Here is a 57,671-nt window from a genome sequence, read left to right on the forward strand (position 1 = left end):
AGGCCCGAGCGGTCCCCCACCACGATGCCCGGCAGCAGGCCTGCGGCATCCGGTGGCAGTGCCGCGTCCGACGCCGCGTCCAGCGCGCTGCGCACGGCCGTGGCGGTCGGGTGCCTCGTTCTCGTGCTGGGGGGCGGGCTGTGGATTCGGCGCGCGGGCTCGCTGCGGGGGGTCGGGACGGTGGTGGTGGCCGCGCTCGTGGTGACCGCGGCGTTCGCGGGAGTGACGGCACTCCGGGTCGACGCCGTGGCGTCCGGGCCCGCCCGCGCCGCCGCCGAGGCCGGGCGGTTCGTCACCGTCGACGGTGTCGTCACCGAGGATCCGCGCCGACTCGACTCGGTCGGTGGGGATCTCGTCGTCCTGACGGTGCGCGCGAGTCGGCTGGCGTCGGGCCGCGACGCCGTGGTGGGGCCGACGACCCTGACGGTGTTCGCCGCCGCGTCCGACTGGACGGGGGTGCCGTTCGGGACACCGGTGACGTTCCGCGCTCGCCTGGCCGTGCCGGACCGACCGGGCCTCGTCGCCGTGGTGGCGCGACCGACCGGTCCGCCGACCGTCGGGCCGGCGCCCTGGTGGGGCCGCGCCGCCACGGCCGTGCGCAGCGCGCTGGACGCGGCGTCGGACGCGGCACTGCCACCGGATGCCGCAGGCCTGCTGCCGGGCATCGTGGTGGGGGACCGCTCGGGCCTCCTGCCGGAGGTCGAGGAGGATTTCACCGAGGCCGGGATGTCGCATCTGACGGCGGTGTCTGGCGCCAACTTCGCGTTCTTCGTGGGTGCGGTGGTGCTGCTGGCGCGGGCGTGCACGCTGGGTCCGCGGGCGACGGTGCTGCTGGCCGGGCTCGCGCTGGTGGCGTTCGTGGTGATCGCCCGTCCGTCGCCGAGCGTGCTGCGGGCGGCGGTCATGGGAGTGCTCGGCCTGCTCGCGCTGCTGACGGGACGTCGTCGCCACGCGATGCCGGCGCTCGCCACCGCCGTGATCGTGCTGCTGGCGGTGGACCCCGCGCTGGCGGTGTCGTGGGGGTTCGCGTTGTCGGTCACGGCGACCGCGGCGCTGGTGCTGCTGGCACCCGTTCTCCTGCGCTGGTGGGTCGGCGACCCCGACTCCCCGGACGGTCGGCCGACGCGGTCACCGGTGCGGGGCGCCGTCGTGGTCGCGGTCGCCGCCCATCTGGTGACCGCTCCGCTCGTCGCGGCCATGGCGGGCCGAACGAGCCTCTACGCGGTGCCGGCGAACCTGCTCGCGGCACCCGTGGTCGGACCGATCACGGTGGTGGGCGCGGCGGCGGCCCTGCTGGCCGTGATCGACGTCGACGTCGGCGCCCTGGTGGCGGGGGTGACGCGGCTTCCCCTCACCTGGCTCGTCACGGTGGCACGGGTCGGTGCATCCGCCCCCGGCGCGGTGATTCCCACGTCCGACGGGACCGTCGGGGCGCTGGTGGTGGGTGCGGCCGCCGTCGGTGCGATCGCCGTGTGGTGGTGGCTCCGGCGTCGGCAGGATGCGCGGGGTCGGGGCTGTCGGTCGCCCGTGGCACGATCGTCCGGTGACCGCAGCGACCCGCCCCGAGCCCCTTCATCTCGTCCTGGGTGACGAGGAACTGCTCGTCGAGCGGGCGGTCTCGTCCATCGTGTCGGCCTTGCGGCGGTCGGCCGGAGAGGCCGCGGACGTGCCCGTCGACACCATCCGGGCGGGTGACACCACCACGGCCGAGCTGGCCGAACTGCTCAGCCCGTCGCTGTTCGCCGAGGACCGGGCCGTGATCTTCGAGGCCGCGGCCGAGGCGGGCAAGGACGCCGTCACGCTGGTGCAGGACGCGGCGTCGTCGCCCGTGGACGGGGTGGTGCTGATCGTGCTGCATTCCGGTGGGGGACGGGCGAAGTCGATGGTCGGCGTGCTGCAGAAGGCGGGCGCCGTGGTGCACGAGTGCGCCAAGCTCACCAAGGCGTCGGACCGCGTCGACTTCGTCCGCGGGGAGTTCCGCCGTCACGACGTGCGAGTGGCGCCGGACGCGATCGCGGCCCTGGTCGACGCCGTCGGTTCGGATCTGCGCGAGCTCGCCGCCGCCTGTTCGCAGCTGGTGTCGGACACCGGCGGCAAGGTCGACGTGGCCGCCGTGAAGCGGTACTACTCGGGCCGCGCGGAGGTCACCGGCTTCGACATCGCGGACAAGGCGGTGGCGGGGGAGAAGGCCGCGGCGCTCGAGGCGCTGCGCTGGGCCATGCTGGGCGGCGCCCCGCACGTGTTGCTCGCCGATGCGTTGGCCGACGCCGTGCACACGGTCGCGCGGGTGGGCTCCGCCGGCCGCGGCGACCCGTTCCGCCTGGCACCGGAACTCGGCATGCCGCCGTGGAAGGTGAAGAAGGCCCAGGCGCAGGCACGGCACTGGGACCCGGAACGTATCGCGGCCGCGCTGCAGGTGGTGGCCACCCTGAACGCGGACGTCAAGGGCCAGGCCGCCGATGCGGACTACGCGGTCGAGCGCGCGGTGAGCGTCGTCGCCGGACTGGCCGGAGCTCGGTAGAACGCACGACACCCCGGTCGCCCAGAGGCAACCGGGGTGATCGGCGTGGCACGACCGCGGCGCGTCACTCCCCGCGCGGGGAGCGGACCGTGGTGTGGATCAGAGCTTGTTGAACGCCAGGGACAGCGCCGACTTCTTGTTGGCGGCCTGGTTCTTGTGGATGACGCCCTTGCTGGCCGCCTTGTCGAGCTGACGGCTGGTCGACTGCAGCAGGGTCTCGGCCTTGGTCTTGTCGCCGGCCGCAGCGGCCTCGCGGAACGACCGCACGGCGGTGCGCAGCGACGACTTCACCGACTGGTTGCGCAGACGCTGACGCTCGTTGGTCGCAATGCGCTTCACCTGGGACTTGATGTTGGCCACGCTGGAATATCCTTCGCTTCTTCTCGGTCCGGGACGGCTGGCTCCGGGGAACAACTCCGGCCGTGACGTGCTGTGCTCGTGCTAAGCATGCGGCGGGCACCAATGACGTGCCCACGCCCGACGATCGAGACTACCAGCGGCGGCGCGGAGAACCCAATCCGTCGGGGCGTGTGGCCACCGAGACGGCTGTGACGGAGGGCAATCATCGTGTCCCCCGTGCCGGGACACACTTCTCGAGGCACCATGACGCCATGAGCCCACGGTCCACCGCGACGGACAAACCGGCGAAGTCCGCGCAGAAGGCGGCGCAGTCGCCGAAATCGGCGCAGTCCACGCAGTCGCCGCAGTCGCCGAAGCCGGCGCAGTCGTCACAGTCGCAGAAGACGGCCACGCGGTCGTCCCGGTCGACCGCGCGCACGTCGACGACGGACGGGGTGTTCGGCGGGTACAGCGACGTGGGTCGCTACGGGCTCGCGTTCGACGAGATGTTCGATGGTGACGGCGGTCTGCGCGGGCCGTACAAGGGCATCCACAAGGCGTTGGCTCCGTCGGACGTCGCGGAACTCGAGGCCCGCTCGGACGCGCTGGGCCGCGCCTTCGTCGACCAGGGCATCACGTTCTCGCTGTCCGGGCAGGAACGGCCGTTCCCGTTGGACCTGGTACCCCGTGTCATCGCCGCGGCGGAGTGGAACAAGCTCGAGCGCGGCATCACCCAGCGGGTCAAGGCGCTCGAGATGTTCCTCGCGGACATCTACGGCGACCAGGAGATCCTGCGTGACGGTGTGGTGCCCAAGCGGCTGGTGACCTCGTGCGAGCACTTCCACCGCGAGGCGTTCGGCATCGTGCCGCCCAACGGCGTGCGCATCCACGTCGCCGGTATCGACCTGGTGCGCGACGCCGAGGGCACGTTCCGGGTGCTGGAGGACAACCTCCGCTCGCCGTCGGGCGTCAGCTACGTGATGGAGAACCGCCGCACCATGGCGCGGGTCTTCCCGGACCTGTTCGCGAGCCACCGCGTCCGCGCGGTGGGTGACTACGCGACCCACCTGCTCCGCGCCCTGCGCGCGGCGGCGGCGATCAACGAGGCCGATCCGACCGTCGTCGTCCTGACTCCCGGCGTCGCCAATTCCGCGTACTTCGAGCACTCGCTGCTCGCCCGGTTGATGGGCGTCGAGCTCGTCGAGGGTCGCGACCTGTTCTGCCGCGACAACGTCGTCTACATGCGCACCACGGAGGGCGAGCGGCAGGTCGACGTCATCTACCGACGGATCGACGACGACTACCTGGACCCGATGCAGTTCCGGCCCGACTCGGTGCTGGGGGTGGCCGGGCTGGTCAACGCCGCGCGCGCCGGCAACGTCGTCATCTCGAGTGCGGTGGGCAACGGCGTCGGCGACGACAAGCTGACCTACACCTACGTGCCGACCATCATCGAGTACTACCTGGGCGAGAAGCCGCTGCTGGCGAACGTCGACACCTATCGCTGCTGGCTGCCCGAGGAGTGCGAGGAAGTGCTCGACCGGGTGAACGAGCTGGTCATCAAGCCGGTCGAGGGCTCGGGTGGGTACGGCATCGTCTTCGGTCCCGACGCCACTGCGAAGGAACTCAACACGATCACGCGCAAGATCAAGGCCGACCCGCGCGGGTGGATCGCGCAACCGGTGGTGCAGCTGTCGACGGTGCCCACCAAGATCGGCGATCAGCTGGCGCCGCGGCACGTCGACCTGCGTCCGTTCGCGGTGAACGACGGCGACGACGTCTGGGTGCTGCCGGGCGGTCTGACCCGCGTCGCGCTGCCCGAGGGTTCGCTGGTGGTCAACTCCAGCCAGGGCGGCGGCAGCAAGGACACCTGGGTGCTGGCGAGCCGGACCTCGTCGGAAGAGCGGGAACTCGGCGGGCAGGAGATCGTGAGCGAGCCGCCGTCGTCACCGACCGCGCCGCAGGGACCCGAGCTGACGTCGTCGCAGATCCAGCAGCAACAGCAGGCGCGCATCGCCGACACCGGAACGGGGGCCGAGTGATGTTGGCACGCAACGCGGAATCGCTGTACTGGATCGGGCGCTACGTCGAGCGCGCGGACGACACCGCCCGCATTCTCGACGTCACGGTGCACCAGCTGCTCGAGGACGCCACCGTCGATCCCGACCACGCGTCGCGAGTGCTGTTGCGCGTCCTCGGGTTCGAGCTTCCCGCCGAGCGGCTCGACGTCTGGTCGTTGACGGAACTGGTCGCGTTCTCCCGGAACGGCACGGGGTCCATCGTCGACTCGCTGTCGAGCGCCCGCGAGAACGCGCGCGGCGCACGGGAAGTCACGTCCAGCGAGATGTGGGAGTGTCTGAACACCACGTACAACGCCCTGAACGATCGCATCCGCGCGTCGAAGCGACTCGGGCCGCACGAGTTCTTCAGCTTCATCGAGGAGCGGGCCGCGATGTTCGCCGGTCTGGCGGACTCCACGCTCAGCCGCGACGACGGCTACCGCTTCCTCCTGCTGGGGAGGTCCGTCGAACGGGTCGACATGACCGTGCGGCTCCTGCTGGCGCGGGCCGGCGACCGGCCGTCGTCGCCGGCGTGGGTCACGGTGCTGCGGTCGGCCGGAGCGCACGACACCTACCTGCGGACCTATCGGGGCGCCCTGGACGCGCAGCGGGTGCTGGAGTTCATGGTGCTCGACCGACTGTTCCCGCGCTCGATCTTCTACGCGCTCAGCCAGGCCGAGGCGTCGCTCGACGAGCTCGACCACCGCCCGGACAGCCGCGTGGGGTCGACCGCGGAGGCGCAGCGATTGCTCGGCCGGGCGCGGAGCGAACTCGAGTTCCTGCAACCGGGAGCGTTGCTCGAGGACCTGCAGGATCGTCTGATGGCGCTGCAGGCCGTGTGCAGCGAGGTGGGTGACGCGATCTCCACGCAGTACTTCCACGCAGCGCCCTGGGTGGCGTGGACGGATGCCGGAGCGCGAACGGACGTCGCGCAGGTGGAGGGAGAGCTGTGAGCTGGCGACTGCGCGTGGTGCACACCACGGGCTACAACTACGACGCGCCGGTGACGTCGTCGTACAACGAGGCGCGGTTGACCCCTCGGAGCGACAATCGGCAGAACGTCATCCTGAACCGCGTCGAAACGGATCCGGCGACGCGCTCCTACCGCTACACGGACTACTGGGGCACCGCGGTCACGGCGTTCGACCTCCACGCCCCGCACACGTCGCTCGAGGTGGTGGGCTCCTCGGTGGTCGAGACCGACGCCTTCACCCCGCCCGCCGAACCGTCGGAGTGGGGAGACCTCCACGCGGACGCGGTGACCGACCGGTTCGACGAGCTGCTCGGCACCAGCACCTACGTGCCCGCCAACCGCCAGTTGGCGTCCGTCGCGAAGAAATTGGCCAAGGACCGCACGCCCTACGAGGCGGTGACCGCCGTCGCCGAGTGGGTGCACGCCGAGATGGCCTACGTGCCGGGAACCACCGGCGTGCACACCTCCGCCGTCGAGGCGTACGCGGAGAAGAAGGGCGTCTGCCAGGACTACGCCCACCTGACCCTGCTGATGCTCCGGAGCGTCGGTATCCCGGCGCGCTACGTGTCCGGCTACCTGCATCCCACGGCCGACGCGGTGGTAGGGGAGTCCGTCGAGGGACAGTCCCACGCGTGGGTGGAGGCCTGGACCGGATCGTGGTGGGGCTACGACCCCACCAACGCCGTGCCGGTGCGCGAACAACACGTGTCCGTGGGCATCGGCCGCGACTACGCCGACGTGCCGCCGCTCAAGGGCATCTTCTCCGGGGGCGGTTCCACGGAGTTGGACGTGGTCGTGGAGATCACCCGGCTCGCCTGACCGGAGTCAGTGCCAGGAGAAGTCCGACTTCAACCGGGCCGCGACGGTGTCGAACTTCTCGCGCGGGAAGATCGCACCCTCGCGGCGGATGCCGGCCTCGGGCACGTCGAGCACGCGGTCCAGACGCAGCCAGCTGGGTCGGCCCTGCCCGTCCCAGGGGCCGGAGCCGACGGCGAGCCAGTCACGGTCGCCGTCGTGGTTCTTGCTCGAGAGCATGAGGCCGAGCAGCGTCCCGCCGTCTCGACCGACGACGAGGACCGGCCGGTCCTTGCCCTGCGACGGGTCCTCCTCGTAGGCGACCCACGTCCAGACGATCTCGCCGGGATCGGCGGCGCCGTCGAGAGCGGGCGCGTACTCGATTCGCCGCGCCCGTGCCGCCGTGGGGGCCGACGTGGTGGTCACCGGTCGCCCGGACGGAGCAGCGGGCGTCGACGTGCCCGCGCGTCGTGCGGCGATCTGCTCCTGCACGCGATCGAGTGCGCCGGACCGCTGCAACTGACGGAACAGGCGCGGCCCCTCCGCGACGGCGAGGCGGCCCAGCTTCTTCCCGATCTGTCCCAGCGTTGGCATGGGATTCAGATTACCGAGTCCCTCGGTGGTGACTCTCCCGTGCGCGGTGGGATGCGGACCCTCACCTCGAATGATCGTGGCCGTCGCGCTGATCGTGCCGGCCCGGGTCGGCTCGCGGCGGGCATCGGTGACCACCGACGTCCGCCGCGGGGCGTACTGCGGATATTCTGGGCAGTGCGCCGTCCGCCACCTGCGGATCACGCTCGTCTTAGGAGTTTCCCATCGCCAGTTTCGCCGACACGACGTTCACGGATCCCGCCCGCATCCGTAACTTCTGCATCATCGCCCACATCGACCACGGCAAGTCGACGTTGGCGGACCGGATGCTGCAGCTCACGGGCGTGATCGACGACCGGTCCATGCGTGCCCAGTACCTCGACCGCATGGACATCGAGCGCGAACGCGGCATCACCATCAAGGCGCAGAACGTGCGTCTGCCGTGGAAGGTGGGCGACACCGAGCACGTGCTGCACCTCATCGACACGCCCGGCCACGTCGACTTCACGTACGAGGTCTCGCGTGCGCTCGAGGCGTGCGAGGGTGCGGTTCTGCTGGTCGACGCCGCGCAGGGCATCGAGGCGCAGACCCTGGCCAACCTGTACCTGGCGCTGGACAAGGACCTGGAGATCATCCCGGTCCTCAACAAGATCGACCTGCCCGCCGCCGACCCGGACCGCTACGCCGCCGAGATCGCGCACATCGTCGGCTGCGAGGCCGACGACGTGCTGCGCGTCTCCGGCAAGACCGGCGAGGGCGTCGAGGCGCTGCTCGACCGCGTCGTCCAGCGCGTGCCCGCCCCGGTGGGCGACGCCGACGGACCGGCCCGCGCCATGATCTTCGACTCCGTCTACGACACGTACCGCGGCGTCGTCACCTACGTGCGCGTCGTCGACGGCCGCGTGGTGCCCCGCGAGAAGGTCAAGATGATGTCGACGGGGTCGACGCACGAGCTGCTCGAGGTGGGCATCGTCTCGCCCGAGCCGAAGGCGACGACGGGCCTCGGCGTCGGTGAGGTGGGCTACCTCATCACGGGCGTCAAGGACGTGCGCATGTCGAAGGTCGGTGACACCGTCACCACCGCCCGGCACGGCGCGACCGACCCGCTGACCGGGTACCGCGAACCGCGTCCGATGGTCTACTCCGGGCTCTACCCGGTGGACGGGTCCGACTACCCCAACCTGCGGGACGCGCTGGACAAGCTGCAGCTCAACGACGCCGCCCTGACCTACGAGCCCGAGACGTCGGTGGCGCTCGGCTTCGGCTTCCGCTGCGGCTTCCTGGGTCTGCTGCACATGGAGATCACGCGTGAGCGGCTCGAGCGCGAGTTCGGTCTCGACCTGATCTCCACCTCGCCCAACGTGGTCTACCGCGTGGAGCTCGAGGACGGCAGCGAGCACGTCGTCACCAATCCGTCGTACTGGCCGGAAGGCAAGGCGCGCAACATCTTCGAGCCGATCGTCAAGTGCACGATCATCTCGCCCAGTGAGTTCATCGGGTCGATCATGGAGCTCTGCCAGAGCCGCCGCGGTGAGCTCGGCGGCATGGACTACCTGTCCGAGACCCGCGTCGAGATGAGGTACACGATGCCGATGGCGGAGATCATCTTCGACTTCTTCGACTCGCTGAAGTCCCGCACCCGCGGCTACGCCTCGCTCGACTACGAGGAGTCCGGCGAGCAGGCCGCGGCCCTGGTCAAGGTGGACATCCTGCTGCAGGGCGAGGCCGTCGACGCGTTCAGTGCCATCGTGCACAAGGATGCCGCCGGGGCCTACGGCAACAAGATGACCGGCAAGCTCAAGGACCTCATTCCGCGCCAGCAGTTCGAGGTGCCCATCCAGGCGGCCATCGGGTCGAAGATCATCTCCCGCGAGAACATCCGCGCCATCCGCAAGGACGTGCTGGCCAAGTGCTACGGCGGCGACATCAGCCGCAAGCGCAAGCTGCTCGAGAAGCAGAAGGAGGGCAAGAAGCGCATGAAGACCATCGGTCGCGTGGACGTCCCCCAGGAAGCGTTCGTGGCCGCGCTGTCCTCGGACGCGGCGTCGGACAAGCCGAAGAAGTAATTCAGCTTCCCGCGGGCGGTTCCTGCGTGTGCGGGTGGTGCACCGTCCGTGAAGGCGGGAGGGGTCAGCGGGAAGGCCGGAGGGCTTTGAGGAGCAAGGCGTGCAGGCGCTCGGGGTGCAGCAGGTCCGGCCAGGTCCAACGGACCACGTGAATGCCGAGGCGCCGTAGCTCGTCCTCCCGGATCTTCTCCTGGACCACGGTCAGGCCGCCGCTCTCGTACTTCACGGCACCGTCGAACTCGCCGACGACGCGTCCGTCCCAGTCGAAGTCGGTGCGGGCCACGAACCGTCCGTGCTCGTCGTGGAACGTGTGTTGCAGCCGGGGCTCCGGAATGTCGGGCCAGCCGAGGATCAGGGCGCGGGAGAACGACTCGCCGAGGCTCTCGGTGAGCGGACTGGCCCGCGTCAGCGCGCGGCGTGCGAGCTCGATCCCGTGGCGGCGACCCATCCGCTCGAGAACACCCGGTACGTCCTCGGCGCCGAGCCGGAGCGCCGACTCGACAGCGCACAGTCCGTGCACGGCCGGTCGGACACACGCGAGGTCCAGGGCGGTGCGGGCCGGCGTGGTCACGCGGACGCCGTCGACCACGGTCACGTCGACCTCGGACAACGGCACCCGGTGTTCGACCGTCGCCGCCGTGGTCTTCCCGCCGCCACGGCCGTCGACGGTGACGTGCACCCGATCGCGGCGGGGACCGAGCACCGGCAGGCGCAGTAGTGCGGCCGCGCTGTCGTGGCTGGCGACGGCCCGTGCGCGGCCGGTCATCGCGGCGTGGACCGCGAGGCGGTAGCGGTCCGCCGCGGACGCGCTGCGCCAGAGTTCGCCGTCGGTGTAGCTGCCGCGCCGCACCCGCGCCAGCGAGCCGTCGCGGACGAGTCCGTGCAGCTGCCGATCGGTGTGGTCGCCGGTGCGGCGGTGGTAGAGGGTCACGGCACGATCTTCGCCTGCGCTGGGACCCGGTCGGGCCGTCGAGCCGCGGTTGTCCACAGTCGCCGGCGCTGTCCCCACCCGTTCCCGCGGGCGGTTCCGACGTTCACGGACGGTGCACCGTCCGTGAACGTCGGAGGGGTCAGCGGGAAGGCCGGAGGCCGGTCGGAAACGGCGGGAAGGCCGGCTAGGAGTGGCCGTGGGCGGGTTGGAACTGCCCCGACTGCGCGGCCTCCTCGGCGCGGATGACGTGCACGACGGCGTTGATGAGGGCGAGGTGGGTGAAGGCCTGCGGGAAGTTGCCCAGGTGGCGGCCGCTGGAGGCGTCGATCTCCTCGGCGTAGAGCTTCAGCGGGCTCGCGTAGCCCAGCAGCCGCTCGCACAGACGCTTGGCGCGGGGGAGTTCTCCGATCTCGACCAACGCCGAGACCAGCCAGAACGAGCAGATGGTGAAGGTGCCTTCCTCGCCGGACAGGCCGTCGTCGGTGGTGTCGACGCGGTAACGCAGGACCAGTCCGTCCTGGGTGAGTTCGTCGGCGATGGCGAGGACGGTCTTGCGGACCCGCTCGTCGTCGGCGGGGAGGAACCGCAGCAGCACGACGAGGAGCAGCGACGCGTCCAGCGAGTCGTCGCCGTAGCGCTGGGTGAAGACGCCGCGGTCGTCGATGCCGTGCTCGAGGATGTCGGCCTTGATCTCGTCGGCGACGGCGGTCCATTCCTCGGCGTAGGCCCGTTCCCCGTGCAGGAGAGCGAGTTTCGCGCCGCGGTCGAGGGCGACCCAGCACATGACCTTCGACGACGTGAAGTGCTGGGGTTCGCCCCGGACCTCCCAGATGCCGCGGTCGGGTTCGCGCCAGTGCTTCTTCGCCTCCTCGACCTGACGTTTCAGCAGTGGCCACAGCGACTCGGGCACGTGCTCGCGTGAGCGCACGTGCAGGTACACCGAGTCGAGCATGGTGCCCCAGATGTCGTGTTGGCGTTGGTTGTACGCGCCGTTGCCGATGCGGACGGGGGTGGCGCCGTCGTATCCCGAGAGGTGGTGGAGTTCCTCCTCCTCCAGGGTGCGCTCGCCGCCGATGCCGTACATCACCTGCAGCGGAACGGGTTCGCCGTCGGCGTTGCCGGTGACGTCGGAGATGAAGGAGAAGAAGTCGTTCGCCTCTCGGTCGAGGCCGAGTGTGTAGAGCCCCCACAGCGCGAAGGTGGAGTCGCGGACCCACGCGTAGCGGTAATCCCAGTTGCGCGCGCCGCCGGGCGTTTCCGGCAGCGAGGTGGTGCTGGCGGCCAGCAGCGCGCCGGTCGGGGCGTACGCCAGGCCCTTGAGGGTGAGTGCGCTGCGCTGGAGGAAGCCGCGCCACGGGTGGTCCGGGAAGCGGCCGATGGTGATCCACTGTCGCCAGCACTCCGCGGTCTGCCACATCTTGTCGGCGGCCTCGTCGAAGGTGCGCGGCGGCTCGAGCGTCGACCAGGACAGCGCCACGAACACGTTGTCCCCCTCGCTCATCCGGGTCCGCGCGCGTGCCTCACGGCCCTCGATCCCGATGCGCAGATTCGACGTCAGCTTGAGGATCGGCTGATCGCTGTCCTCCGGCCGGGCGGTGGCGGTGGCCTCCTCGTAGACGTCGCCGGTGTACTCCCAGACGGTCTGCTTGCGGTGGTAGTCGAAGGCGGGCTCGCAGCTCATCTCGAGTTCGACCGTGCCGCTCACGCATTTGACGCTGCGCAGCAGGCAGTGCTCGGCGTCCCAGTCCGACGGCGCACGCTTGTGGGTGCGTGACCGTTCCTCGGTGTTGTGCCACGGGCCCATCAGCAACGCGTCCCGGACGATCAGCCACCCCGTCTCGGTCTGCCAGGTGGTCTCGACGATCAGGCCCCCCGGCAGGTAGCGACGGGCGGCGGGCACGTTCTGGCCGTAGGGCCCGATCCGGAAGTGCCCCGCCCCGCGGTCCAGGATCGCCCCGAACACACTGGGGGAGTCCGGCCGTGGCACACACATCCACTCGACCGATCCGTTGCGGGCGATCAGACACGTCGTCTCGCAGTCGGAGAGGAAGGCGTAGTCGTCGATCGGGGGGAACGCCGACCGGTGCGGCGCCCACCCCGCCGTGGTCTGCGGGACCGCGTCGAGCGCGCCGCCCTCGTCGCCGCCGTCCGGACTCGCCGGGCCGAACACCGCCTCCCCGGCCGTCGCGACGCGCGGAACGGCGGACTGTTCGTCGAACGGGCTCATCAGCACATCATCGGTGCGAGGGGGCCGGGCGTCCAGAAGACGCGCAGGGCGGGGCTAGGCTCGAGTCATGAACGCGGTGGCCTCGTGGTGGGACGGAGTGGAGCTCTGGATCGCCGGCCTTCCGTTCGTTCCGCAGGTCGCCGTGGTGTTGGCGGTGGTGGTGCCGGCTGCCGCGGTGGTCGCCGTCGTCGCGGACGTGGTCCTGTCGGCGCTCTTCGACGCGCGCCGCCGCCTCGTCGGCAAGGACCGCCCCAGTACCCCCGTGCCGGTTTCCGCCGAGAGTCGAGAGTGAGAAGCGTGCCCCGCTCCCGTGTGACATTGACGTTGATCGTGCTGGTGCTGCTCGTCGTGGTGGCGTGGTTCCTGACGCGGTAGGAGCGCGCCGTGGCCTGTGTCACGTCGACCGCGGCGGTGTCGGGCCTCTCTGCTAGATTTCCGGCTGTGTTCGACGCCGCGCCCGCACCGATCCGCCACGAGTTGGCGCTGATCGCTGTCGGCATGCTCGCCGTCGCCGACGTCGACTGTCGCTGACACCATTCGCGCTCGGCCCGTCGTGGCCCCCGCGCGTTCACCGGTCGATCCGCTTCCCTCCCCGTCACATCGCACGGGCGCGCCGTGCGGCGCGCCGACCGTGTCGCTCCCGAGAGGCCCTTCCGTGTTCCGATCTCGTCGCGTCCGTCTGTTCACCGTCTCCGCCGCCGTGGCGGCCCTCACGCTCACCGCCTGCTCCTCCGGTTCGTCCGACACGGTGGGCGAATCCGCCGCCACCACCTCCGGACCGTCGTTGACCCTCGTCGGCTACGCCGTCCCGAAGAACGGGTGGGATGCCATCGGAGAAGCGTTCCGCGCCACCGAGTCCGGCGAGAACGTCACCATCAACGCCGACTACGGCGCGTCGGGCAATCAGTCGCGCAAGGTCGCCGACGGCGCCCCCGCCGACATCGTCAACTTCTCCGTCGAGCCCGACGTCACCCGGCTGGTCAAGGCGGGCAAGGTGAGCGAGGACTGGAACGCCGGTGCGACGCGCGGCGTGCCGTTCGGATCGGTCGTCTCGATGGTCGTGCGGCCGGGCAACCCCAAGAACATCCGTACCTGGCAGGACCTGATCCGGCCCGACGTGCAGGTCATCAGTCCCAGCCCGCTGAGCTCCGGCTCGGCCAAGTGGAACCTGCTCGCGCCCTACGCGGCGGTCAGCAACGGTGGGCAGGACCGTCAGGCGGGACTCGACTACATCACGCAACTCGTCGAGCGGTTCCCCGTGCAGCCGGACTCGGGCCGCTCGGCCTCGGAGGCGTTCCTGCAGGGTCAGGGTGACGTGCTGCTGAGCTACGAGAACGAGGCACTCCTCCTCGAGAGCCAGGGTCAGGCCGTCGAGCACTTCGTGCCCGAGCAGACGTTCCGCATCGACAACCCCGTCGCCGTCGTCGAGGGCAGCAGCAACCTCGAGCAGGCCAACGCCCTCAACGAGTTCCTGTACACCGAGGAGGGACAGCGCATCTGGGGCGAGTCCGGCTTCCGGCCCGTCGACCCCGGCGTCGCCGCGGAATTCGCCGACGAGTTCCCGACGCCCGCCACGCTGTACACCATCGACCAGCTCGGGGGATGGGCCGCCGTCGACGCCGACCTGTTCGGCGACAACGGCGCCATCAACGCGATCTACAAGGCCTCGAACTGACGATGAGCACCATCGAGCCGTCGACGACGACACGACCCACGCGCAGGCCGGCCTCCGGCCTGCCTGGCGGCAGCCTCACCCTGGGCACCGTCCTGCTCTGGCTCTCCGTCATCGTTCTGCTCCCGTTGGCGGCGGTGCTCAGCCGGTCGCTGTCCGACGGGCCGGGTGCGTTCCTGGACGCGGTGACCGACCCTCGTGCCCTGGCGACCCTGCGGGTCACGGTGCAGGTGTCGGTCGCCGCGACGGTGGTCAACGTCGTGATGGGAACGCTCATCGCCTGGGTGCTCGTCCGCGACGACTTCCCCGGAAAGAGCATCGTCAACGCCCTCATCGACCTGCCGTTCGCGCTGCCGACCATCGTGGCGTCGCTGGTGCTGCTGTCCCTGTACGGGCCGATGAGCCCGGTCGGCATCACGCTGAACGCCACCAAGTGGGGCGTGATCGTGGCCCTCGCGTTCGTCACCCTGCCCTTCGTGGTGCGGGCGGTGCAGCCGGTGCTGATCGAACTGGACCGGGAGGTGGAGGAGGCCGCGGCGTCGCTCGGCGCGAGCAACCTCGTGATCTTCCGGCGGGTCGTGCTTCCCGTGCTGCTGCCGTCGGTGCTCTCGGGGGCGGGGCTGGCGTTCTCCCGTGCGCTCGGGGAGTTCGGCTCGGTGGTGCTCATCGGCGGCAACATCCCCGGCGACACGCAGATCGCCTCGCAGCTCATCCGCGAGCAGATCGAGACGGATCAACCCGTGGACGCGGCCGCCATCTCCGTGGTGCTGCTCGCCGTCGCGTTCGTGGTGCTCTTCGTGCTGCGCGTGTCCGGTAACCGGCTCGCCCGACGGGAGGCGACGCGATGAAGCTCGCCACCGGAACGCGACTCGGACTGCGGACCGTCGCCCTGCTCTACCTCGGCATCCTCGTCGTCTTTCCGCTCGCCGCGATTCTCTACCGCACGTTCGAGAACGGCGTCGTCGCGTTCTTCCAGTTGATCACCACGCCCGCGGCGCAGTCGGCGCTGCAGCTGTCGCTGCTCATCGTGGCGATCGTCGTGCCGCTCAACGTCGTGTTCGGCATCGTCACCGCGCTCGCCCTGGCCCGCGGCAACTTCCGCGGCAAGGGGCTCCTGCACGCCGTGGTGGATCTGCCGTTCGCGGTGTCGCCGGTCATCGTCGGTGTCGCCCTCATCCTGCTGTGGGGCGCGGGCGGCTGGTTCGGGGCGCTGGCGGGCTGGGGCATCACGATCATCTTCGCGCTCCCGGGCATGGTGCTCGCCACGATCTTCGTGACCCTGCCGTTCGTCGTCCGCGAGGTGGAGCCGGTCCTGCACGAGATCGGGCAGGAGCAGGAAGAGGCCGCCGCCACACTCGGCGCGACGTCGTGGCAGACGTTCTGGCGCATCACCCTGCCGGCCATCCGGTGGGGCCTGACCTACGGCGTGGTGCTCACGGTGGCCCGCGCCCTCGGCGAGTTCGGCGCCGTCATCATCGTCTCGACCAACCTCCCCGGCATCTCGCAGACGTTGACCCTGCTGGTCAACGCCCGTTACGAGGACTTCAACCAGGCCGGCGCCTACGCCGCGTCGACCCTGCTGATGGCCGTCGCCGTCGTCGTCCTGCTGCTGATGACGGTCCTGGACCGGAAGCGAACCAAGGAGTGAGCACCGTGAGCACAGACTCGGCAGCGCCGATCCCGGAGAACACGGCCACCGCGGCGTCCCCGGCCTCTGCGGCCGCCCCGCCTTCCCCGGCCCTCGAGATCTCCGTTCGAGGCGCCCGCAAGCAGTACGGGGACTTCGTCGCGCTCGACGACGTCTCCCTGGACATCCCGTCCGGCTCGCTGACGGCGCTCCTCGGCCCGTCGGGGTCCGGCAAGTCGACGCTGCTGCGCTCGATCGCCGGGCTCGAGGAACTCGACGGCGGCGCGGTGCTGATCGCCGGCGACGACGTGACCCGCGTCAGTCCGCAGAAGCGCGACATCGGGTTCGTCTTCCAGCACTACGCCGCGTTCAAGCACCTCACCGTGCGCAAGAACGTCGCCTTCGGTCTGGAGATCCGCAAACGCCCGAAGTCCGAGATCGACGACCGGGTCGACCAACTGCTCGACATCGTCGGTCTGACGGGCTTCCAGACACGCTTCCCGGCGCAGCTGTCGGGCGGCCAGCGCCAGCGGATGGCGCTCGCCCGCGCGCTGGCCGTCGATCCGCGGGTGTTGCTGCTCGACGAGCCCTTCGGCGCCCTCGACGCCAAGGTTCGCGCCGATCTGCGGACGTGGCTACGCCGCCTGCACGACGACGTCCATGTCACGACGGTCCTGGTCACCCACGATCAACAGGAAGCCCTCGACGTCGCCGACCGCATCGCCGTGATGAACGCGGGCCGCATCGAGCAGGTCGGCACCCCGCGCGATCTGTACGACCGCCCGGCCAACGACTTCGTGATGTCCTTCCTCGGGGACGTCTCCCGCGTGAACGGCCAGATGGTGCGGCCGCACGACATCCGGGTCGGTCGGACCCCGGATCTCGCGCGGGCCCAGGCGGAAGGCACCGCCGAGAGCGCCGGAGTGTTGCGCGCCACGGTCGAACGCGTCGTCCACCTGGGCTTCGAGGTGCGCGTGGAGCTGCGCAACGCCGCGACGGGTGAGCTGTTCTTCGCTCAGATCACTCGCGGCGACAACGAGGCGCTGGGTCTGACCAGTGGGGAGACGGTGTACGTGCGCGCGACCCGCGTCCCTACCATCGCCGGTTCCACCGGCAGCACGGAACCCGCCTGACCACTCAGGTCGATCGCCGGTCCCACGATCGGGGCGGTGCCGGCGGTGCCGGTGGTGCCGGCGGTGGAGACGAGCGCCAGGACGTCGCCGGCGCGGACGTCGGCCGCCAGGTCCACGGCCGGGCACAGGCACACCCCGGCGGTGCAGAGGCGCATCGGAACCGCGCGGGCGAGGGCGTGGCGGGAAGCGATGCGCGCACGGGTGGGTCGCGCGCCGCTGGGCGTGCCGGTGGTGACGACCCGGAGCAGGCCGTGGTCGTGCTCGACGTCCGTCACGCGGACCACCGCGACGACGGCACCGGACACCGTCGTGACGACGACGGCATCACCCGCGCGATCGCAGAGGTCCGTCAGGAGGTGGTCGCCGTCCGACCCGCGGGCGACGAGCGCACCGTGTCGGTAGTGGACGTCGGTGGGCCACCGGCGATCCGCGGTGTCCGACAGAAGCGAGGGGAGCGTCTCACGCAAGGTCACTCCCCGAGACTGCCCGCCCGGTGGGCCCGACCGTCACCGCACTGACGCGGTCCTGACGGCCGGGCCCCGCATCCTTATGCGGGCGGCAGAGCCGCGATCGCGGCGTCGGTGTCGGCGACCTCGTGGCGCGCGATCCCCGCGGCGTCGATCTCCGCGCGCACCGCGTCGAGCACGCCCGCGTCGGCCGCGCCCACGGGCACGACGGCGACCACCCCGGCGTCCGCCACGAGGCGGGCGACGCGAGCGAGGTGCACGGCGGCGGAGCGGTCGTCCGGGGGCAGATCGAGTGCGCCGCGCAGGGCCGCCCCGTCGAGGACGTACGCATTGCGGCCACGCGAGGTCAGGGCGTCCTCGACGGCCACGGAGACGGCGACGGCGTCGACCGGATCGACCACCAGCAGCACGGCGCCGCGCTGGCCCGTGCGGGCGGCACGATCGTCCGCGGTCAGCACGGACGGGGTCCACGCACCCGAGTCGTCGCGTCCGGCGCTGTCCCGCGCACCCTCGACGATGCCGGCCGCGACCGTGTCGTTGGTGTGCTCGTCGACCAGGATGAACGCGCCGGCATCGCGGTTGTCGACGTAGTCGTCGGTGACCACCACGGCGCTGGTCCGCAGGGTCACGCGCGCGATGTCGTTGAGCGACAACGCAGTCGGGCTCGGGGACTCGTCGAGGGTCTCCGGGTCGAGGCGCGAGTGGATGCGCTGCACCGTGGCCCGCACCGTGGTGGTGGTGTGCTTGAGGGCGACGCGGTCGCCGACGGTGACGGGCTGCTCGCCGAGCCAACAGACCGTGGCGTCGATCTCGCGAGCGAGCACGGGCAGGTGGGCGCCGTCGCGTCCGCTGACCAGCACGTCGCCGCGCGCCACGTCGATGTCGTCGGCCAGTTCGACCGAGACGCTGAGCGGCGCGACCGCCACGTCACGGTCCGCGTCGAGGGTGTCGAGGGCGGTGACGACGCTGCGCGATCCCGAGGGGAGCGCGACGACGGGGTCACCCACCTGCAGGGTGCCGGCGGACAGGCGGCCGGTGTAGCGGCGGCGCTCGCCGGCCGTGGGCCGCGAGACCCACTGCACAGGCAGGCGCAGCTCGGTGGCCACCGGCGCCGGCGCCACCAGGTCGATGCCCTCGAGATGCTCGAGCAGGGTCGGCCCGTCGTACCAGGGCATCGCCGCCGAGCGGTGGACGACGTTGTCGCCCGGCTTCGCGGCGATGGGGATGACCAGGATCTCGGTACCCAGACGGGCGCCGAGAGCGACCAGTTCCGCCTCGACGGCACGGAAGCGGGACTCGTCGTAGTCGACGATGTCCATCTTGTTCACCGTGGCCACGAGCCGGTCCACGCCGACGAGCGTCGCGATGCGGGCGTGGCGCCGGGTCTGGCGGAGCACTCCCGCGCGGGCGTCGACCAGCAGGATGGCGACGTTGGCGTTGGAGGCGCCGGTGAACATGTTGCGGGTGTACCGCTCGTGGCCCGGCGTGTCCGCGAGGACGTAGCTGCGGGTGGGCGTGGAGAAGAAGCGGTACGCGACATCGATGGTGATGCCCTGTTCCCGCTCCGCGCGCAGGCCGTCCGACAGCGCGGCGAGGTCGGCGACCCCGTCGTCGTCCGTGACGGACTCGAGGTGATCGAGCGGGAGGCTGTCGGTGTCGTGCAGCAACCGACCGATCAGCGTGGACTTGCCGTCGTCGACGGAGCCCGCGGTGGCGATGCGCAGCAGCTGACGGGGCGCGACGGCGCCGGAGTCGGGGGAGGCGTCGGCACCGGGCCGGACGTCGGTGACGGTCATCAGAAGTACCCCTCGCGTTTGCGATCTTCCATGGCGGCGCTGGACGTGCGGTCGTCGGCGCGGGTCTCCCCGCGCTCGGAGACGGTGGCGGCGGAGATCTCCCGGATCACGCCGGCGATGTCGGTGGCCTGCGACCGCACGGCGCCGGTGATGGTCAGGTCGCCCACCGTGCGGTAGCGCACGGTCTCGACGCGAGCCTGCTCGTGCTCGGTGGGGGAGGTGAACTCCGAGGTGGCGAGCAGGATGCCGTCGCGCTCGAAGACCTCGCGCTCGTGCGCGAAGTAGATGGACGGCAGTTCCAACTGCTCGAGCTCGATGTAGCGCCAGATGTCGAGTTCGGTCCAGTTGCTCAGCGGGAACACCCGCACCTGCTCGCCGCGCTTGATGCGGCCGTTGTAGAGCGACCACGGTTCCGGCCGCTGGGCGCGGGGGTCCCACTGGCCGAACTCGTCGCGGAAACTCAGGACGCGTTCCTTGGCACGAGCGCGCTCCTCGTCGCGGCGGGCGCCACCGAACGCGGCGTCGAACTTGTTGGCTTCCAACGCATCCAGCAACGTGCGGGTCTGCAGGCGGTTGCGCGAGCCGCTGGGACCGCCCACCTCGCGCACACGCCCGGAGTCGATGGACTCCTGCACCGACGCGACCACCAGACGATGGCCGGCCTCGGCGAGCCGCCGGTCGCGGAACTCGATGACCTCCGGGAAGTTGTGGCCCGTGTCGACGTGCATGACCGGGAACGGCACCGGCGACGGCCGGAACGCCTTCTCCGCCAGGCGGAGCAGCACGATCGAATCCTTGCCGGCCGAGAAGAGCAGCACGGGGCGTTCGAGCTCGGCGACGACCTCGCGGATGATGTGGACGGACTCCGCTTCGAGAGCGCGGAGCTCGTCGACGTGGGTGACGTCGACGACCCGTTCGGCTGCCGCGGTCATCGCGTTCCTTCCTCGGTGGAGTGCAGGCCGCACTCGGTCTTGGTGCTTCCCGCCCAGCGGCCGCTGCGTGGGTCCGCGCCCGGCGCGGGCTTGGCGGTGCACGGCGCGCACCCGATGGACGGGTAGCCCTCCGCCACCAGGGGATTGACGAGAATGCCGTGGCGGTCGACGTAGTCCTGCATGTCGTCGTCCGACCACGCCGCGATGGGGTTGATCTTGACCAGACCGAACGCCTCGTCGAAGGACACCAGCGGCGCGTTGGCGCGCGTGGGCGCCTCGACCCGCCGGATTCCGGTGACCCAGGCGCTGTAGTTGGCCAGCTCGCGCTTCAGGGGCACCACCTTGCGCAGTGCGCAGCAGCGGGCCGGGTCGCGCGCGAAGAGGTCCTTGCCCTCGAGACGGTCCTGCTCGGCGACCGACACGGTGGTGGCCGCGTCGATCACGTTGACGCCGTAGACCTGCTCGACCGCGTCACGGGTCCCGATGGTCTCGGGGAAGTGGTAGCCGGTCTCGAGGAACAGCACGTCCACGCCGGGATGGATCTGCGCGGCGAGGTGCACCAGCACCGCGTCCTGCATGTTGGAGGCGACGATGTAGTCGTCGCCGAACGTGTCCTCGGTCCACCGGAGCAGATCCTCGGCCGAGGCGTCGACCAGATCGCGGGCGCCGCGCTCGGCGATCTCCCGGAGTTGCTGCTCGGACAGATGGCGGTGCGTGGCCACGCTCATGACACACCCTTTCGCGAGGAGGTGGTGGAGTGGTGCATCCCGACGCGCGTCACTGCAGATCCGCGTCGTCCGCGCGCACGGCCCACTGGGCGAAGCGCTCGCCCTCCGTGCGGTGCTTGACGAAATTGCGCACCACCCGATCGATGTAGTCGCCGAGCTCGGCGCTGGTGACCTTGTGCTGCCGCAACTTTCGGCCGAACGCGCTGTCGAAGCCGAGGCTGCCGCCGAGGTGGACCTGGAACCCCTCCACCTGTCCGCCCTGCCCGTCGTCGACCAGCTGGCCCTTGAACCCGATGTCGGCGACCTGCGAGCGCGCGCAGCTGTTGGGGCAGCCGTTGATGTTCACGGTGATCGGCACGTCGAGCTGCGCGTTGATGTCCGCCAGCCGCTCCTCGAGCTCCGGCACCAGCACCTGCGACCGCTTCCGGGTCTCGGCGAAGGAGAGTTTGCAGAACTCGATTCCACTGCACGCCATCAGGTTTCGGCGCCACGCGGACGGTCGCGCGGGCAGTCCCAGCGCGTCCATCTCGGCGATGAACTGCTCGAGCTTCTCGTCGGCGATGTCGAGGACGATCAGTTTCTGGTACGGGGTGAACCGCATGCGGTCCGAGCCCGCGCGCTCGGCGGCGTCCGCCACCTTCTGCAGCACGGTGCCGGAGACACGACCGGCGATCGGGGCGAGCCCCACCGCGTTGAGCCCGTTCTTCAGCTTCTGCACACCGACGTGGTCGACGGGGCGCGTCGGCTTCTCCGGCGCAGGCCCGTCGAGCAGGGGCCGCTTCAGGTACTCGGTCTCGAGAACCTCCCGGAACTTCTCGACGCCCCAGTCCTTGACCAGGAACTTCAGCCGCGCCTTGTTGCGCAGGCGGCGGTAGCCGTAGTCACGGAAGATCGAGACCACGCCCTCCCACACGTCGGGCACCTCGTCGAGCGGCACCCACACGCCGAGCCGCTGCGCCAGCATGGGGTTGGTGGACAGCCCGCCGCCGACCCAGAGGTCGAGGCCCGGGCCGTGCTCGGGGTGGTTCACGCCGATGAACGCGACGTCGTTCACCTCGTGCACCACGTCCTGCTGACCGGAGATGGCGGTCTTGAACTTGCGCGGCAGGTTCGAGTACTCGGGCTTGCCGATGTAGCGCTCGACGATCGCGTCGATGGCCGGGGTGGGATCGAGCACCTCGTCGAGCGACTCGCCGGCGAGGGGGGAGCCCAGCACGACACGGGGGCAGTCGCCGCACGCCTCGGTGGTCTTCAATCCGACCGCCTCGATGCGACGCCAGATCTCGGGCACGTCCTCGACGCGGATCCAGTGGTACTGGACGTTCTCGCGATCGGAGAGATCGGCGGTGTCGCGGCCGAACTCCGTGGAGATCTCGCCGAGGGTGCGCAGCTGCTGTGCGGTGAGGGCGCCCGCGTCGCAGCGGATGCGCATCATGAAGTACTTCGCCTCGAGGAGGTCGATGTTCTCGTCGCCGGTGAACGTGCCGTCGTACCCCTGCTCGCGCTGGGTGTAGAGGCCCCACCAGCGGAACCGGCCGCGCAGGTCGCTCTTGTCGATGCTGTCGAAGCCCTGCTTGGAGTAGATGTTCTCGATGCGGGCCCGCACGTTGAGCGGGTTGTCGTCCTTCTTGTTCTGCTCGTTGGGGTTCAGCGGCTCCCGGTAGCCCAGTGCCCACTGTCCCTCGGACCGGCGCTTGGCCGGCCGCGGCGACCGCGCACGGGGTGCGGGAGGTTGGGGTGCGGGAGGTGCAGTCTCAGGTGTCGTCACGAAGTTCGCGCTCCAGAAATCTCGGGGCGCGGGCGGGAGCGAGAGGGTCCGGGCAGGTCCGCACACCTCGTCCCCGACCGGCCGGGAATGTGCGGGCTGGCGGGAAGGTCAGACGATGGGCCCCAGACAGCTGCAGACGCGCGCGAGATCGACGTGGCGGCGGGCCACGAGCATGATCTCGACGACGGTCATGGGCTCATTCTGCCACGGGCCACCGACACTCCCGCCCGCCGCCCTCTCGGGCGACACCGTCGGAGAGGGCGCACCGACGGGGAGGACACTGGACGCGGTGACCTCTCTTCCGCTCGCCGAGACGGCGACGCACGCGCTGCCCGGCGCGGCCTTCGCGCGGCCCGCGCAGCCGTTCGGCCTCTATCTGCACGTTCCGTTCTGCGCGACGCGGTGCGGGTACTGCGACTTCAACACCTATACGGCCGGGGAACTCGGCAGCTCCGCGTCGCCGCAGTCGTGGTCGGACGGGGTGCGCCGCGAACTGGAGCTGGCGGCGGCGACCTTCGACCGCGAGGCCGGATCCGTCCCCACGGTGGACACCGTCTTCGTCGGTGGCGGCACGCCGTCGTTGCTCGGGGCGGACGGTCTGACGGACCTGCTGGACGCCGCCCGGGCGGCCTTCGACCTCGCCCCGGACGCCGAGGTGACCACCGAGTCCAACCCGGAATCGACGTCGCCGGCCTTCTTCGACGGCATTCGTGCGGCGGGCTACACGCGCGTCTCGCTGGGCATGCAGTCGGCGGCACCGCACGTGCTCGCCGCGCTCGACCGCGTCCACACCCCCGGACGCCCGGTCGCGGCGGCGCGCGAGGCCACGGCGGCGGGGTTCGCGCACGTCAACCTCGACCTCATCTACGGCACGCCGGGCGAGGAGGACGGCGACCTCGACGCGTCCCTGGCCGCGGTGATCGACGCGGGGGTCGACCACGTGTCCGCCTACGCGCTCATCGTCGAGGACGGCACGGCGCTCGCGCGGCGGGTGCGTCGCGGCGAACTCCCCATGCCCGACGACGACGTCCTGGCCGCCCGCTACGAGCGGATCGACGCCACCCTCGGCGCCGCCGGGTTCGACTGGTACGAGGTGTCCAACTTCGCCCGTGGCGACGACGCCGCGTGCCGACACAACCTGGGCTACTGGGACGGCGGGGACTGGTGGGGGATCGGGCCCGGCGCGCACAGCCACGTCGGGGGTACGCGGTTCTGGAACGTCAAGCACCCCGCGCGCTACGCACGGACGCTGTCCGACGGGACCCTGCCCGTCGCCGACAGCGAGGTGCTCACCGACGACGAACGCCACCTCGAACGGGTGATGTTGACCGTGCGGCTGCGCACCGGGGTCGCGGCGAGCGATCTGCGCCCGGCCGAGCGGGCGCGGGCCGACGACGCCGTCGCGACCGGCCTGCTGGTGCGAACCGGGGGCCGGTACGTGCTCACCGACCGCGGTCGGCTCCTCGCCGACGGCGTCGTCCGCGACGTGCTCGACTGAGCGGGTGTCGCCGATCTATCGCACGATGGCGTCGTAGTCGAAGACCCGGGCGTGCAGCACGGTCCGGTTGCGCAGAGCAGCCCGGACGGCGCGGTGCAGGCCGTCCTCGAGGTACACGACGCCGCGAAACTGCACCGCGTGCGGGAACAGATCGCCGTAGAACGTGCTGTCCTCCGACAGCAGGCGGTCGAGCTCGAGCACCTTGGTGGTGGTCACGATCTCGTCGAGCCGCAGCTGCCGCGGCGGGATCTTCGACCAATCCCGCAGGGACAGACCGTGCTCGGGATACGGCTTGCCGTCGCGCACTCCCTTGAAGATCACTCACGTCACAGTAGAGGTGGTCGGCCACACGGGGTAGGGCCGTCGGACGGCGACTAGAATCGGCTGGTCGGGCAGGACGAGCGTGAGGGAGGAACGAGTGTCGACGACCGAGGATCGACGTTTCCAGGTCCTCCGTGCTCTGGTGGCCGATTACGTCGCGACGCAGGAGCCGATCGGATCGAAGGCGTTGGTCGAGCGCCACAACCTGGGTGTGTCCAGCGCGACCGTGCGCAACGACATGGCCGTGCTCGAGGCGGAGGGGTACATCACCCAGCCGCACACCAGCTCCGGCCGGATCCCCACCGACAAGGGGTACCGACAGTTCGTCGACCGCATCGCCGACATCAAGCCGCTGTCCGCCGCCGAGCGGCGGGCCATCCTGCAGTTCCTCGACTCCGGCGTCGACCTCGACGACGTGCTGCGCCGCGGGGTGCGGCTGCTCGCGCAGCTCACCCGGCAGGTCGCCGTCGTCCAGTACCCCACGCTGTCGGCGTCGTCGGTGCGGCATCTCGAGGTGGTGGCGCTGACGCCGGCGCGGTTGCTGCTGGTGCTCATCACCGACTCCGGCCGGGTGGACCAGCGCATCGTCGAACTCGGCGACGTCATCGGCGACGAGGATCTGTCCCGGCTGCGGGCGCTGCTCGGCGGCGCGCTGGAGGGCAAGCGGTTGGCGCAGGCGTCGATCGCCGTGTCGGAGCTGGCGGACAACGCCCCCGACGATCTGCGCGACGCGGTGGTGCGGTCCGCCACCGTGCTGGTCGAGACGCTGGTCGAGCACCCCGAGGAGCGCCTGGTGCTCGGCGGTACGGCCAACCTCACGCGCAATGCCGCGGACTTCGCGGCCCTGAGCGGCTTCCCCGGCTCGCTCCGCTCGGTGCTCGAAGCACTCGAGGAGCAGGTGGTGGTGCTCAAGCTGCTCGCCGCCACCCAGGAGACGGGGCGGGTGACGGTGCAGATCGGCGAGGAGACCAAGGTGGAGGAGATGCGCGGGGCCTCCGTGGTGTCCACCGGCTACGGCTCCGCCGGAAACATTCTCGGCGGTCTCGGCGTTCTGGGACCGACACGCATGGACTATCCCGGCACCATCGCTTCCGTGGCGGCGGTGGCCCGCTACATCGGGGAAGTGCTCGCCGAACGGTGACGCTCCCGGCCGCGACGGCCCCGACCTGTACGAACCAGACCTGTACGAACCCGACCCGCACGAACCCGACCTGTACCCGATGGACGACACAGAGGACATGAGCACTCACGTGGCACGCGACTACTACGGCACCCTGGGCGTCGACAGCAAGGCCAGCGACCAGGAGATCAAACGCGCCTACCGCAAGCTCGCGCGGGAGTACCACCCGGACGTCAACCCCGACGAGGCCGCCCAGGCCAAGTTCAAGGACATCAGCGCCGCGTACGAGGTGCTGTCCGATCCGGAGAAGCGGCGCATCGTCGACCTCGGCGGTGACCCGCTGGCCGGGGGCGGCGGCGGGGGAGCGGGCGGCTTCGGCGGCGCGGGCTTCGGCGGTGGTCTCGGCGACGTCTTCGAGGCGTTCTTCGGCGGTGGCGGCGGGGGCACGCGTGGGCCGCGCGGGCGCGTCCAGCCCGGCTCGGACTCGCTGCTGCGCACCACGCTGACCCTCGAGGAGTGCGCCACCGGCGTGACCAAGCACATCGCCGTCGACACGGCGATCCTGTGCGACGTCTGCACCGGATCGGGTACCAACGGCGACTCGAAGCCCGTGCGCTGCGAGACCTGCGGCGGCGCCGGCGAGGTGCAGTCGGTGCAGCGCTCGTTCCTCGGTCAGGTGATGACCGCGCGTCCGTGCCCCACGTGCCGCGGCGCCGGCGAGACCATCCCCGACCCCTGCCGCAAGTGCGCGGGCGACGGACGCGTCCGGTCCCGGCGGGACCTGGCCGTCAAGGTGCCCGCGGGTGTCGGCAGCGGTATGCGGATCCGCCTCGCGGGCCAGGGCGAGGTCGGCCCCGGCGGCGGGCCCGCGGGCGACGTCTACGCCGAGGTGGTCGAGAAGACCCACTCGACGTTCGTGCGCGACGGCGACGATCTGCACTGCACCATTCGCGTGCCGATGGCCGAGGCGGCCCTGGGCACGCAGGTGACCGTCGAGGGCATCCTCGGCGGACCCACCGAGATCTCCATCGAGCCCGGCACCCAGCCGGGTGCGGTGCAGGTTCTGCGCGGGCACGGCATGCCGAAGCTGCGCAGCGGCGTCCGCGGCGATCTCCACGCGCACCTCGACGTGGTGATTCCCGCCCGCCTCGACTCCACCGAGACCAAGCTGCTCAAGCAGCTGCGCAAGCACCGCGAGCGTGACCACGCCGAGGTGGTGACCACGTCCTCCCAGCACACGGGTGGGCTGTTCTCGCGTCTGCGCGACGCTTTCTCCCGCTGAGTCGTGGTCGCCAGCGTCTTTCACCTCGCGCCGGTTCCGCCCGTCGGGTCGCGCGGGGTGCTGGACGGACCCGAGGGCCGGCACGCGGTGATGGTGCGCCGCACCGCCGTCGGTGACCGCATCGTGCTGTCCGACGGCCGGGGCGCCCTGGCCACCGTCGAGGTGACCGGGACCGCGCGCGACGCTCTGGACTTCGTCGTCGACGACGTGCGGACGGTGCCCGAGCCGACGCCGCCGGTGACCGTGGTGCAGGCGTTGCCGAAATCCGACCGCGCCGAGCTCGCCGTGGAGACGGCCACCGAAGCGGGTGTCGACGTCGTCGTGCCGTGGCAGGCGTCGCGGTGCGTCTCACGGTGGTCCGGCCCCAAGGCGGACAAGGGTGTCGCCAAGTGGCGGCACGCGGCCCTCGCCGCCGCCAAACAGTCGCGCCGCGCCCGGTTCCCCGAGGTCACCGACCTCGCCTCGACGGCCGACGTCCTCGACCTCGTCGCCGGGTGTGTCCACGACGGCGGGGTGGCGTTGGCGCTGCACGAGTCGGCGCGGGAGCCGCTGGCGGACGCCGGGTTGCGGTCGGCGTCCCGCATCGTGCTGATCGTCGGGCCCGAGGGCGGGTTGTCCGACGAGGAACTCGCGGCGCTGACGGCGGCGGGCGCCCGGCCGACGGTCCTGGGGCCGACGGTGCTGCGGACGTCCACGGCGGCGTCGGTGGCGTTGGGGGCGATCGGGGTGCTGACCGACCGGTGGTCGGGCGGGTCGCCCCTCGCGGTTCCGCCCTCGAAGCACCCCACGGAGTGATCGGAATGCCGTGTCGGTGGGCGCGGTTAGACTCGAGGGATCAGAGCACCGCAGTTCACGCGGACCGCAGTTCACGAGCACCGAAAGCAGGCCATACCGCACACGTGACAGACAACGTTTCTCGTTCCTCGGCCGCCCGGTCTGCTCGGGTCTCCGCCCGCCCGCTGCTGAGCGAAGCCGCAGTGCCCGCGGTGTCCTCTACGTCAGAGTCGTTCGAACTCGACCCGGCCGTCATGTTCCCGCTGCTCGGATCGGCCGACGAGAACCTCCGCGCTCTCGAACAGGTGCTGTCCGCCGACGTCCACGTGCGCGGCAACGTCGTGACGCTCGACGGTGTGCCGTCGGACATCGCCGTCGGCAAGCGGGTGCTGACCGAACTCGCCGGGGTGGTCGCGGCCGGCGGTCCGGTCACGCCGGACGCGGTGCGGCGCACCGTCGCGATGCTGCACGGTGGGGTCAGCGAGACGCCCGCGGAGGTGCTCAGCCTCGACATCCTGTCCCGGCGCGGCAAGACCATTCGGCCCAAGACGCTGAACCAGAAGCGCTACGTCGACGCGATCGACGCCAACACCATCGTCTTCGGGGTCGGTCCGGCCGGCACCGGCAAGACCTACCTCGCCATGGCGAAGGCGGTGCAGGCGCTGCAGGCCAAGCAGATCTCGCGCATCATCCTGACCCGGCCGGCGGTCGAGGCGGGGGAGCGGTTGGGGTTCCTGCCCGGCACCCTGCACGACAAGATCGATCCGTACCTGCGCCCGCTGCACGACGCGCTGCACGACATGATGGACGTCGAGGCGATTCCCAAGCTGATGCAGGCCGGGATCATCGAGGTGGCTCCGCTGGCCTACATGCGCGGCCGCACGCTCAACGACGCGTTCATCATTCTCGACGAGGCGCAGAACACCACCGCCGAGCAGATGAAGATGTTCCTCACTCGTCTGGGGTTCAACTCCAAGATCGTCGTCACCGGCGACATCACCCAGGTGGACCTGCCCGGTGGCTCGACGTCGGGGCTGCGCGCGGCGACGGAGATCCTCACCGACATCGACGACATCCACTTCGCCCGGCTCGACTCGTCGGACGTCGTACGTCACCGGCTCGTCTCGAGCATCGTCGACGCCTACGACCGCCACGACGCGGCCCGTGAGGGCGCCGGACCGAATCGCGCCGCTCGCCGCCGGTGATTCCGGTCGGGCGGTCGACGTCGATTACGGTGATCGCATGAGCATCGAGGTCTCCAACGAATCCGGAATGGACGTCGGCGAGGAGAACCTGATCTCGGTCGCGCGGTTCGCGATCGAGCGCATGGACGTCCACCCGGCCGCGGAGCTGTCGATGGTGCTCGTCGATTCGCCCACCATGGCCGACCTGCACCTGCGGTGGATGGACCTGCCCGGTCCGACGGACGTGATGTCCTTCCCGATGGACGAGCTGGAACCGGGCGGGCGGCCGGATGCCCCCGAGCCCGGCCCGTCGATGCTCGGCGACATCGTGCTCTGCCCGTCGTTCGCGGCCGATCAGGCGGAGAAGGCCGGCCACTCGCTCGAGCACGAGTTGGCCCTGCTCACCGTGCACGGGGTGCTCCACCTGCTGGGGTACGACCACGCCGAGCCGGACGAGGAGAAGGAGATGTTCGGTCTGCAGAACAGCCTCCTCGAGGAGTGGTACGAGAGCCTGCGCCGCAGCGAGCTCGAGGCCGCGGCGGCCGAGCGCGACGCGCGGCTGCTGGGCAAGACCGGCTTCACCTCGCCCGGCGGTGAGTCCGCCCGGTGACCGACGCTCCGGCCCTGTTCGTGCTGGCGGTACTGCTGGTGCCGCTGGGGGGACTGTTCGCCGCCGTCGACTCGGCGATCAACACGGTGTCCTCGGCGCGGGTCGAGGAGATGGTCAAGGACCAGCGCGGCGGCGCCGTCGAACTGCTCCGCGTGCTCGGGGACCGACCGCGGTACGTCAACCTCATGGTGCTGTTGCGCATCCTGTGCGAGATCGGCTCGACCGTCGTCTTCGCGGGCGCCCTGCTGGACCTGCTCGAACCCGCCGTGGCCCTCGGTGTCGCCGCCGCGGTGATGGTGGTGATCGACTACGTCGTCATCGGTGTCGGGCCCCGCACGCTCGGTCGCCAGCACGCCTACTCCATCTCGCTCGGTGCGGCGTATCCCCTGCGGGCGCTCGGGGTGCTGCTGGGACCGATCAGCCGGCTGCTGATCCTCGTGGGCAACGCGATCACCCCCGGCCGCGGTTTCCGCAACGGCCCCTTCGCCTCCGAGATCGAACTGCGCGAACTGGTCGATCTGGCGCAGGAACGCGGCGTCGTGGCGGCCGAGGAACGGCAGATGATCCAGTCGGTGTTCGAACTCGGCGACACGTCCGCGCGCGAGGTCATGGTGCCGCGCACGGAAATGGTGTGGATCGAGCGCGGCAAGTCGGCCGGACAGGCCACCTCCCTCGCCGTGCGCAGCGGCCACTCCCGCATCCCGGTCATCGGAGAGAACGTCGACGACGTCCTCGGTGTGGTCTATCTCAAGGACCTGGTCGAGCGGACCTACACGTCGTCGGACGGTGGACGGAGCGTGCGAGTCGACGACATCATGCGACCGGCCGTGTTCGTGCCCGACTCCAAGCCGCTCGACGGACTGCTCGCGGACATGCAGCGGGACCGCAACCACATGGCGGTGCTCGTCGACGAGTACGGCGGCACCGCCGGTCTGGTGACCATCGAGGACGTGCTCGAGGAGATCGTCGGCGAGATCGCGGACGAGTACGACACCGACGAGGTCGCACCCGTCGATCCGTTGGGGGACGGCCGCATCCGGGTGTCGTCGCGTCTGCCGCTCGAGGACCTCGGCGAGCTGTTCGACATCGAGATCGACAACGACGAGGTCGACACCGTGGGCGGTCTGCTGTCCTACGAGATCGGCCGTGTTCCGCTTCCCGGATCGGTCGTCGAGGCGCACGGTCTGCGACTGCTCGCCGAGGGCGGACGCGACACCCGCGGGCGCGTGCGGGTGCACACGGTGCTGGCCGAGAAGCTCGACCGCGACGACGAGGACACCACCGACCGCGCGTCGGGTCGAGACAGAGGTAACCCCGGATCGGCCGACGGTGCCGAGACGCAGCGTGAGGAGCATCGGAGATGACCGGAACCGACCAGGGCGAGGAGTCGGACTTCCGGTCCGGATTCGTCTGCTTCGTGGGACGGCCGAACACCGGCAAGTCCACCCTGACCAACGCGTTGGTGGGCAGCAAGATCGCCATCACGTCGTCGCGCCCGCAGACCACCCGCCACACCATCCGCGGGATCGTCCACCGGGACCACGCCCAGCTGATCCTCGTGGACACGCCCGGGCTGCACCGTCCCCGGACCTTGCTGGGGCAGCGGCTCAACGACCTGGTGCGCGACACTTACTCCGAGGTCGACGCCATCGGCTTCTGCATCCCCGCCGACGAGAAGATCGGCCCCGGCGACCGGTTCATCCTCGAGCAGGTCCGCGCCAACGCGCCGCGCACCCCGGTGGTGGGGCTGGTCACCAAGATCGACAAGGTGTCCAAGCAGCGGCTCATGGAGCAGCTGGTGGCCGTCTCGACACTGCTCGGCGGCGACGCCGAGGTGGTGCCCGTGTCCGCGGCGTCGGGGGAGCAGGTCGAGGTGGTGGTCGACGTCTTCGCGTCCGTCCTGCCGCCCGGCCCGGCGTTCTACCCCGACGGCGAGCTCACCGACGAGCCCGAGGACACCATGATGGCCGAGCTCATCCGCGAGGCCGCGCTGGAAGGCGTGCACGACGAGCTGCCGCACTCCCTCGCCGTGGTCATCGAGGAAGTCCTGCCCCGCGAGGGCCACGAGAACATGCTCGACGTCCACGCCATCCTGTACGTCGAGCGGCAGTCGCAGAAGGCCATCGTCATCGGCAAGGGCGGTGCGCGGCTCCGCGAGGTCGGCACCGCCGCGCGGACGCAGATCGAGAAGCTGCTGGGAACCCGCGTCTACCTCGACCTGCACGTCAAGGTGGCCAAGGACTGGCAGCGCGACCCCAAGCAGATGGGCAAGCTCGGGTTCTGACGGCGGTACCTGCGCGGGTTCTGGTCAGGTGCACCGGTTGCAACCCGTGCGGGTGGTTGGAGCCTGAGCAGGTGCCGGGGTGCGCGGGTTCCGGTCGGGTGCACCGGTTGCAGGCCGGGTGGCTGCAACCGGTGCACCCGAACCGCGGGGATCAGGACAGGTGTTCGGGCTGCGGGTGGGACTTGTGCCCCTCGTCCGACCGGACCTGATCCTGCCCGTCACCCGAGGCCGCGTGGTGCGCCGAGGCCGGGGTCAACGAGACGACGATGCCCTTGGACGTGGGGCAGTTGCTTTCCGCCGCAGTCGAATCGAGCGGCACCAGGGGGTTGGTCTCGGGGTAGTAGGCCGCGGCCGAGCCCTTCGGGGTCTTGTACTCGACGATGCGGAAGTTCTCCGCGCAGCGCACGCGGTCGTCGCCGTCCCAGCGGGTGGTGATGTCGACGAGGTCGCCGTCCCGGAAGCCGAGTTCGGCGATGTCGCCGCGGTGCATGAAGATCACGCGGCGTCCACCCTCGATGCCGCGGTAGCGGTCGGACAGTCCGTAGATGGTGGTGTTGAACTGGTCGTGGCTCCGGAACGTCTGCAGCAGCAGGTGTTTCGGCGGCACCTGCAGCGCCTCGATGGGCGAGACCGCGAACTGGCCCAGGCCCGATTCGGTCTGGAACGTCCGCGAATCGCGAGGCGGGTGTGGGAGAACGAAGCCGCCGGGGCGACGCACGTTCACCTCGTATCCCGCGCACCCCGGAACGACGCGCGAGATGTGCTCGCGGATGTTCCGGTAGTCGTCGCGGAAGCCCTTCCAGTCCAATCCGTAGCGGTCACCGATGGTGGCCTCCGCGATGCGGGTGAGGATCTCCACCTCGGACTTGAGGTACGGGCTGGCCGGCTCGAGCGGGCCGCGCGAGGAGTGCACCGAGCAGGTGGAGTCCTCCACCGAGATCCACTGCGGACCGCTGGCCTGGATGTCCTTCTCGGTGCGGCCCTTGGTCGGCAGGATCAACGCCGTGTCCCCGCACACCAGGTGCGACCGGTTGATCTTGGTGGAGATGTGCACCGTCATCTTCGTGTTGCGCAGCGCCTGGAACGTCACGTCGGAATCCGGTGCGGCCTGGGCGAAGTTGCCGCCGAGTCCCAGGAAGAAGTGCGCCTTGCCGTCGCGCATGGCTCGGATGGAGTCGACGGTGTCCAGGCCGTTCTCCCGCGGCGGGTCGAAGCCGAACTCCTTCTGGATCGCGTCGAGGAAGTGCTGAGGCGCGCGCTCCCAGATGCCCATGGTGCGGTCGCCCTGGACGTTGGAGTGCCCGCGCACCGGGAGCAGTCCGGCGCCCGGCTTGCCGATGTTCCCCTGCAGGAAGGCGAGGTTGGTGATCTCCTTGACGGTGTTCACCGCATTGTGGTGCTGCGTGATGCCCATGGCCCAGCAGAAGACGGTGGCGGAGGAATCGCGCAGCATCCGCGCGGCGTCGGTGATGACGGCGCGGGACAGCCCGGTGGTCGCCTCCACCTCGGCCCAATCCAGCTTCTGAATGTGCTGCGTCCACAGGTCGAAACCGGTGGTGTGCTCGCGCACGAATTCGTGGTCCACCGCGCCCCACTCGAGCAACAGATGACCGAAGGCCTGGAACAGCGCCAGGTCACCGTTGATGCGGACCGGCAGGTGCATGTCCTCGAGGTCGGTTCCGGGGCCGACCATGCCGCGCGGGGTCTGCGGGTTCTTGAAGTTGATCAGCCCGGCTTCGCGCAGCGGGTTGATCGCCAGGATCTTCGCGCCGTTCTTCTTCGCCTTCTCGAGGGCGGAGAGCATGCGCGGATGGTTGGTGCCCGGGTTCTGGCCGGCGAGGACGATCAGCTCGGCGTTGTAGACGTCGTCGAGCGTGACGCTGGCCTTGCCGATGCCGATCGACTCCTGCAGCGCGATCGAGGTGGACTCGTGGCACATGTTGGAACAGTCCGGCAGGTTGTTGGTGCCGTAGGCGCGCACGAAGAGCTGGTAGACGAACGCGGACTCGTTGGACGCGCGGCCCGAGGTGTAGAAGACCGCCTCGTCCGGGTCGAGTGCGCGCAGCTGGGCGCCGATGAGGTCGAAGGCCTCGTCCCAGTCGATCTCCTCGTAGTGCGTGCCGCCGGGGCGCTTGACCATCGGGTGCGTGATGCGACCCTGCTGCCCGAGCCAGTGCTCGGTGTGCGAGTCGAGCTCGGCGATGGAGTGGCGGGCGAAGAAGTCGGGGGTGGCGCGACGGGTGTCGGCCTCCTCGGCGACGGCTTTGGCGCCGTTCTCGCAGAACTCCGCGGTGTGCCGGTGGCCGGGATCGGGGTCGGGCCAGGCGCAGCTCATGCAGTCGAAGCCCTCGGCCTGGTTGAGGTCGAGCAGCGTCTTCGCGGTGCGGATCGGTCCCATCCGATCGAGCGAGCGATACATCGACACCGCGACGGCGGTGGGCCCGGCGGCGTGGGTCTTGGGCTTCTCGACGGACAGGTCCGCCTCGTCGTAATCACGCACTCCGCGTGTGCTCATGGCCACACTCTCTCTTCGGCTCGTCCCCCCGCATCGGACTGCTCTCGACAGTAACCCTGACCCGGCGAGACGCATCGGGGACCGGGGGCGTTCACCGCACGAGTACCCCGGCGCGGCGCGGGATACCGTGGGCGGCGTGCGCCTGCGAACCGTGTCCGATTCCATCGACGTCGCCGCGTCGCCCGACGAGGTCTACGCCGCTCTCGCCGACCCCACCCGCATGGCTCAGTGGAGTCCCGAGAACACCGGCGCCGTCGTCGCCGACCCGAAACGCGGCGGAACCTACGTCGGGATGACGTTCGTCGGCACCAACCGGCGTGGGGGAGCGCGGTGGTCGACGCGGTGCGTCGTCACGGCGGCGGAGCCGGGCCGACGCTTCGCGTTCGCCGTCCGGGCGATCGGGGTGGGCCGGCCGATCCTCCCGACGCCGATCGCGTCGTGGGAGTACCGATTCGAGCCCGTCGACGGCGGGACGCGGGTCACCGAGACCTGGACCGACGACCGTCCGTGGCCGGATGCGCTGGCCGCCGCCTTCGACAAGGTGGCGACGCGCGGCAGCCTGTTCGCCGACTTCCAACGCCGCAACATCGCCCGCACGCTCGCGTCGCTGCAGCGTGATCTCGGCGCGCCCTGAGCCCTCGCCGACAGGACACGCCGACGTGCCACACTGGACCACGTGGGTGAGTCGTGAGGTCCTATCGGGACCACGCCGTCGTCCTTCGTGAGCACAAGCTCGGCGAGGCCGACCGCATCGTGACGTTGTTGACCCGCGACCACGGTCTGGTCCGCGCGGTCGCGAAGGGCGTGCGGCGCACCACGTCGAAATTCGGTGCTCGGCTGGGCCCGTTCGCGCACATCGACGTCCAGCTGTATCCGGGGCGGAACCTCGACATCGTGACCCAGGTGCAGACGGTGAACGCGTTCGGCGCCGACATCGTCGCCGACTACGGCCGCTACACCACCGGCTGCGCGATCCTCGAGACCGCGGAGCGGCTCGCCGGAGAGGAGCACGCCCCCGCGCCTCGGCTGCACTCGCTGACCGTCGGTGCGCTGCGCACGCTGGGCTCCGGGGAGCGTCCGCCCGAGCTGATTCTCGACGCGTTCCTGTTGCGCGCCATGAACTTCGCGGGGTGGGCGCCGTCGCTGACCGAGTGCGCCACCTGCGCCGCGCCCGGCCCGCTGCGGGCCTTCCACGTCGTGGCGGGCGGTGCGGTGTGCACGCAGTGCCGGCCCGCCGGGTCCTCCACCCCGGCGGTGGGCGTCCTCGATCTGATGGCCGCGTTGCAGAGCGGGGACTGGCCGTCGGCCGTCGCGACGACCGAGTCGGTGCGCTCGCAGGCCAGCGGCCTGGTCGCCGCGCATCTGCAGTGGCACCTGGAACGACAGTTGCGGACGTTGCCCCTGGTCGAGCGCCGCGCGTCCGATCACGCGGCTGTCGGGCAGGATGAGACGCGTGATCCGTCGCCGCGAGCAGCCGACCCCGTCCGATAGTCGCGTCGTGCGCCCCCCGACTCCGCATCCGTCGGGGGCGCGGGCGCCGATCCTGCAGCCGGAGCTTATCCCGCGGCACGTGGCGTTGGTCATGGACGGCAACGGGCGGTGGGCGCAGGACCGCGGCCTGCCCCGCACGGCCGGCCACGAACGCGGCGAGGCGGTGCTCATGGACACCGTCGAAGGCTGCATCGAGGTGGGCGTGCGCTGGCTGTCGGCCTACGCGTTCTCCACCGAGAACTGGCGACGCAGTCCCGACGAGGTCAAGTTCCTCATGGGCTTCAACCGCGACGTCATCCGTCGACGTCGCGACGAGATGCACGAGATGGGCGTCCGGGTGCGGTGGGCGGGACGTCGACCGCGGCTGTGGCGCAGCGTGATCCGCGAACTCGAGATCGCCGAGGAACTGACGAAGGACAACACCGTCATGACGCTCACGATGTGCGTCAACTACGGCGGCCGGGCGGAGATCGTCGACGCCGCCCGCGAGATCGCGCGACGCGCCGCGGCCGGGCAGCTGGACCCGGAGAAGATCTCCGAGACGTCGTTCGCCCGCTACCTCGACGAGGCCGACATGCCCGACGTCGACCTGTTCCTGCGCCCGTCCGGCGAGCAACGCACGTCGAACTTCCTGCTCTGGCAGTCGGCCTACGCCGAGATGGTGTTCCAGGAGAAACTGTTCCCGGATTTCGACCGCCGCGACCTCTGGACCGCGTGCGTCGAATTCGCCTCGCGGGACCGACGGTTCGGGGGAGTGAAATGAGCGAGCACGACGTGGTCGCGGCGCTGCAGGACCGGGCACGGGTGGTTCTCGGCCAGTTCGCCGACGTCTCCGTGGCCGACGACGGCTCGCTCGGCTTCACGTATGCCGGCGCCCTGTGCTCGCTGCGGGCCGTCGCGCTGGGGCCGGGTCTCGAGGTGCTCGCGTTGACGTCGGTCCTCGCGTGGGATCGGCCGTCGTCCGGCGGGTTGCGCGCCAAGGTGGCCGCACGCAACGCCGAGTCCCAGTTCGGGTCGATCTCGGTGGTGGGGCACGGATCGCAGGCCGACGTGATCCTGCGCTACACCTTCCCGGCCACCGGACTCGACGACGAGCCGCTCATGACCATGCTGGTCCTGGTGCTGTCCGGCGTCGAGAAGGCGCGCGTGGGCCTCGTGCCCTGACCGACGACCGTCGCGATCAGGCCTTCGCCGCGCACTCGCTGCACAGGCCGAAGATCTCCGCCGTGTGACTGACGTCGGTGAATCCGTGCTCGCCGGCCACCGACTTGGTCCACCGCTCCACCGCGGCGCCCTCGACCTCCACGGTGAACCCACAGGTGCGACACACCAGGTGATGGTGATGACCGTCGGAGCAGCGGCGATACACCGACTCGCCCGAATCGGTCCGCAGCACGTCGACGGTGCCCGCGTCGGCCATCGCCTGCAGCGTGCGATAGACCGTGGTCAGGCCGATGCCGTCGCCGCGCCGCCGCAACTCGTCGTGCAGGTCCTGCGCCGAGCGGAACTCGTCGACCGTGTCCAGCAGCTCCGAGATCGCGCTGCGCTGCTTGGTCGACCGGAGACCGACGGTCTTCGCCGCGGTCATCGATCGCCACCGTGCGCAGCACCCTCCGTCGCATGCTCCACGGCATCGACGACGATGTGCGCCAGGTGATCGTCCACCAGCCGGTAGAGCACCTCCCGGCCGGACCGCTCACCGCGCACCACCCCGGCCGCCTTGAGCACGCGCAGGTGCTGGCTGATCAACGGCTGGGTGACGCCGAGCGCGCCGACCAACTCGTGCACGCACCGCGCCGACTCGCGCAGCTGCAGCACGATCGCGATCCGCACCGGCGCGGCGAGCGCGCGCAGCAGATCCCCGGCGCCGGTCAGCACCTCCTTGGCCGGCAGATCCGTCGCCGGGTGGGGAAGGGTCGAGCCGGAATCCGGCACCGCGTGCGGCACGCTCATCGAGAGAACACCCCGTCGTCCAGTCGTCGTTATTGGAAATCGTAATCATTATGATATGCGCGATGGCGCATGTCAACCGCCTCGCTCGGCGGACGCCGTGACGCGAGAGCCCCGGTCGGACGGATAGTCTGATGTGTCGCGGCCGGGACACACCACGTTCCGCCGCGCGACCACCGACTCACGACCCGAGATGGAGAACAGGCCCCGTGGCTCCGAAGTCCAAGATCGATACCGTCGCCAACCTGGCCAAACGCCGGGGACTCGTCTACCAGTGCGGCGAGATCTACGGCGGTACCAAGTCCGCGTGGGACTACGGCCCCCTCGGCGTCGAGCTCAAGGACAACATCAAGAAGCAGTGGTGGCGCAACATGGTCACCAGTCGCGAGGACACCGTCGGCCTCGACTCCTCGGTCATCCTCCCGCGCGAGGTCTGGGAAGCGTCCGGCCACGTCGAGACCTTCTCCGACCCCCTGGTCGAATCGCTCCACACCCACAAGCGCTACCGCGCCGACCACCTCCTCGAGGCCTACGAGGAGAAGCACGGCCACCCGCCGGAGAACGGCCTCGCCGACATCCGCGACCCCGAGACCGGCGAGCCCGGCTCGTGGACCGAGCCGCGCGCGTTCTCCGGACTGCTCAAGACCTTCCTCGGCCCCGTGGACGACGAGGCCGGCCTGCACTACCTCCGCCCCGAGACCGCGCAGGGCATCTTCGTCAACTTCGCCAACGTGCTCACCACGTCGCGCAAGAAGCCGCCGTTCGGCATCGGCCAGATCGGCAAGAGCTTCCGCAACGAGATCACGCCCGGCAATTTCATCTTCCGTACCCGCGAGTTCGAGCAGATGGAGATGGAGTTCTTCGTCAAGCCCGGCGAGGACGAGCAGTGGCACCAGTACTGGATCGACTACCGCATGAAGTGGTACACCGACCTCGGCATCGACCCGGAGAACCTGCGCCTCTACGAACACGCCCAGGAGAAGCTCTCGCACTACTCCAAGCGCACCGTCGACATCGAGTACCGCTTCGAGTTCCAGGGCAGCGCGTGGGGTGAGCTCGAGGGCATCGCCAACCGCACCGACTTCGACCTCTCGACGCACGCCAAGCACTCCGGCCAGGACCTCAGCTTCTACGACCAGGCCGCCGACGAGCGCTACACCCCCTACGTCATCGAACCCGCAGCGGGGCTGACCCGTTCGCTCATGGCGTTCCTCGTCGACGCTTACCACGAGGACGAGGCCCCCAACGCCAAGGGCGGCGTGGACAAGCGCACCGTGCTGCGACTCGACCGACGCCTCGCACCCGTCAAGGCCGCCGTGCTCCCGCTCAGCCGCAACGCCGACCTCACGCCCAAGGCGAAGGACCTCGCGGCCGCGCTGCGTCAGCACTGGAACGTCGAATTCGACGACGCCGGCGCCATCGGTCGCCGCTACCGTCGCCAGGACGAGATCGGCACGCCGTTCTGCATCACCGTCGACTTCGACACCCTCGACGACCACGCCGTGACCATCCGCGAACGCGATTCCATGGCGCAGGAGCGGATCGCCCTCGACCAGGTCGAGGGCTACCTCGCCGCCCGGCTGATCGGGAGCTAGAACCGGCCTCCGGAGCTCCTGACCGTTCAGAACCGGCCTCCGGAGCTCCGGACCGTTCAGAACCGGCCTCCGGAGCTCCGGACCGTTCAGAACCGGCCTCCGGAACTCCGGCCTATCCGCCCCGAGGACCCCGACCCACCGAACGACCGGGGTCCGCCACCGAAACCGCCGTAGCCTCCGCTGCGGCGGTTTCCGTAGGAGCGCCCGCCGCCGAAGCCGCCGCGCAGCACGCTGTCGATCAGCACTCCGGTGAGCACGCCCCCGGCCGTGGACCCACCGCCGTAGCCGCCGGAGTGGCGCGGCCGCTGCGTCGCCTCCCAGTCGGCGACGTCGGCCTGCGCCGCGTGCGACGCCTGCGCGGACAGCGACAGGGCGGCCGCGGCGTGCTGCAGGGCGCGCGGCGCGTCGGACTCGGCGAAGTGCTGCGCCGCCTGCAGGTGCCGTTCCGCCTCCGCCAGCCGGGTGCGGGCCTGCACCTTCACGGCGCCGCTGCGCGACGCGACGAACTCGTTCGCCGCCCGGACCTGCGCGGACGCCGCCGCGAGATCGCGGGCCAGGCGTGCGCGGGCGTGCTCGTCGCGCTGCTGCGCCTCCGTCGCCGCGGCGAGCGCGTCGTCGAGCGCCGCGTCGGCGGCGACGAGCGCGTGCATCGCTCCCAGGGGGTCGGTGGTGCCGGAACGTTCGGCACGGTCGAGCGCGGCGACGGTCGCCGCGCGCGCCGACGCCAACGCCTCGCCGCCGTGCGTCGCCAGCCGGTCCGCCGTCGCCACGTCCGCGCGAGCGTCGGCGATCGCGGCGGGCAACTGGTCGACGGCCGCGACGATGTCCTCGTCCGCGTGATCGACCGCGTCGAGCAGGGTGCGGGCGCGGGTGAGCGCACTCTCGGCGGTGCGCACGGCGGCGACCACCGGCCCCTGCTGACCGACCGGCTGCGCGGCCGCGTCCCGACCGTCGTCGATCGCCGACTCCGCGAGTGCGAGTTGCTCCGTCGCGAGCGTGACGTTGTCGGCCACGGGGGCGAGCACCGACGCGTCGTACCGGGACCGCAACGACTCCAGCGTGGCCGCGCAGCCGTCCAGGCGCGCCGTCTGCTCGACCTGCCGCTGCGTCAACGCGTCGAGCCGCGCGCCGGCGTCGATCAGCAGGTTGCGGATCTCGTCGAACTCGGCGACCTTCTCGTCCAGCACGCGGTCCGCCTCGGCGCACGAGGTGATGATCCGCTCGACCATGCGGCGACGCTCGTCCGGTGACTCCGGGATCGCGTCGTCGAGGCGTTGGCGCAGCTCGTGGGCCTCGGCGAGAGCGCGTCGGGCGTCGGCCAACGCCGTCGTGAAGGGGCGCGCACCCGCCTCGCCGAGTTCGTCCGTCGCCGCGGCCAATTCCTCGGCGCTGGCGCGCACGGCCTCGTCCGTCTCGGTGAGGATTTCGCGCGCCCGCTCGTCGAGCACGTCCGCGGGCAGGGCGGCCAGGGCGGCCGGATCGCTGCCGTCCACCGATCGGGCTGCCTCCACCGCCGCGTGACGACGACGCGCGGTCCGGATGCGTCCGAAGGCGATGGCGCCGACGACCACCAGGATCAGCACGGCCACGGCGACCCACAGGCCGGCGGATCCGGAACCGGTGGAGGAGACGGCCGCGGCCAGTCCCGTGGCGGCGGCGGTGGCGGCCCCGGCCCACTGCTCGCCCCGCAGCGCCGGTTCGATGGAGCTCTGCTCGAGGTTCGCGATCTCGGCGTCGGAGATCGCGGTCTGGGCCTGGGGAACGTTCAGCGTGTAGGACCGCGCCTCGGTGGCCACCGCGAGCAGGATGTCGCGGTCACCGAAATCGCTGGCGACGGCGGTCCGTTCACCCCACTGCGCGTAGGGGACGCCGGAGAAGTCGTCGACCAGCACCACCCACATGCGCAGCCCCTGGTCGGTGTAGAGCCGGTCGACGGCGGCCTGCACCTCGGCGCGGTCACCGTCGTCGAGAACCCCGGACAGGTCCGTGACCTGCTCCGGGACGCGGAGCGGCTGCTCGGCGTTCGCGACGCCGCCGCCCAGCAGGGTGGCGAGCAGGATCAGTGCGGCGAGCACACCGCGGGCCGTTCGCGTGGAGGCCGGAGTCATGGGGCGAACCTACCGCGCGCGAACCCGTGACAGTCGTCATGGAGACGTCGTGACGCACGGCCCGGGAACCGGAGGCGCGCCGCGAGCATCGTCGTTCCCATGACAGCGAACCCACACACCACACCGGCCGTCGAACTCGACGGTCTGCACAAGAGCTTCGGCTCCGTCACCGCGGTCGACGGTCTGTCCCTGACCGTCCGTCCCGGTGAGATCGTCGCCTTCCTCGGCCCCAACGGCGCCGGGAAGACCACCACCCTCGACATGCTGCTCGGGCTGACCCGGCCGGACCGCGGCACGGTCCGCGTTTTCGGCGGGGCGCCGCGCGAGGCGGTGGCGTCGGGTCGGATCTCTGCCGTTCTGCAGTCGGGGGGCCTGCTGCGCGACGTCACCGTCGTCGAGACCGTGCGACTCGTCGCGGCTCTGCACTCGAGTACCCGACCCGTCGACGAGGTCCTGCAGCGCGCCGGCATCGCCGACATCGCCGACCGCGTGGTGGGGAAGTGCTCCGGCGGTCAGCAGCAGCGGCTTCGGTTCGCGCTGGCGCTGCTGCCGGATCCCGACCTGGTGGTGCTCGACGAGCCGACCACCGGCATGGACACGCTCGGTCGTCGCGACTTCTGGGCCGCGATGCGGGCGGACTCCGCGCGCGGGCGGACCGTCCTGTTCGCCACCCACTACCTCGAGGAAGCCGACGCCTACGCCGACCGCATCGTGCTGGTGCGCGCGGGCCGGATCGTCGCCGACGGCACGGCCGCCGAGGTGAAGAACCTCGCGGCGGGGCGACGCGTCACCGCCGTCGTCTCGGACGTCGATCGCGCTGCGCTGCTGCGCATTCCGGGGGTCGACGACGTGCAGAGCCAGGGCGACCGCATCGTCGTCCACAGCACGCGGTCGGACCTGGTGGCGCGCTACCTGCTGACGACCACCGACGCGCGCGATCTCGAGATCGTTCCGCGCAGCCTGGAGGACGCCTTCCTGAGCCTCACCACCGACAGCCCGTCCACCGACAGGCCGACCACCGACACCACCGAGTCCCTCACCACCACCGGGAGTCCCGCATGACCACCACCGTCGACCGTCCGCGCGCCGTGCCCGCCCACGGCGGCTTCAGCCTGCTCTTCCTGGGTCTCGAGCTGCGCCGCCTGCTGCGCAACCGCCGCACCCTCGTCTTCACCCTCGTGATTCCGCCGGTCTTCTTCGCCGTCTTCGGACTCTCCGGCGACCTCCGCACGGAGACGGTCGGCTCGGCCAACGTCACCGGCTACGTCATGGTGAGCATGGCGCTCTACGGCGCGATGCTCGCGACCACCAGCGGCGGCGCCATGGTCTCGATCGAGCGCGGCGTGGGGTGGAGTCGGCAACTGCGGCTCACCCCGCTCGACCCCGTCGCGTACGTCGCCACCAAGGTGGCCGTCGCCATGGCCCTGGGGCTGGTGTCGGTGACCACCGTGTTCGCGGTCGGCGCCCTCACCGGAGCCCATCTCACCGCCGTCGCCTGGGTGACGTGCTTCGTGCTGGCCTGGGTGACCTCCGTCGTCTTCGCCGCGTTCGGCCTCTTCATGGGTTACGTGCTGCCTTCGGAGAACGTCATGCAGATTCTGGGGCCCGGTCTGGCGCTGCTCGCCTTCGCCGGCGGCCTGTTCGTCCCCGCCGGCGGGTGGTTCGCCGACGTGGCGAAGGTCGTGCCCACCTGGGGCGTCGCCACCATCGCCCGCGCTCCGATCGGCGACGTGACGGCCGCGAGTCTCGGCGAGGCGATCGTCAACGTGCTCGTGTGGACGGCGGTGTTCGTCCTCGGCGCCCGGGCGATGTTCCGCCGCGACACCGCCCGCGGTTGACCCCGCGTGACCGACGGGACACGTCTAGCGTGGCGACGATGACGGACATCGTCGCCACGCTCACGGGCCGCGAGGTCGAGCAGCGGCAGCGCCGGGGGTGGCTGTTCGGCGCCATCTGGCTGGCGTTCCTCGTCTACCCGCTGGGGCGGATCCTGCAGTACCCGGGGCCGTGGTCGTGGACGGTCGCCGGATGCGTGTCGCTGGCGCTGTTCGCCGTGGCCTTCCTCGTGGGCTTCCGCGAGTTCCGTCGCCGCCTGCACGACGACGACCGGCGGCCCGAGCAGACCCGGCGCGCGTGGGCCACGCTGGTCCTGCTCACCGCTCTGCTGGTCCCCGTGGTTCCGGCCGCCGGGGATTCCGTGCTCACCGGGTCGGTGTACCTCGCGGTGTTCGGCATCATCACCCTGCCGGGTCGCACGGGTGTCGCGGTGGTCGCCGTCGTCGCGGCCGCCGTGGAGATCCTTCCGCGGGTGGTCGACGGGTGGACCCCCGACAACTCCGCCGCCATCACGGTGGTCGCCGCGGCCATGGCCGCCTGGGGCGTGAAGACGCTGATCCAGCGCAACGCCCAACTGCTCGAGGTGCGGCGGCGCCTCGCCGACCTCGCCGTCGTCGAGGAACGGGAACGCCTCGCCCGCGACGTGCACGACATCCTCGGCCACTCGCTCACCGTCGTCACCGTGAAGGCCGAGCTGGCGGGGCGCCTGATCGAGCACGACCCGCGTCGTGCCAGCGCGGAGATCGCCGACATCGAGGCTCTCGCCCGGCAAGCCCTCGCCGACGTCCGGTCGACGGTCGGCGGGTTCCGGCACCTGCGGCTCGACGAGGAGTTGCTCGGGGCGCGCAGCGCGCTCGACGCGGCGGCGATCGAGCTGCGCCGCCACGGAAACGTCGACGACGTCCCGGAGGACCGACGTGAACTGTTCGCCCGCGTACTCCGCGAGGCGGTGACCAACGTCGTCCGCCACAGCGGCGCCTCGACCTGCACGGTGGACCTGGGACGAGAGCGCATCACCGTCGAGGACGACGGAGTCGGGCCCGGCGCCGGGGGACAGGGTGCCACCGGGTCCGGCCTGAGCGGGTTGGCCGACCTGGTGCGCGACGCCGGCGGGACACTGACCATCGCCCGCGGCACCCGCGGCGGGTTCCGGGTGACGGCGGAGGTGCGCGCATGACCGACTCCATCAGGCTGCTCCTCGCGGACGATCAGTCCCTCGTCCGCGGCGCGGTCGCCGCCCTCCTGGGACTCGAGCACGACCTCGAGGTGGTCGCCGAGGTCGGTCGCGGCGACGAGGTGATCCCGGCCGCGCGGCAGCACCGCCCCCACGTCGCGCTTCTGGACGTCGAGATGCCCGGCGGCGACGGCATCGAGACCACCGCCGCTCTGCGCGCCGCAGTGCCCGACTGCCGAGTGTTGGTGGTGACCACCTTCGGCCGGCCCGGCTACGTCCGTCGCGCGCTCGACGCGGGCGCGAGTGGCTTCGTCGTCAAGGACACTCCGGCGCGCGCCCTCGCGGACGCGGTGCGCCGGGTGCACGCGGGTCTGCGCGTCGTCGACCCCACGCTCGCCACCGAGACGCTGACGGCCGGGACGTCGCCCCTGACGGCACGCGAGCGGGACGTGTTGATCGCGGCGCGCTCGGGCGGCACGGCGTCGGCGATCGCGCGGGAGCTGCACCTGTCGGAAGGCACCGTGCGCAACCACCTCTCGGCCGCGATCGGCAAGACCGGGGCCGCCACCCGGGCCGAGGCCGTGCGGGTGGCGCTCGACAACGGGTGGCTCTGACCGCCTCGCGCGCCGCACACGACCGTCACAGGCGCGGCTGGCAAACTGGTCCGCGATGAGTACGGACTACTACGACGACCGCGACGGGTACCGCGGCACCTCGACCCGCCCACCCCGGTTGGGCTTCGGGGGCACGCTGGCGCGGTGGATCCGTCGGCTGATCGCGGGCGTCGTCCTGGTCGGACTGCTGGTGGTGGTGGGCACGGCCGTGCGGGTCTGGCAGGTGGCGCGGATCGACGACCACACGCCGTCCGACGCCATCGTGGTCCTCGGGGCGGCGCAGTACGACGGCGTGCCGTCCTCGGTGTTCGAAGCCCGGCTGGCGCAGGCGTCGGCGCTGTACCAGGCGGGCATCGCGCCGCTGGTGGTCACCGTGGGCGGCAAGCAGGTGGGGGACAACTACACCGAAGCCGCATCGGGCCGCACCTACCTGATCGACCAGGGGGTCCCGGCGGACGACGTCGTCGCCGTCGAGGAAGGCTCGGACACGCTGCGCAGCATCGAGGCGGTGGCGGCGGAGTTGCAGAACCGCGGACTGAACCGGGTGACCCTGGTGAGCGATCCGTGGCACTCGCTGCGGACGCGCACCATGGCGCAGGACGCCGGCCTGGACGCGTGGACCTCGCCCACCCGGCAGGGCCCCGCCGTCTACACGCGAGAATCGCAGATCCACGGAATCGGCCGGGAGACAGGCGCTCTGCTGTGGTACCAGCTGACCCATCACTCGGCGGACTTCGCCTACACGGCGGGACAGTGATGGTCGCCGACGGGCCCGCCGCCGAGGCCTACACCGACGCCGACGTCGACCGTCGCGTGTCCGAGGCGCCGAAGTCCGCCGGCCTCGCGCCGGAGGCGGCCGCCGAGTCGCGCGGCGCGTTCGCCCGCGACCGCGCACGGGTGCTGCACTCGGCGGCGCTGCGCCGCCTCGCGGACAAGACCCAGGTGACCGGTCCGCGGGAAGGGGACACGCCGCGCACGCGGCTGACCCACTCGCTCGAGGTGGCGCAGATCGGGCGCAGCATCGCCGACGGCATCGGGTGCGACCCCGACCTGGTCGAGCTCGCCGGGCTCGCCCACGACATCGGTCATCCGCCCTACGGCCACAACGGGGAGCGCGCGCTCGACGAGGTCGCCGCGTCCTGCGGAGGCTTCGAGGGCAACGCGCAGAACCTGCGCATCCTCACCGCGCTGGAACCGAAGGTGTTGGGCGACGACGGGCGCAGCGCCGGACTCAACCTCACCCGCGCGTCGTTGGACGCGGCGATCAAGTACCCGTGGACCAGGCCGTCGCCGGGGGCCAAGTTCGGCGCCTACGACGACGACGCCGCCACCCTGGCCTGGGTGCGCGCCGGGGCGCCGGAGCGGCGGCAGTGCCTCGAAGCGCAGGCCATGGACTGGGCCGACGACGTCGCGTACTCCGTGCACGACGTCGAGGACGGCGTCATTGCCGGGCGTATCGACCTACGTTCGCTCGCCGACCCCGCGGAACAGGACGGGTTGGCCGACCTCGCGATCCGCGAATTCCGCGGCCTGGACCGCGACCTCATGTGCGACGCGGCGCAACGGCTCTCCGAGCTGCCCGTGGTCGCCGACGCCGCCGGGTACGACGGCACCCTGGTCCGCTCCGTCGCCCTCAAACGCATGACGAGCGAATTGGTCGGGCGCTTCACCACGGCCGCCGTCTCGTCCACCCGGGAGGCCGCCGACGGACGCGCGGTGCGGCGCTACGACGCCGACCTGTCCGTTCCCGATCTGGTCCGCGCCGAGGTGGCGCTGCTCAAGACCATGGCGCTGCGGTACGTCATGTCCGACGACGGCCACCGCCGCCGCCAGGACCGCCAACGCGACCGCATCCACCGCGTCGCCGCGTGGCTGCTGCACTCCGCACCCGCCTCGCTCGACCCGATGTTCCTGCCGGCCTGGTCCGCCGCCGGTGACGACGCCGCCCGCACCCGCGTCGTCGTCGACCAGATCGCCTCCTGCACCGAGTCCCGGCTGGAACGCATCGACGCCGCCAGCCTCGGCGCGCAGGCGTCGTGGGGTTAGAGCGGCCCGCTCGCCCCTGCGGGGCCGTCGGACCGGACGCCTAGACTGTCCCGGTGGCCGGCCGAATACCCGAACGAGACATCGCGGCCGTTCGTGAACGGACGCGCATCGAGGACATCGTCGGCGAGTACGTCGCCCTGAAGGCGCCGCGCGGCGATTCCATGATGGGCCTGTGCCCGTTCCACGACGAGAAGACGCCGTCGTTCCACGTGCGGCCCAATCACGGCACGTTCCACTGCTTCGGGTGCGGTGAGGGTGGGGACGTCTATACGTTCCTGCAGAAGATGGAGCACATCAGCTTCGTCGAGTCGGTCGAGCAGCTCGCCGACCGGCTGAACTACCGCATCGACTACGAGGGCGGCGGCACCTCCGTCCAGCGGGACCGCGGCACGCGCGCGCGTCTGGTCGCGGCCAACGCTGCGGCGCAACAGTTCTACGCCGAGCAGCTCGGGTCGCCCGAGGCGCAGGCCGCGCGGGACTACCTGACCGAGCGCAACTTCGACGCGGCCGCCGCGCGGCAGTTCGGCTGCGGATTCGCTCCCAGCGGGTGGGACACGCTGACCAAACACCTGCTGAAGAAGGGGTTCGAGTTCGCCGAGCTAGAAGCCGCGGGGCTGGCGCGGCAGGGCAAGCGGGGTCCGATGGACCGGTTCCACCGCCGACTCCTGTGGCCCATCCGCAACCTCGCCGGCGACGTCATCGGCTTCGGCGCCCGCAAGATCTTCGACGACGACACCATGCCCGGCAAGTACGTCAACACGCCGGAGACGTTGCTGTACAAGAAGTCCCAGGTGCTCTTCGGTCTCGATCTGGCCAAGAAGGACATCGCGAAGGGCCACCAGGCCGTCGTCGTCGAGGGGTACACCGACGTCATGGCGATGCACCTGGCCGGCGTGACCACCGCCGTCGCCTCGTGCGGCACCGCGTTCGGTGACGACCATCTCGCGCTGCTGCGTCGGCTGCTCATGGACGACAAGTTCTGGCGCGGCGAGATCATCTACACCTTCGACGGCGACGAGGCCGGGCAGGCCGCGGCGATGAAGGCGTTCTCGGGCGATCAGAAGCTCGCCGGCCAGACGTTCATCGCCGTCGCGCCCGAGGGAATGGACCCGTGCGATCTGCGACTGCGCCAGGGCGACGCCGCGGTGCGCGACCTCGTCGCACGTCGTACTCCGTTGTTCGAGTTCGCCATTCGCGGCGCCCTCGCCGAGTGCAACCTCGACACCGCCGAGGGTCAGGTGGAGGCGCTGCGCCGGACCGTCCCGATGGTCGCGCAGATGAAGGACCGCGCGCTGCGGGACAACTACGCGGCGCGCCTGTCCGGCTGGGTGGGGTGGATCGACGAGCGCATGGTGGTCGGCCGGGTCCGCGAGGAGGCCGCGAAGATCGCCAAGGGCGCGGCGCCCGCCCCGCTGCGTCGACCGTCCAAGTCCAGCGAGGACTCCGCGGCACCGGCAGGCCCCGCCCACCCGCGTCGGGACGACCCCACGCTGTGGCCGCAGCGCGAAGCGCTCAAGGCGGTGATGCAGCACCCGGGCATCGCGGGCTCGGTGTTCGACTCGCTGCCCCCGGAGACCTTCGGCCACCCCGCGTACGCCGCGGTCTCGGACGCGGTGCGCGAAGCCGGCGGCACCGCGGCGGGACTCGGGGGAGGGGAGTGGCTCGATGCCGTCGGCAAGAAGGCCGAGACGAAGGGCCTACGGTCCCTGGTGACCGAGCTGGCGGTCGAGCCGATGCCCATCTCGGAGGAGGCGACCCCGCGCTACATCTCGGGCGTGCTGGCCCGGCTGCAGGAAGTCTGGGTGGGCCGTCAGGTCGCCGAGCTGAAGTCCAAGCTCCAGCGCATGTCGCCGGTGGAGAAGCCGGACGACTACAACGCGCTCTTCGGCGACCTCATCGCGCTCGAGCAGTACCGCCGCAGCCTGCTCGAGCAAGCCGTCGGCAGCACCACCGACGCGGAGTTCCCCGCGATCTAGAGCTGGTCGCGCGGAACGAACACCTGGGTGTCGTCGTACTGCTTCATGGGCTCGAGCTTCGGCTGGGTGCTCAGCGAATCGGACAGCTTCTGCCGGCTCGCGGTGACGATCTTCTTGGTGGCCGGGCTCGACGCGACAGCCTTGGTCGCGCGGGAGATCTGCTCGTAGCGACCGCGGCCGGCCTTGGTGCCGAGCACGTATCCGGCTGCGACGCCGACCAACAAACGCATCATGAGTGCAGCGGTCCTCTCGGTGGTCGGATGACGGGGTGTCCATCCTGCCCGATGGCATACCCCGGCGCGTGCACCCCACCCCTCGCCCGACGCCCGGACACGAGAAAGCCCCGGATCGACGACGCGCGATCCGGGGCTGTTTCCGAGCTCCCCCATCTGGACTTGAACCAGAAACCCTTCGATTAACAGTCGAATGCTCTGCCAATTGAGCTATGGGGGAATGCAGCAGCCGGTGCGTGACCGGCCGAGATGAGACTCTAACTCATAGCACCCGTGCACTGCCAAATCGCCTGGTACCACCCGTTCCCCACACCCCGAGCAGGGCGAAGATCAGCAGCACCACACCCGATCCGACGCCCGCCGTCAGGTCCGTGGCGACGGCGGGCGCGCCCGCGAACGCGAGCGCCAGCCCCGCCACACCGAGGGCGGTGAGAGCCCCGCCGAGCACGTGGAACAGCCGCAGCCGCCACAGCACCGCGAGCACGACGAAGTGGATGCCGACGACGGTGGCCACCCACGCGACACCGGCCTGCGGGTGCCCGGCCGCCGCGACGACGCGCACGCCGATCACGATGGCCACCACCTCGGCCGCGACGACGGCCCAGTAGCCGCGCCCGAACGGCCGCACCGACGGCGGGGTGGCCGGCTCGGGGCCGCGCGCGATGCCTACCAGGACCGCCGCCGTGGCCGCCACGGCGACAACCACGAGCGCGGCCCGGACGACGGTTGGGGAGCTCGCGGAGTTGACGAGCACGAACACCAGGCCGAACGCCGCACCGATCAGCGATCCGAGGTGCTGGGGGGCGAGGCGTCGGGAAGACATGCCCGTCAGTCTGACTCAGGATCGGTCCGGTGAGGGGTAATCACTGTCGATAGGGGCTCCGGGAGCGAAATACATTGCCCTCCGCATCGTCTTTGGGTTCCCGCGAGATGCCGAAGCGCCACATCAGCGGACCCACGAGGCGATCGAACACCGCGGGGACCAGGGTGTAGCCGGCGGCCGCGGCCTTGTTGACGTAGCCGAACACCGCGTCGGCATCGCGCTCGCGCTGGGGCTTGCGCACCACACGGTCGACGGCGCGGGCGATGACCTCGGGCGTGGTCACCGGCGGCGGGGGCGAGCCGGCGCGGCCGACCACGGTGGCGGCCTGCTCGTAGATCGGGGTGCGGACGGCACCGGGCGCCACCGAGCTGACGTGGATGCCGGGGTACTTCTGCATCTCCTGCTGCAGCGTGCGGGTGAGGCCGCGCAGGCCCCACTTGGCCGTCACGTAGGTGCCCATCCAGGGCACGGCGATGCGGCCGAGGAGCGACCCGATGATGACGAGGTGCCCGTGGCCCTGGTCGCGGTAGACGGTCAGGACCGAGCGCGCGACGTTGGCGGCCCCGATCAGATCGACGGAGATCGCGTGGTCGAAGACCTCTGCGGGGGTGTCGAGGAACGTGCCGTAGGACATGACCGCGGCGCTGTGGACGCACACGTCGAGGCGCCCGAATTGCTCGATGCACTCGGTGACGACCTTCTGGACCTCGTCGCCGTCGGCGACGTCGACGGGCTTGACCGAGACCTCACCGGCGCCGCGACGACGGCACTCGTCCGCGACGTCCTCGAGACCGTCGCGCCCCCGTGCGCACAGGACGAGCGACCATCCCCGTTCGGCGTAGAGGTGAGCGGTGGCGCGGCCGATGCCGCTGGATGCTCCGGTGATCAGGGCGGTGCCGGGACCGGGCCGGTCGTGACGGGACGAACTGGTGGACGACATGATGCCTCGCAGACGTGCGCAGGACGCGCACCGAGATGGAATCGAACGAGGCGCCGAGGGTTGGACGCCGGGAACCGCGATCGCAGGTGCCGCGGGTGATGTGAAGGGTTCGGGGCCGCTGCGCCCCGCGGACGTCCTCGCTACCGCGAGGTGGAGTCGTCCTTGCCGCGGGAGAGTCGCAGCGAGCGACCCCGCTCGACGTGCTCGGCGTCCTTCTCCGCGTTCTTCTCCGAGACGCGGGTGTCCCGCTCCGGCAGCTGCAGGTGCTCCTCGGCCCGCAGGCCGGCCTGCAGTTCGCGTCCCCGCTCGAGCTCGGAGTCGAGTTCGGCGCCGAACAGCAGCGCGAGGTTGGTGATCCAGAGCCAGAGCAGGAAGACGACGACGCCGGCCAGCGATCCGTACGTCGCGTTGTAGCTCGAGAAGTTGGCGACGTAGAACCCGAACAGCGCCGAGGCGACGATCCAGGTGACGATGGCCAGCGCGGCCCCCGTGCTGACCCACCGGAACTTCGGCTGCTTGACGTTGGGTGTGGCGTAGTAGAGCACCGCCACCGCGACGATCACCAGGATCAGGATGATGGGCCAGCGCGCGATGTTCCAGACCATCAGGGTGGTGTCGCCGAGGCCCACGGCGTCGCCGATCGCCTTCGCCACCGGTCCGCTGACGGCGAGCATCAGGGCGCCCGCGGCGAGGCAGATCAGGCCGATCAGGGTCACCAGCAGCATGACCGGGCGCAGCTTCCACACCGGCCGTCCCTCGTCGACCTCGTACATCCGGTTCATCGCGCGACCGAACGCGCCGACGTACCCGGAGGCGGACCAGATAGCGCCCGCGAGACCGATGATCAGCGCGAGCCCGGCGGTGGGCGTCGCCACCAACTGGGCGATGGGCTCGCGCAGCGAGTCGACGGCCGAGGACGGCCCGAGGTCGGAGACGATGTCGAGCACCGCGTTCACCGTGCGCTCGCCCTGCCCGAAGACGCCCAGCAGCGACACCATCGCGAGCAGCGCCGGGAAGATCGACAGCACCGCGTAGTAGGTGAGGGCGGCGGCGAGGTCCGTGCACTGGTCCTTGGAGAATTCGCGCGCCGTCTTGCGCACCACGTAGAAGAACGACGGCTTGGTCAGATCGGTCGGCGAGTCGGGTTTGCGGTCGTCGTCCGGATCGTGCGACGTCGACGGGTCGGCGGCGGTCGGTCGCGTGGTGGTCATACCGACCGTCTTCCCCTGCGTCGGGCGGGGGAAACCGTGGACGTGCCCTCAGGTGTGGTCGGACAGCGGCGGCGTGGGGGCGTCGGCGACGGTGTGCACGCCGCGGACGAACTCGGCCAGGGCGTCGCGGGCCGTGTACCGCGGAGTCCACCCCAGTTCGGTGCGCGCACGGTCGGTGTTCATGACCGGCAGGCGCAGGACCGCGTCGAACAGGCCGGGGTCGGTGGGGACCAGGCGGGCCGTGAACAGGGCATCGAGCGCGAGCCGCACCGCCCCGGCGGGAACCGGGAACAACCGCGCTCCCAGCACGTCCGCGAAGGTCCTCGGAGCGATGACGGGATCGGCGGCGACGTTGAACGGCCCCGCCACCTCGGTGGTGGCCGCTGCCGCGAACGCGCGTCCGACGTCCTCGGTGTGCACGCCCTGCAGCACCAGCCCGGGCACGTCGGGAAAGAGGGGGATCAAGCCGGGGCGGACCAGTCGCGCGGGAACGAGCGGCCCGCCGAACAACTTGCGCTGCTCGGTGGCGGCTTCCTCGCGGAAGACGAAGCCGGGCCGCATCCGGACGACACGAACCGAGGGGTGCGCGGCCTCGAATCCGTCCAGGACGCGTTCGAGGTACGACTTCTCGCGGGTGTACGCCGCGCCCTGCCACCCGTGGGTGGGCCAGGACTCGTCGACCGGGCGGTCCTTCGGGCCGGGTGCGTACGCGCCGACCGACGACGCGTGGACCAGGGCGGGGACGCGCGCCGCGGCCACGGCGTCGAACACGTTCATGGCGCCCACCACGTTGGCGTTCCACGTCGCGATGGGATCGCGGGTCGGTTGGAACTGCCAGGCCAGGTGGACGACGACGTCGACTCCCTCGAACAACGGCGCCAGGTCGTCGCGGGCGATGTCGGCGGCCGCGACCCGCGTCTTCGGGGGCGACCAGGCGTCGGGATCGGGTGCGCGGCGGGCGATCGCGAGGATCGCGCCGACGCGGTCGTCGGCGGCGAGGGCGTCGACGACGGCGGTGCCGAGGTTGCCGGTGGCGCCGGTGACGGCGACGGTCAGGCCGGGTGCACTGGTGGGGTTGCTCACCGGCCTGCGATACCCGCGGCGGTGGGGTGGAAACGACCCGATCAGGGCCGGTCGGTGAGGTACCCGCCGCCGTGCGGGAAGAACTCCGCCGCGGGGACGGTCCGGCCGTCCGCCGTGCGCACCTCGTCGATCACGAGTGCCCGGTTGCGGCCGAGGTGGGCCGAGGGGCCGGCGACGACGGCCATGCCGTCGCCCTCGTGGATGAACACCCGTCCGGGGGTGCCGCCGTAGAGGCAGGTGGACACGTGGGCGCGGGTGATGTCGATGCGCTGCCCGCGGTGGTGGGTCCAGGCGCCGGGGTAGGGATCCGACTGCGCACGGATCAGCCGGTCGATCTCCTCGGCCGGCCAGGTCCAGTCGATGCGGCTGTCGAGGTCCGATCGCTTGTGGAAGAACGTGCGCTGCGTCAGATCCTGCGGCGTCCAGACGGCCGTGCCGTTCTCGATGGCGGCGAGTGCCTCGGTCAGGACCTCCGGAATGAGGTCGATGGTGGCCTGGACCAGCTCGGTCGCGGTGTCCCGCGGGCCGATGGGGACCGCGCGCTGGATCACGACGTCGCCGGTGTCGAGTTCGTCGTCCATGCGGTGCGCGGTCAACCCGGTCTCCGCGGCGCCGCTGATCAGCGACCAGATGACGGGGGAGAAGCCGGTGAAGCGGGGCAACAACGAGTCGTGCAGGTTCAGCGTGCCGTGCGGGGGCGCGTCGAAGATGTGGCGCGGCAGCTTGGTGCGCCAGTTGTTGGCGATCGCGATGTCCGGTGCGGCGTCGCGCAGGCGCGCCTCGAGTTCGTCGTCGGGACGCTGCGCCAGGTGTACCGGGATGCCGTGCGCCCGCGCGAGGTCCTCCACGGAGTCCGCCCAGATCGTCTCGTAGGAGTGCTCGCTCGGGGGGTGCGTGACCACGAGGACCACCTCGTGCGGGGAGTCGAGGAGGGCCTGCAGGGTGCGGTGACCCCAGGTCTGATACCCGAACATCGCAACGCGCATGCGGGATAGATTAGCCTAACCTTCCTCGCGTGCGACGCCGGGTGGTCAGCCCCGGAGCATCACCGGAACCCCCTGGTACGGGGCGAGCGTCATGGGGAAACTGCCGAGCTCGTCGACCGTCCCGATCTCGTGATCGGTGAACAGGTCGATCACCGTCGCGCCGCCGGGCAGGTGCTTCGACTGCACGGTCGCCACGATCTCGTCACCCGTGAAGTTCAGGACCGTGGCCGAGATCGCCCCGTTGGCCAGCTGGTGCACCATCACCAGCAGCCCCTTGTGCGACACCGACGGCACGTCGAGCTGCGTGGCGGTGGCGATGCCGTAGCGGTTCCGCACGTCGAGCACACGGGAGAGCTGTCGGACGAACGACTGCGCGTCCGCCATCTGTTCCGGCAGCGAGCCGTAGAGACTGCGCCCGCGCGGAATGCCGGACTCGGACCTCGTCGCCTCGGGCGCGTAGTTCATCAGATCGTGCGCGCCGCGGTTGATCCAGCGGGTGTCGCCCTCCGCGATCAGGTCGGCCACCTCCTCGGCCGGCACGGGCAGCACGCCGCACAGGTCCCATCCGGACAGCGCGAACACGCCCGGCTGCAGCGCGTTGTACATCGCGAGCAGCAGGTGCGCCTGCTTGACCGTCTCGATGTCGCGGTCGTCCATGCGGTCGAGGTCGCGGATGCCCAACGACGCGGTGATGACCGACGCCGTGGTGCAGGCGATGCCGTTGTTGGTGAACGTGCGGTTGTACGGCGCCCACCGGCCGGTGAGTCGCTCGCACAGTTCGGCGCGGATCTGATCACCCAGATCGCCGCCCGTGATCACGTCACCGCCGTAGGAGAACTCGTCCTCCTTGTGCAGCGTCGCGAAGTGCACCAGCTCGAACGTCATCTCGTCGTGGTTCTGCAGCGCGTGCACCAGCGAGCCGGTGTCGACGCCGTGATCGCGCGCGAGGTTCATCGTCAACCGCAGGAACTCGGTGTTCCCCATGACCAACGCGTGGTGGTACGCCGGGCGGTTGATGAAGTCGTACGACAGGTCCGCGCCGCTGCCGCCCATCGCCTTGATGTCGTCGATGGTGAGGTTGAGTTCCTGGAAGGTGAAGCCGCCCATCTTGCGCACCACACTCGCGATGAGGTGGTTCGCGGCCTCCGACAGCGGATGGCCCTCCGACCAGCCGGGCCCCTCGGTGCGACGCTCGACGCCGAGGAAGCCGTTGGCGTCCAGACGGAGGGCGCCCGCGCCGAGGTCGGCGATGGAGTGGCACGCGTCGCCGATGACCAGCCGCATCCCGGCGAACGACGGGTCCAGCCAGTTGATCGACGGCTGCCCCGCCTTGAAGTAGTGGAGGTAGACCCAGCGCCGCTCCACGCCGTCGACACCCCGGATGATGGGGGTGGCGCTCCAGTTGGTCTCCTTGACGCCCATCTCGTAGAAGATGACGCGCTGCAGTTGACCGACGATGTAGCCGGCCCTGGCCAGTTCGGCCTCGGCGTCCGCGTCGATGTTCACCGAGTCCCGGCCCGCCCCGACCTTGGGCAACAGATGCCAGTCCTGCGGCTCGATCTCCACCATGTGGTAGATGCCGGGGTAGTCGGAGTAGGCCATCTCGGCGAGCCGGAAGTCGGCACCCTTGCCGGTGTGGCCCGGCACGATGTCGTCGATGACGATGCCCTCGTACGCCGAGGCGACCACGCAGAGGCGACGGAACTCCTCCTCGGACCCGAACGCCGGGTCGATCTGCATGCTCACCCGGTCGAAGTGCCCGTCGACGGACGGGGTGGCGTGCCAGCCGTGCAGCCCGCCGGCCTCCTTCACCGGACCGGTGTGCACCGCGGTGATGCCGATGTCCGAGAACAGCTGCCACAGCGACTCGTCGCCGAGCGTGGCCAGGAAGCTCTGGCCCGGCGAGGCGATGAGCGAGATGGGGTAGGCGGTGAACCAGACCGGGGCGCGCTCGACGGCGCCGCGCGGATCGGGCGAGGCGTACGGGTTCTGCCACATGCTGCCCTTGCCGGACAGCTGCTCGGCGATCAGCTTCGCGTCCTGCAGCATGGACCGCTGCACCAGCCAGGACACGTACTCGGGGTTGTCCGCCGCGGCGTCGCTGCGCGGGACGTCGCCCGCCGTCCGGTAGGCACGTCGCACCGAGGGCTTGAGCGGACGAGGTCGAGCCGGATAGAAGCTCTCGTCGTACGTGATCTCGCTGGGCTCGTGCTGCACTTCCGGATCCACAGTTCCTCCGCTTTCGCCTGATCGCTCGGATACGACTGTTCCCGCGTGAGCACACGGACGGCCGGGTCGGGGACATCCCGGCACCGTCGGGCGTCTACCCGACGCCGTGCTCGCCGAAACGAGTAGCGCCCTCGGGCGAGCCTACGCAGCCGGATCCCGTCTGTTCCGGCCGGTTCGCGCCCCGTGTGATCGAATATCACCATGGACACCGAGGGGCAGGCCCGATCGAGCCTGACGCCCGCGCGGCTCGGGGAAATTCTCGGGGCGCTGGGCAGTCGCATCGAGGACACCGATCAGGTGGTCGAACTGCTGCAGCGCGCCGTCGACCTCGCCCACGACATCATCCCCGGTGCCGACAGTTGCGGCGTGACAATCGATTTCGACGGCGCCACCTACACCGCGACGTACACCGACGAGCTGACGCTGACGGTCGACCGTCACCAGTACGAGGCCGGTGAGGGCCCGTGCCTGCACGCCTCGCGCACCGGCGAGAGCGTGGTGGTGAACTGCACCGAGCAGGACGAGCGGTGGCCCGAGTTCACCGACGCCGCCCGCGCGGAAGGTGTGCTCTCGGTGCTCGCCTCACCCATCCGGACCCTGGACGGGGTGATCGGCTCCTTCAATCTCTACGGCCTCGCCGAACGCGCCTTCGACGATCTCGACACCGACGTCCTCGAGGGCATCACGACGACGGTGGGTCGCGCCATCGGTGAGCACGCGCGCTACAGCGACGCGACGTCGGCCGTGCGCGGACTGCGTGAGGCCATGGAGCAGCGAGCGCCCATCGAACAGGCCCGCGGCATCATGATGGCGATGGACGGCGTCGACGCCGAGGCCGCGTTCGCGACGCTCACCGCCGAGGCGCAGCGCCGGGGCATGCGCGTCCGCGACGTCGCGGCGGAATTCGTCCGGTCGACGTCGGCGCGAGACCACTCCGCCGAGTGACCGGGTCCTAGCCCGCGCGTCGGGTCCGGAGCATGTCCGTCATGGTCTCGGCGTCGGTGGGTTCGGCGAGCCAGAAGCCCTGAGCCAGATCGCATCCGCTCTCACGCAGCCGCTCGAACTGCGCCTCCGTCTCCACTCCCTCGCCCACGACGGTGACGTCGAACGCATGGGCCAGCGACACGATCGCCGACACGATGGCCTCGGGTCGCTTGCCGGG

At 70.7% G+C, this 57,671-nt stretch carries 54 protein-coding genes, 1 tRNA gene and 1 pseudogene (1 of these 56 running past the window's edge); 33 read left to right on the top strand and 23 right to left on the bottom strand.

All coding sequences use genetic code 11. From position 1 onward, the window contains the following. Together HQ603_RS10710 and holA are read left to right on the top strand one after the other, a co-directional pair. Positions 1–1,590, top strand: a 1,590-nt coding sequence (locus tag HQ603_RS10710) for a ComEC/Rec2 family competence protein (protein WP_222684540.1), incomplete at its 5' end; no start/stop codon positions are given. Next, positions 1,544–2,521 (top strand): DNA polymerase III subunit delta, encoded by a 978-nt coding sequence (holA, locus tag HQ603_RS10715; protein ID WP_308126458.1) that lies wholly within the window; start codon positions 1,544–1,546, stop codon positions 2,519–2,521. The genes HQ603_RS10710 and holA, both read left to right, overlap by 47 nt. A 99-nt stretch (positions 2,522–2,620) precedes the next feature. On the opposite strand, the gene rpsT is transcribed toward holA, so the two are convergent. Then, the gene (gene rpsT / locus HQ603_RS10720) at positions 2,621–2,881 is read right to left on the bottom strand and encodes a 30S ribosomal protein S20 (RefSeq protein ID WP_222684542.1); all 261 of its coding nucleotides are present in this window, start codon (positions 2,879–2,881) and stop codon (positions 2,621–2,623) included. 485 nt (positions 2,882–3,366) lie between these two features. On the opposite strand from rpsT, the gene HQ603_RS10725 reads away from it, so the two are divergent. The 3 genes from HQ603_RS10725 to HQ603_RS10735 are packed head-to-tail and all read left to right on the top strand — an operon-like array spanning position 3,367 to position 6,712. Next, complete coding sequence (locus HQ603_RS10725) at positions 3,367–4,902, top strand: circularly permuted type 2 ATP-grasp protein (RefSeq protein WP_261773692.1); 1,536 nt, start codon at positions 3,367–3,369, stop codon at positions 4,900–4,902. Beyond that, positions 4,902–5,873 carry an alpha-E domain-containing protein gene (locus tag HQ603_RS10730; protein ID WP_222684543.1) on the top strand — a complete coding sequence of 324 codons (972 nt, stop codon included), beginning with the start codon at positions 4,902–4,904 and terminating at the stop codon, positions 5,871–5,873. The genes HQ603_RS10725 and HQ603_RS10730 overlap by 1 nt, the downstream gene beginning before the upstream one ends. Then, positions 5,870–6,712, top strand: a complete 843-nt coding sequence (locus HQ603_RS10735) for a transglutaminase family protein (RefSeq protein ID WP_222684544.1) — start codon at positions 5,870–5,872, stop codon at positions 6,710–6,712. Before HQ603_RS10730 ends, HQ603_RS10735 begins: the two co-directional genes overlap by 4 nt. Before the next feature lie 6 nt (positions 6,713–6,718). On the opposite strand, the gene HQ603_RS10740 is transcribed toward HQ603_RS10735, so the two are convergent. After that, positions 6,719–7,282, bottom strand: coding sequence for a type II toxin-antitoxin system PemK/MazF family toxin (locus HQ603_RS10740; RefSeq protein WP_222684545.1), 564 nt, complete (start codon positions 7,280–7,282; stop codon positions 6,719–6,721). 221 nt (positions 7,283–7,503) lie between these two features. Between HQ603_RS10740 and lepA the strand changes: the two genes are divergently transcribed. Continuing rightward, positions 7,504–9,345, top strand: a complete 1,842-nt coding sequence (lepA, locus tag HQ603_RS10745; protein WP_222684620.1) for a translation elongation factor 4 — start codon at positions 7,504–7,506, stop codon at positions 9,343–9,345. A gap of 64 nt (positions 9,346–9,409) precedes the next feature. On the opposite strand, the gene HQ603_RS10750 is transcribed toward lepA, so the two are convergent. Both HQ603_RS10750 and HQ603_RS10755 read right to left on the bottom strand, forming a co-directional pair. Further along, the gene (locus tag HQ603_RS10750) at positions 9,410–10,276 is read right to left on the bottom strand and encodes a type IV toxin-antitoxin system AbiEi family antitoxin (protein WP_222684546.1); all 867 of its coding nucleotides are present in this window, start codon (positions 10,274–10,276) and stop codon (positions 9,410–9,412) included. A 184-nt stretch (positions 10,277–10,460) separates the two neighbouring features. Then, positions 10,461–12,446, bottom strand: coding sequence for a glycoside hydrolase family 15 protein (locus HQ603_RS10755; RefSeq protein WP_308126467.1), 1,986 nt, complete (start codon positions 12,444–12,446; stop codon positions 10,461–10,463). A 124-nt stretch (positions 12,447–12,570) separates the two neighbouring features. Between HQ603_RS10755 and HQ603_RS10760 the strand changes: the two genes are divergently transcribed. From HQ603_RS10760 to HQ603_RS10780, 6 genes are all read left to right on the top strand, one after another. After that, entirely contained in the window at positions 12,571–12,795 is a 225-nt protein-coding gene (locus HQ603_RS10760; RefSeq protein ID WP_222684548.1) for a hypothetical protein, read from the top strand. A gap of 149 nt (positions 12,796–12,944) precedes the next feature. Next, entirely contained in the window at positions 12,945–13,034 is a 90-nt protein-coding gene (locus HQ603_RS19250) for an Ms4533A family Cys-rich leader peptide (protein WP_346243059.1), read from the top strand. A 124-nt stretch (positions 13,035–13,158) separates the two neighbouring features. Further along, complete coding sequence (locus HQ603_RS10765; protein ID WP_222684549.1) at positions 13,159–14,178, top strand: sulfate ABC transporter substrate-binding protein; 1,020 nt, start codon at positions 13,159–13,161, stop codon at positions 14,176–14,178. A gap of 2 nt (positions 14,179–14,180) precedes the next feature. Next, on the top strand, positions 14,181–15,023 hold the full coding sequence (cysT, locus tag HQ603_RS10770) for a sulfate ABC transporter permease subunit CysT (RefSeq protein WP_222684550.1): 843 nt from the start codon (positions 14,181–14,183) through the stop codon (positions 15,021–15,023). Further along, positions 15,020–15,823, top strand: a complete 804-nt coding sequence (gene cysW, locus HQ603_RS10775) for a sulfate ABC transporter permease subunit CysW (RefSeq protein ID WP_222684551.1) — start codon at positions 15,020–15,022, stop codon at positions 15,821–15,823. The genes cysT and cysW overlap by 4 nt, the downstream gene beginning before the upstream one ends. 98 nt (positions 15,824–15,921) lie before the next feature. Further along, positions 15,922–16,935: a sulfate/molybdate ABC transporter ATP-binding protein gene (locus HQ603_RS10780; RefSeq protein ID WP_222684621.1), complete on the top strand. Its 1,014-nt coding sequence runs from the start codon at positions 15,922–15,924 to the stop codon at positions 16,933–16,935. Here HQ603_RS10780 and HQ603_RS10785 read toward each other — a convergent pair. From HQ603_RS10785 to HQ603_RS10805, 5 genes are all read right to left on the bottom strand, one after another. Then, complete coding sequence (locus tag HQ603_RS10785; protein WP_222684552.1) at positions 16,818–17,408, bottom strand: hypothetical protein; 591 nt, start codon at positions 17,406–17,408, stop codon at positions 16,818–16,820. The two genes, HQ603_RS10780 and HQ603_RS10785, sit on opposite strands and share 118 nt — an antisense overlap. Positions 17,409–17,482: 74 nt before the next feature. Beyond that, positions 17,483–19,198: a sulfate adenylyltransferase subunit 1 gene (locus tag HQ603_RS10790; RefSeq protein WP_222684553.1), complete on the bottom strand. Its 1,716-nt coding sequence runs from the start codon at positions 19,196–19,198 to the stop codon at positions 17,483–17,485. Next, positions 19,198–20,130, bottom strand: coding sequence for a sulfate adenylyltransferase subunit CysD (cysD, locus tag HQ603_RS10795; protein ID WP_068146939.1), 933 nt, complete (start codon positions 20,128–20,130; stop codon positions 19,198–19,200). Before cysD ends, HQ603_RS10790 begins: the two co-directional genes overlap by 1 nt. Next, the gene (locus HQ603_RS10800) at positions 20,127–20,858 is read right to left on the bottom strand and encodes a phosphoadenylyl-sulfate reductase (RefSeq protein WP_222684554.1); all 732 of its coding nucleotides are present in this window, start codon (positions 20,856–20,858) and stop codon (positions 20,127–20,129) included. Before HQ603_RS10800 ends, cysD begins: the two co-directional genes overlap by 4 nt. A 49-nt stretch (positions 20,859–20,907) precedes the next feature. Further along, complete coding sequence (locus tag HQ603_RS10805; protein ID WP_222684555.1) at positions 20,908–22,626, bottom strand: nitrite/sulfite reductase; 1,719 nt, start codon at positions 22,624–22,626, stop codon at positions 20,908–20,910. 190 nt (positions 22,627–22,816) lie between these two features. Here HQ603_RS10805 and hemW point away from each other — a divergent pair, with 190 nt between their 5' ends. Next, positions 22,817–24,124 carry a radical SAM family heme chaperone HemW gene (gene hemW / locus HQ603_RS10810; protein ID WP_222684622.1) on the top strand — a complete coding sequence of 436 codons (1,308 nt, stop codon included), beginning with the start codon at positions 22,817–22,819 and terminating at the stop codon, positions 24,122–24,124. A 15-nt stretch (positions 24,125–24,139) separates the two neighbouring features. Here hemW and HQ603_RS10815 read toward each other — a convergent pair whose 3' ends face one another. Next, positions 24,140–24,445, bottom strand: coding sequence for a type II toxin-antitoxin system VapB family antitoxin (locus HQ603_RS10815; protein ID WP_068146926.1), 306 nt, complete (start codon positions 24,443–24,445; stop codon positions 24,140–24,142). Positions 24,446–24,542: 97 nt separating this feature from the next. Between HQ603_RS10815 and hrcA the strand changes: the two genes are divergently transcribed. The 7 genes from hrcA to era all read left to right on the top strand — a co-directional run bounded on the left by hrcA (position 24,543) and on the right by era (position 31,699). Then, the gene (gene hrcA / locus HQ603_RS10820; protein WP_222684556.1) at positions 24,543–25,586 is read left to right on the top strand and encodes a heat-inducible transcriptional repressor HrcA; all 1,044 of its coding nucleotides are present in this window, start codon (positions 24,543–24,545) and stop codon (positions 25,584–25,586) included. Between the two features lie 109 nt (positions 25,587–25,695). Then, entirely contained in the window at positions 25,696–26,847 is a 1,152-nt protein-coding gene (gene dnaJ / locus HQ603_RS10825; RefSeq protein ID WP_222684623.1) for a molecular chaperone DnaJ, read from the top strand. Between the two features lie 3 nt (positions 26,848–26,850). Next, complete coding sequence (locus tag HQ603_RS10830; protein WP_222684557.1) at positions 26,851–27,642, top strand: 16S rRNA (uracil(1498)-N(3))-methyltransferase; 792 nt, start codon at positions 26,851–26,853, stop codon at positions 27,640–27,642. 191 nt (positions 27,643–27,833) lie between these two features. Continuing rightward, positions 27,834–28,826, top strand: coding sequence for a PhoH family protein (locus HQ603_RS10835; RefSeq protein WP_371831042.1), 993 nt, complete (start codon positions 27,834–27,836; stop codon positions 28,824–28,826). Positions 28,827–28,863: 37 nt separating this feature from the next. Next, positions 28,864–29,415 (top strand): rRNA maturation RNase YbeY, encoded by a 552-nt coding sequence (ybeY, locus tag HQ603_RS10840; RefSeq protein ID WP_222684558.1) that lies wholly within the window; start codon positions 28,864–28,866, stop codon positions 29,413–29,415. Then, a complete protein-coding gene (locus tag HQ603_RS10845; RefSeq protein ID WP_222684559.1) occupies positions 29,412–30,779 on the top strand; it encodes a hemolysin family protein in 1,368 nt (455 codons plus the stop codon). The genes ybeY and HQ603_RS10845 overlap by 4 nt, the downstream gene beginning before the upstream one ends. Beyond that, positions 30,776–31,699: a GTPase Era gene (gene era, locus HQ603_RS10850; protein WP_222684560.1), complete on the top strand. Its 924-nt coding sequence runs from the start codon at positions 30,776–30,778 to the stop codon at positions 31,697–31,699. Before HQ603_RS10845 ends, era begins: the two co-directional genes overlap by 4 nt. A gap of 151 nt (positions 31,700–31,850) precedes the next feature. Here era and HQ603_RS10855 read toward each other — a convergent pair whose 3' ends face one another. Beyond that, positions 31,851–34,214 (bottom strand): FdhF/YdeP family oxidoreductase, encoded by a 2,364-nt coding sequence (locus HQ603_RS10855; RefSeq protein ID WP_222684561.1) that lies wholly within the window; start codon positions 34,212–34,214, stop codon positions 31,851–31,853. Between the two features lie 136 nt (positions 34,215–34,350). On the opposite strand from HQ603_RS10855, the gene HQ603_RS10860 reads away from it, so the two are divergent. From HQ603_RS10860 to HQ603_RS10875, 4 genes are read left to right on the top strand one after another with little or no spacing between them, the layout of a single operon-like run. Beyond that, positions 34,351–34,848: an SRPBCC family protein gene (locus HQ603_RS10860; RefSeq protein ID WP_308126460.1), complete on the top strand. Its 498-nt coding sequence runs from the start codon at positions 34,351–34,353 to the stop codon at positions 34,846–34,848. A gap of 53 nt (positions 34,849–34,901) precedes the next feature. Further along, positions 34,902–35,705, top strand: a complete 804-nt coding sequence (gene recO, locus HQ603_RS10865) for a DNA repair protein RecO (RefSeq protein WP_222684563.1) — start codon at positions 34,902–34,904, stop codon at positions 35,703–35,705. Then, the gene (locus tag HQ603_RS10870) at positions 35,659–36,468 is read left to right on the top strand and encodes an isoprenyl transferase (RefSeq protein ID WP_222684564.1); all 810 of its coding nucleotides are present in this window, start codon (positions 35,659–35,661) and stop codon (positions 36,466–36,468) included. The genes recO and HQ603_RS10870 overlap by 47 nt, the downstream gene beginning before the upstream one ends. Further along, complete coding sequence (locus HQ603_RS10875; RefSeq protein WP_222684565.1) at positions 36,465–36,869, top strand: hypothetical protein; 405 nt, start codon at positions 36,465–36,467, stop codon at positions 36,867–36,869. Before HQ603_RS10870 ends, HQ603_RS10875 begins: the two co-directional genes overlap by 4 nt. 16 nt (positions 36,870–36,885) lie before the next feature. On the opposite strand, the gene HQ603_RS10880 is transcribed toward HQ603_RS10875, so the two are convergent. Continuing rightward, positions 36,886–37,293, bottom strand: a complete 408-nt coding sequence (locus HQ603_RS10880) for a Fur family transcriptional regulator (protein ID WP_222684566.1) — start codon at positions 37,291–37,293, stop codon at positions 36,886–36,888. Then, complete coding sequence (locus HQ603_RS10885; RefSeq protein WP_222684567.1) at positions 37,290–37,658, bottom strand: ArsR/SmtB family transcription factor; 369 nt, start codon at positions 37,656–37,658, stop codon at positions 37,290–37,292. Before HQ603_RS10885 ends, HQ603_RS10880 begins: the two co-directional genes overlap by 4 nt. 206 nt (positions 37,659–37,864) lie before the next feature. On the opposite strand from HQ603_RS10885, the gene HQ603_RS10890 reads away from it, so the two are divergent. After that, positions 37,865–39,250 (top strand): glycine--tRNA ligase, encoded by a 1,386-nt coding sequence (locus HQ603_RS10890; protein ID WP_222684568.1) that lies wholly within the window; start codon positions 37,865–37,867, stop codon positions 39,248–39,250. An 86-nt stretch (positions 39,251–39,336) separates the two neighbouring features. Here HQ603_RS10890 and HQ603_RS10895 read toward each other — a convergent pair whose 3' ends face one another. Next, positions 39,337–41,358 (bottom strand): TPM domain-containing protein, encoded by a 2,022-nt coding sequence (locus tag HQ603_RS10895; RefSeq protein ID WP_222684569.1) that lies wholly within the window; start codon positions 41,356–41,358, stop codon positions 39,337–39,339. Positions 41,359–41,529: 171 nt separating this feature from the next. On the opposite strand from HQ603_RS10895, the pseudogene HQ603_RS10900 reads away from it, so the two are divergent. From HQ603_RS10900 to dnaG, 7 genes and pseudogenes are all read left to right on the top strand, one after another. Then, positions 41,530–42,420, top strand: a pseudogene (locus tag HQ603_RS10900) (ABC transporter ATP-binding protein); the annotation flags it as partial. After that, on the top strand, positions 42,417–43,196 hold the full coding sequence (locus HQ603_RS10905; protein ID WP_222684571.1) for an ABC transporter permease: 780 nt from the start codon (positions 42,417–42,419) through the stop codon (positions 43,194–43,196). The pseudogene HQ603_RS10900 and the gene HQ603_RS10905, both read left to right, overlap by 4 nt. Before the next feature lie 38 nt (positions 43,197–43,234). Beyond that, a complete protein-coding gene (locus HQ603_RS10910; RefSeq protein WP_222684572.1) occupies positions 43,235–44,371 on the top strand; it encodes a sensor histidine kinase in 1,137 nt (378 codons plus the stop codon). Then, entirely contained in the window at positions 44,368–44,982 is a 615-nt protein-coding gene (locus HQ603_RS10915) for a response regulator transcription factor (RefSeq protein ID WP_222684573.1), read from the top strand. Before HQ603_RS10910 ends, HQ603_RS10915 begins: the two co-directional genes overlap by 4 nt. Before the next feature lie 55 nt (positions 44,983–45,037). Beyond that, a complete protein-coding gene (locus HQ603_RS10920) occupies positions 45,038–45,739 on the top strand; it encodes a YdcF family protein (RefSeq protein WP_222684574.1) in 702 nt (233 codons plus the stop codon). Continuing rightward, positions 45,739–47,028: a deoxyguanosinetriphosphate triphosphohydrolase gene (locus HQ603_RS10925; RefSeq protein WP_222684575.1), complete on the top strand. Its 1,290-nt coding sequence runs from the start codon at positions 45,739–45,741 to the stop codon at positions 47,026–47,028. The genes HQ603_RS10920 and HQ603_RS10925 overlap by 1 nt, the downstream gene beginning before the upstream one ends. A 53-nt stretch (positions 47,029–47,081) precedes the next feature. Then, positions 47,082–49,004: a DNA primase gene (dnaG, locus tag HQ603_RS10930; RefSeq protein ID WP_222684576.1), complete on the top strand. Its 1,923-nt coding sequence runs from the start codon at positions 47,082–47,084 to the stop codon at positions 49,002–49,004. Here dnaG and HQ603_RS10935 read toward each other — a convergent pair. The 8 genes from HQ603_RS10935 to treS all read right to left on the bottom strand — a co-directional run bounded on the left by HQ603_RS10935 (position 49,001) and on the right by treS (position 56,509). Then, positions 49,001–49,237, bottom strand: a complete 237-nt coding sequence (locus HQ603_RS10935) for a hypothetical protein (RefSeq protein ID WP_222684577.1) — start codon at positions 49,235–49,237, stop codon at positions 49,001–49,003. The two genes, dnaG and HQ603_RS10935, sit on opposite strands and share 4 nt — an antisense overlap. Positions 49,238–49,384: 147 nt before the next feature. Then, positions 49,385–49,457 (bottom strand) — tRNA-Asn (locus HQ603_RS10940). A gap of 42 nt (positions 49,458–49,499) precedes the next feature. After that, entirely contained in the window at positions 49,500–50,060 is a 561-nt protein-coding gene (locus tag HQ603_RS10945; protein WP_222684578.1) for a hypothetical protein, read from the bottom strand. A gap of 40 nt (positions 50,061–50,100) precedes the next feature. Then, positions 50,101–51,000, bottom strand: coding sequence for an SDR family NAD(P)-dependent oxidoreductase (locus HQ603_RS10950; protein WP_222684579.1), 900 nt, complete (start codon positions 50,998–51,000; stop codon positions 50,101–50,103). A gap of 140 nt (positions 51,001–51,140) precedes the next feature. Further along, positions 51,141–52,211, bottom strand: coding sequence for a YihY/virulence factor BrkB family protein (locus tag HQ603_RS10955; protein WP_222684580.1), 1,071 nt, complete (start codon positions 52,209–52,211; stop codon positions 51,141–51,143). Between the two features lie 48 nt (positions 52,212–52,259). Beyond that, positions 52,260–53,294 (bottom strand): NAD-dependent epimerase/dehydratase family protein, encoded by a 1,035-nt coding sequence (locus HQ603_RS10960; RefSeq protein WP_222684581.1) that lies wholly within the window; start codon positions 53,292–53,294, stop codon positions 52,260–52,262. A gap of 41 nt (positions 53,295–53,335) precedes the next feature. Then, positions 53,336–54,280: a methionyl-tRNA formyltransferase gene (locus tag HQ603_RS10965; protein ID WP_222684582.1), complete on the bottom strand. Its 945-nt coding sequence runs from the start codon at positions 54,278–54,280 to the stop codon at positions 53,336–53,338. A gap of 45 nt (positions 54,281–54,325) precedes the next feature. After that, positions 54,326–56,509, bottom strand: a complete 2,184-nt coding sequence (treS, locus tag HQ603_RS10970) for a maltose alpha-D-glucosyltransferase (RefSeq protein ID WP_222684583.1) — start codon at positions 56,507–56,509, stop codon at positions 54,326–54,328. A 201-nt stretch (positions 56,510–56,710) separates the two neighbouring features. On the opposite strand from treS, the gene HQ603_RS10975 reads away from it, so the two are divergent. Next, the gene (locus HQ603_RS10975) at positions 56,711–57,454 is read left to right on the top strand and encodes a GAF and ANTAR domain-containing protein (protein ID WP_222684584.1); all 744 of its coding nucleotides are present in this window, start codon (positions 56,711–56,713) and stop codon (positions 57,452–57,454) included. Positions 57,455–57,461: 7 nt separating this feature from the next. Here the strand turns inward: HQ603_RS10975 and HQ603_RS10980 are convergent, their stop codons facing one another. Beyond that, positions 57,462–57,671, bottom strand: partial view of a sensor domain-containing protein gene (locus tag HQ603_RS10980; RefSeq protein ID WP_222684585.1) — the 3' end only. It continues 2,037 nt past the right edge of the window; the window shows 210 of its 2,247 coding nt (coding positions 2,038–2,247); the start codon falls outside the window, past its right edge; its stop codon occupies positions 57,462–57,464.

It is taken from the genome of Rhodococcoides corynebacterioides, from assembly GCF_019834675.1.
GTDB lineage: Bacteria > Actinomycetota > Actinomycetes > Mycobacteriales > Mycobacteriaceae > Rhodococcoides > Rhodococcoides corynebacterioides_A.

Coding starts and splice junctions, on each gene's coding strand:
- HQ603_RS10725 (WP_261773692.1), top strand. CDS start 3,367: ATGTTCGATGGTGACGGCGGTCTGCGCGGGCCGTACAAGGGCATCCAC.
- HQ603_RS10730 (WP_222684543.1), top strand. CDS start 4,902: ATGTTGGCACGCAACGCGGAATCGCTGTACTGGATCGGGCGCTACGTC.
- HQ603_RS10740 (WP_222684545.1), bottom strand. CDS start 7,282: ATGCCAACGCTGGGACAGATCGGGAAGAAGCTGGGCCGCCTCGCCGTC.
- HQ603_RS10760 (WP_222684548.1), top strand. CDS start 12,571: ATGAACGCGGTGGCCTCGTGGTGGGACGGAGTGGAGCTCTGGATCGCC.
- cysT (WP_222684550.1), top strand. CDS start 14,181: ATGAGCACCATCGAGCCGTCGACGACGACACGACCCACGCGCAGGCCG.
- cysW (WP_222684551.1), top strand. CDS start 15,020: ATGAAGCTCGCCACCGGAACGCGACTCGGACTGCGGACCGTCGCCCTG.
- HQ603_RS10790 (WP_222684553.1), bottom strand. CDS start 19,198: ATGACCGTCACCGACGTCCGGCCCGGTGCCGACGCCTCCCCCGACTCC.
- cysD (WP_068146939.1), bottom strand. CDS start 20,130: ATGACCGCGGCAGCCGAACGGGTCGTCGACGTCACCCACGTCGACGAG.
- HQ603_RS10800 (WP_222684554.1), bottom strand. CDS start 20,858: ATGAGCGTGGCCACGCACCGCCATCTGTCCGAGCAGCAACTCCGGGAG.
- hemW (WP_222684622.1), top strand. CDS start 22,817: ATGGGCTCATTCTGCCACGGGCCACCGACACTCCCGCCCGCCGCCCTC.
- ybeY (WP_222684558.1), top strand. CDS start 28,864: ATGAGCATCGAGGTCTCCAACGAATCCGGAATGGACGTCGGCGAGGAG.
- era (WP_222684560.1), top strand. CDS start 30,776: ATGACCGGAACCGACCAGGGCGAGGAGTCGGACTTCCGGTCCGGATTC.
- HQ603_RS10855 (WP_222684561.1), bottom strand. CDS start 34,214: ATGAGCACACGCGGAGTGCGTGATTACGACGAGGCGGACCTGTCCGTC.
- HQ603_RS10870 (WP_222684564.1), top strand. CDS start 35,659: ATGAGACGCGTGATCCGTCGCCGCGAGCAGCCGACCCCGTCCGATAGT.
- HQ603_RS10875 (WP_222684565.1), top strand. CDS start 36,465: ATGAGCGAGCACGACGTGGTCGCGGCGCTGCAGGACCGGGCACGGGTG.
- HQ603_RS10880 (WP_222684566.1), bottom strand. CDS start 37,293: ATGACCGCGGCGAAGACCGTCGGTCTCCGGTCGACCAAGCAGCGCAGC.
- HQ603_RS10885 (WP_222684567.1), bottom strand. CDS start 37,658: ATGAGCGTGCCGCACGCGGTGCCGGATTCCGGCTCGACCCTTCCCCAC.
- HQ603_RS10895 (WP_222684569.1), bottom strand. CDS start 41,358: ATGACTCCGGCCTCCACGCGAACGGCCCGCGGTGTGCTCGCCGCACTG.
- HQ603_RS10905 (WP_222684571.1), top strand. CDS start 42,417: ATGACCACCACCGTCGACCGTCCGCGCGCCGTGCCCGCCCACGGCGGC.
- HQ603_RS10910 (WP_222684572.1), top strand. CDS start 43,235: ATGACGGACATCGTCGCCACGCTCACGGGCCGCGAGGTCGAGCAGCGG.
- HQ603_RS10915 (WP_222684573.1), top strand. CDS start 44,368: ATGACCGACTCCATCAGGCTGCTCCTCGCGGACGATCAGTCCCTCGTC.
- HQ603_RS10920 (WP_222684574.1), top strand. CDS start 45,038: ATGAGTACGGACTACTACGACGACCGCGACGGGTACCGCGGCACCTCG.
- HQ603_RS10925 (WP_222684575.1), top strand. CDS start 45,739: ATGGTCGCCGACGGGCCCGCCGCCGAGGCCTACACCGACGCCGACGTC.
- HQ603_RS10935 (WP_222684577.1), bottom strand. CDS start 49,237: ATGATGCGTTTGTTGGTCGGCGTCGCAGCCGGATACGTGCTCGGCACC.
- HQ603_RS10945 (WP_222684578.1), bottom strand. CDS start 50,060: ATGTCTTCCCGACGCCTCGCCCCCCAGCACCTCGGATCGCTGATCGGT.
- HQ603_RS10950 (WP_222684579.1), bottom strand. CDS start 51,000: ATGTCGTCCACCAGTTCGTCCCGTCACGACCGGCCCGGTCCCGGCACC.
- HQ603_RS10955 (WP_222684580.1), bottom strand. CDS start 52,211: ATGACCACCACGCGACCGACCGCCGCCGACCCGTCGACGTCGCACGAT.
- HQ603_RS10965 (WP_222684582.1), bottom strand. CDS start 54,280: ATGCGCGTTGCGATGTTCGGGTATCAGACCTGGGGTCACCGCACCCTG.
- HQ603_RS10975 (WP_222684584.1), top strand. CDS start 56,711: ATGGACACCGAGGGGCAGGCCCGATCGAGCCTGACGCCCGCGCGGCTC.